The following is a 53,670-nucleotide window of genomic DNA, read 5'->3' as shown; positions in this document are numbered from 1 at the left end:
GCGTTCCGGTCAAGGGGCTGCTCGATCCCGCCTACCTTGCCAGCCGTTCGGCGCTGATCCATCCCGACAGCACGATCAAGGTGATCGAGCCGGGCACCCCGCAAGGCGCACCCGAACGCCAGCGCGTGCCCTTCCGCGACGATCCGGGCACCACCGATCTCGCCGTCGTCGATGGGGACGGCAACGTCTCGCAGGTCACCACCACGGTCAACGGCTACTTCGGCTCGGGAATTTCGGCCGATGGCTTCATGATCAACAACGAGCTGCCCGATTTCGATCCGGTGCCGAACAAGGACGGCTACCTCGTCGCCAACCGCGTCGAAGGGGGCAAGCGCCCGCGCAGCTCGATGGCGCCCACCATCGTCTACAACCCCGATGGTTCGGTGCGCCTGGCGATCGGCGCGGCGGGCGGCGCGACGATCATCTGCCAGATCGCCAAGGCGATCATCGGCGTGATCGACTGGGACATGAGCGCGCAGGACGCCATCGCCACCGGGCTGATCTACGCCCCCGCCACGAAGACCGCCACGCTCGAGGAAGGCACCCCGCTTGCCGCCATGGTCCCCGCGCTCCAGGCGCTGGGCGAAACCGTCGAGGTCGCCCCGCTCGGGCTCAAGGCCAACGCGGTCGAGAAGGTCAACGGCCGGTGGGTCGGCGCCGCCGACCCACGCAGCGAAGGCGTGGGCATGGACACCAAGGGCAACGTCACGGTCATCGCGCGGCGCGCCAACAGCCTCAACGGCGCGCACGAGTAAACGCACGCCCTGCCGGGGAGGGAAATAATCCTCTGGTGAAATCGGTCCAAGTCTGACAGGGGCCCGCTCGCGGTTGTGGCAACCGTTTGCGGGCCCTAAACGTTCGGTTCAAAGACCCCGAACGGCATCAGAGAGGATTGTCTTAGTCATGGACCTGGTCGATTTCGACAGGAGCGCGAACGTCGTCTCGCTGTTCCTCGAGCGCGCCGATGCTCTGGGCGAGGCGCCGATGCTCTGGGCCAGACACGAAGGCGAATGGCGCGCGATCAGCTGGGCCGAAGCCGCCCGCCGGGTCTGCCTGCTGGCCACCTCGCTGCGCCGCATGGGGCTGCGCGATGGTGACCGCGTGGTGATCGTCTCGGAAAACCGGCCCGAATGGTGCCTGTCCGATCTCGCGATCATGGCCGCGGGCTGCGTGACGGTGCCCACCTACACCACCAACACCACGCGCGATCACATCCACATCCTGGAAAATTCGGGCGCCTGCGCCGCGATCGTGTCGAGCGCGAAGCTGGGCAAGGCGCTGCTGCCCGCGATCGTCCAGACCGACTTGTGCGGCCACGTCATCGGCATGGACGCGCTGCCCGCGATGCAGGGCACCAACTACGACACCGCCTTGTGGGACGACCTGCTCGAGGGCGATGCGGCGGCCGCGCGCGCCGAGGTCGAGGCACGCCTCGCCACCATCGGGCGCGAGGACCTGGCCTGCATCATCTACACCAGCGGCACCGGCGGCGCGCCGCGCGGGGTGCGCCAGCACCACGGCATGCTGCTCACCAACATCGCGGGCACCACGCAGGTCATCCTCGAGGACTTCGCGCTCGACAAGCCCGAGACGTTTCTCTCCTTCCTCCCGCTCAGCCACGCCTACGAACACACCGCGGGCGAGATTTTCCCGATCGGTCTGGGCGGCCAGATCTACTACGCCGAAGGGCTCGAGAAACTCGCCGCGAACATCGAGGAAGTGGGGCCCACGATCATGGTCGTGGTCCCGCGCCTGTTCGAGGTCCTGCGCACCAAGATCATGAAACAGATCGAAAAGCAGGGTGGCGCGGCGAAGTGGATGATGGAACAGGCGGTTGCGCTCGCGGCCCGCACGGCGCAAGGGCGCCGGCGCCTGACCGATCCCGCGCTCGACTTCCTGCTCGAACGCACGCTGCGCCCCAAGATCCGCGCCAGGTTCGGCGGGCGGATGAAGGCGCTGGTCTCGGGCGGCGCCCCGCTCAACCCCGAGGTGGGCCTGTTCTTCGAGGCCATGGGGCTGACCCTGCTGCAAGGCTATGGCCAGACCGAAAGCGGCCCGGTCATCTCGGTCAACCGCCCGCGCGCGGGGATCAAGATGGAAACCGTCGGCCCGCCCTTGCGCGGCGCCGAAGTTCAGATCGCGCAGGACGGCGAAATCCTCGTGCGCGGCGAACTGGTCATGCACGGCTACTGGCAGAACGAAGCGGCCAGCCGCGCCGCGCTGCAGGACGGCTGGCTGCACACCGGCGACATCGGCCATATCGACGCCAAGGGCCGCATCTGCATCACCGACCGCAAGAAGGACATGATCGTCAACGACAAGGGCGACAACGTCTCGCCGCAGCGCATCGAATCGATGCTCACACTGCAAAACGAGATCGCCCAGGCGATGGTCTCGGGCGACCGGCGCCCTTACGTCGTCGGACTGATCGTGCCCGACGAGGACTGGGCGCGCGAATGGGCCGAGGCCAACGGCCTGTCGCCCGCGCTCGCGGCGGTGCGCGACCTGCCCGCCTTCCGCGCCGCGCTGCGCGACGCGATCGACCGGGTCAACCGCGAGCTTTCGGTGATCGAGAAGGTGCGCCAGTTCACGCTCGCCGACGAACCCTTCGCGATCGACAACGAGGAACTGACCCCCAGCCTCAAGATCCGCCGGCACAAGCTCAAGGAGCGTTACGGCCTGCGGCTGGATGCGCTCTATCGGGGTTGAAAAGCCCTTGGCCGACACGTCACCGGATTGTGCCGCATCGCCTGGCGGACGAGGCTAGTGGTTCGATTCTGACATTTGATACCCTATCGGATAGGGCGCGTTAAAATGCCCGGATCAATCCAGCAGGTGCCATGAAAACCGCGAAGGCCTGGAACGACGGGTGCGACCCGAAGGGCTTTGTGCCCTGTTGCGTCGTTCAGGCCGCTTCGACTTCGATCCATTCGGGATAGAAGCCCGGTTCACGGGTCGACCAGCCCGGCGCGGTGGCGGCGGCTTCGCTGATCGAGTGAAGCAGCGTCTTGCGCCGGTCGGGGCGGATCTGCGGCAGCGCGGCGGCGCCGCAAAACGCGCCCGGCAGCCAGGGCCGCGCCCAGGCGCCCAGCAGGCGCTCGTAAAGGAAGCGGAAGGCCGAGAAGCTGCTCAGGCTTTCCTGCGCAAGGTCGTAGGCGGCCATGCGCACCAGCTTGCCCATGAAGGTATCGAGATCGGCAAACCCGTACTCGTCGGGTCGCTGGCCGCGCAGGCTGCGCAGTTCGCCGTAGCTTTCGTACTGACCGCGGATCGAGGCGGTTTCCTCGGCGCTGCGTGCCCAGAGCTTGAAAGCGTCCTGGCGACCAAGGCCGACATCGAGACTGCGCCGGATATAGCGCTGTTCGGCGGCGGTGAAGCTTGCGAATTCCCGAAGTTCGCTGATCGTGAGACTTGCCGTTCCTGCATGTGCCATGGTTTCTTATCCGTTCTTTTAGGCGCTGTACCTTCCCCCTTGATGCCCCCATTAAACCACGCGCTGGTTACCGGCCCGTAAAGTATGCAATCGTTTGAATACCGCACTGGCCGAAAGTATATGGAAACTTATTTGTTAACCATCAGATCAGGCCGGAAAGCGGGCTCGAAGGGTCCGCATAGCGGCGCAGCCCCATGCGTCCGGCAAGATATGCGTCGCGTCCGGCGAGCACCGCGTGGCGCATTGCGCGGGCCATGCGAATCGGATCCTTGGCCTCGGCGATCGCGGTGTTCATCAAGATGCCATCGCAGCCCAGTTCCATTGCAATCGCTGCATCCGATGCGGTTCCCACACCCGCGTCGACCAGCACGGGTACATTGGCCCCTTCGACGATCAGGCGGATGGTCACCTTGTTCTGGATCCCGAGCCCCGAACCGATCGGCGCGCCAAGTGGCATGATCGCCACCGCGCCAGCTTCCTCGAGCTGCTTGGCCGCGATCGGATCGTCGACGCAGTAGACCATCGGCTTGAAGCCTTCCCGGACCAGCGTCTCGGTCGCCTTGAGCGTCTCGCGCATGTCCGGATAGAGGGTGCGCGCCTCGCCCAACACCTCGAGCTTGACGAGATCCCAGCCGCCGGCCTCGCGCGCCAGGCGCAGTGTGCGCACGGCATCCTCGGCAGTGAAGCACCCTGCGGTGTTGGGCAGGTACGTCACCTTCCTGGGGTCGATGTAGTCGGTCAGCATCGGCGCCTTGGGGTCCGACACGTTGACCCGGCGCACCGCCACCGTCACGATTTCCGCGCCCGACGCCTCGAGCGCGGCGGCGTTCTGCGCGAAGTCCTTGTACTTGCCCGTGCCCACGATCAGGCGCGAGGTAAAAGTGCGCCCGGCAACGGTCCAGGTGTCGTCGGACACAGTATCAACGGAGGAGGTGGCGGTATCGGTCACGGGTCGCATCCTTTCGAAAGGGGCGAAAAACGAAGAAACGGGGAAGCTCGGGCCGGTCGGCGGGCCGAAAAAGGATCAGCCGCCGCCGACGAAGTGCACGATCTCAAGCGTGTCGCCCGCGCCCAGCGCAATCTGCGCCAGCTGCGAGCGCGGCGCGATCTCGGCGTTGTGCTCGACCGCGACCTTGGCCGGGTCGAGCCCGATCTCGGCGACGAGATCGGCGATCGAGGCCCCCGCGGCAATCTGCCGGGGCTCGCCATTGACGGTCAGGGAAATGCGTTCGGACGGCGTGTCGTTCTGGGCCATGCCCTCGCAGATAGCGTCAAGCGCGCCGAGTGCAAGGACGCAGCCCCCTTGCGATTGTGTGTCGCGGCCGAAAGGGTCGCTGCCTCGCCCCGGACCCGTTCAGGGCCGGTGCTGGTCGCTGGCGTGCGCGCGATGCCCACGCAGGTTGACGATGTGCGCCGAGGCGACGAGCGCCACGCCCAGGATCGTCAGAACCGCTTCGGGCAGGCCATGGCCCACGAACAGCGCGGTGGCCATCAGCGAAAGCCCCAGCCCGCCGATCACCAGCGGCGCGACGCGCCCGTGATGGCGCACGCCAAAACCCAGCGACACCGCGCCGAACACTACGGCCAGCGCCAGTCCCACCTCGTGGATCGCCGGATCAAGCAGCACGCCGCCGCCCAGCCCCAGCACGCCCACCAGCACCACGCCCAGGACGCAATGCACCGCGCACAGCCCGCTCAGGAAAATTCCCGCGCGATCGAGCCGGCCACGAATCGATTTGAAGGAGGGAGGCATTCGTGCGCCAATATGATACGTTGTAACATTATGCAAGAGGCTGCGTACCACCGCACCGGCTCACAGCCACGCCGCCCGCCAAGCGCCCCCTTGCGCAATCGGACGCAAGGGCTCAGGGAGTATCCCCATGAGAAACCTTGATGGCCGCCCCCTAATCGGAACCTCCGACGATATCGGAGCCATGATCGGCTGGCTGCTGACGGTCGCCGCGATGGTCGTGCTGATCGTCGCTGTCGGCGGGATCACGCGCCTCACCGAATCCGGCCTTTCGATCACCCACTGGAAACCGGTAACCGGGATCATCCCCCCGCTCGGCGACGCGCAGTGGCAGGCCGCTTTTGCGGACTATCGCAAGATTCCACAGTACCTCGACGTCAACGGTCCGGCGGGCATGACCCTGGCCGACTACAAGTTCATCTACTTCTGGGAATGGACCCACCGCCTGCTGGCGCGGATCATCGGCATGGTGTTCGCGCTGCCGCTGGCCTGGTTCTGGATGCGCCGCACGATCCCGCTGGGCTACAAGCCGCGTTTTCTGGCGCTGCTGGCGCTGGGCGGACTGCAGGGCGCGGTCGGCTGGTGGATGGTCTCCTCGGGGCTCACCCCCGATGCGGCCGACCGCGTGAGCCACTTCCGTCTTGCCGCGCACCTGCTCACCGCGCTGTTCACGCTGGGCGGCCTGGTGTGGACCGCGCTGGACCTCAGGCAGCTGCAGCAAGGCCAGCCGCGCGCGGCGTTGGGGCGCTTTTCGCTGGTGGTGCTCGCCGCGCTGGCCTTCCAGCTGTTCATGGGCGCGCTGCTCGCCGGGTTGCGCGCGGGCTATGTCGCCGGATCGGGCTGGTTCCATGCCGACGCCTGGCCGCTGATGCAGGGCTCGTTCTTTCCCGCCGGGGTCGACACCTCGGGCGGGGTGCTGCACACCTTGTTCAGCGATCCCTACCTCGTCCACTTCATCCACCGCTGGTGGGCCTGGGTGGTCGTCGCGCTGCTGGTGACCATGGGCCGACGCCTGCGCGCGGTGCGCCAGCGCCCGGCCTCGGTGGCCATCCACATCGCCTTCGGCTTCCAGATCCTGCTCGGCATCTCGACCGTGTGGTCGGGCGTGAGCCTGTGGATCGCGGTCGCCCACCAGGTCTGCGGCGCGCTGCTTGTCGCCGCCACGGTCTGGGGCGCCCACGCGCTGGGCCAGCGCGATCCGGTCAACCTGCTGAGCCGCGCCTGACCATGGCGGCGCCCGATCCGCGCGGCGCGCTGGTCTGGAGCCCCTTTGCCGACGAGGCGAGCGCCCTTGCCGCCGCGCGCACCCTCGTCGCGGAAGGGCTGGCGCGCTGCGGCAACGTGGTCCCCGGCCTGACCAGCGTGTTTGCCTGGCAGGGCACGATCGACACCGCGCGCGAGGCGGGTCTGCTGCTCAAAACCCGCGCCGACCGGCTCGACGCACTCATCGCCCGGCTCGAGACGATCCACCCTTACGATACCCCCGCCGTGTTCGGCTGGGTCTGTGATGCGTCGGGGCAGGGCACGCTGGAATGGCTCGCCGGACCTTCCTGATCCGCCTTGCGGTATCATATTACCTCTTCGCTATCCCGCAGAACGCTTGACTTGCCGGGCCATTTCGACGATTTGGCGCCACTTCCCGCGCACAGGGGGATTCGCATGGGCGATTCATCCGGGGCGCGCGCACGAAATAGTAAGGGATAGACCAGCCATGAAGGCGCTCACAAAGGTCACCCGGTCGATCAAGCCGGCCGAGGTGGAAAAGAAGTGGCATCTGATCGATGCCGAAGGTCTGGTGGTTGGCCGTCTGGCTGTCATCGTGGCCGACCTGCTGCGCGGCAAGCACAAGCCGAGCTTCACCCCGCACGTTGATTGCGGCGACCACGTCGTCATCATCAACGCCGAGAAGGTTCGCTTCACCGGCAACAAGCTCAAGCAGCAGACCTACTACAAGCACACCGGCTACGCCGGCGGCATCAAGGAAATCACCGCAGACAAGGTTCTCGCCGGTCGTTTCCCCGAGCGCGTGCTTGAAAAGGCGGTTGAGCGCATGATTCCCCGTGGTCCCCTCGGCCGCGACCAGATGCGCGCCCTGCACGTCTACGCCGGCACCGAGCACCCGCACGGCGGCACGCAGCCCGAGCTGCTCGACGTCGCTTCCATGAACCGCAAGAACAAGGTGGGTGCCTAATGTCCGACACCGAAACCGTCCAGAGCCTGTCCGACCTCAAGGATCTCGGCGCCGAAGTCGCGACCGAAGAGACCAGCGAAGAGCAGGGCTTCACCCCCGTCGTTTCGAACGCGCCGCTGCGTGAGCAGGAGCTCGACGCCCACGGTCGCGCTTACGCCACCGGCCGCCGCAAGGATGCCGTTGCCCGCGTGTGGATCAAGCCGGGCACCGGCAAGATCACCATCAACGGCCGCGACCAGGAAGTCTACTTCGCGCGTCCGACCCTGCGTCTGGTCATTGCCCAGACCTTCCAGATCACCGCGCGTGAAGACCAGTACGACGTCATCGCCACCGTCAAGGGTGGTGGTCTGTCGGGCCAGGCCGGCGCTGTGAAGCACGGCATCTCGCAGGCGCTCGCCAAGTACGAGCCGGCCCTGCGCGCCACGGTCAAGGCCGCCGGCTTCCTCACCCGCGACAGCCGCGTGGTCGAGCGTAAGAAGTACGGCCGCGCCAAGGCCCGTCGTTCGTTCCAGTTCTCGAAGCGCTAAGTTTCGACTGGACCGGATTACCGGTTACGAAAAAGGGGCTCGCGGGAAACCGCGGGCCCTTTTTTCATGCCCGCCGTCCGCGTCTTCATGGGCGGCCGCCAACGCCCTCTTGCCATCCTCGCGGCAGGCCTCGATCATCCCGTCCGCGACCATCGACACCGCAAAGGGCACGAAAGACATGGCAGGAAAGGGTGACAGGCGCGCATTGGGCCTGCTCAGCGTGATCTGGGGGTTGGGCCTCCTCGCGTCGGGCTGGGCGCCCTACGAGCGCGGCACCTGGCTCATGGAGGTGGCACCGGTGTTCATAGCCCTGGCGGCGCTGTGGGGCACCGCCGGGCGTTTTACGCTGTCCCGCCCCGCGCTCGGCCTGATCGGCTTCCACGGCCTCGTGCTGATGCTGGGCGGAGCCTATAGCTATGCGCGCGTGCCGATCGGCTTTGCCCTCCAGGATGCGCTGCACCTCGCGCGCAACCCCTATGACCGCTTCGGCCACTTCTGCCAGGGCTTCGTTCCCGCCATTGTCCTGCGCGAACTGCTGGTGCGGCTTGGTGGCCTCCAGAGGGGATGGCTGCTCACCGTCCTCGTGGCCGCCTGCTGTCTTGCGGTCAGCGCCGCTTACGAGCTTGTCGAGTTCGGTGCGGCCATGGCGCTCGGACAGGGGGCCGACGCGTTCCTGGGCACCCAAGGCGATCCCTGGGACACCCAATGGGACATGCTGACCTGCCTCATCGGCGCACTCGCCGCGCTCGCCTCGCTCTCCCGCGCCCACGATCGCGCGCTGGCGGGGCTAACCTCTTCAGATGTTTCGAAGTGAATTCAACTCGTTGTTTCCACATCCCCCACCTCTTCATCGCGCATGGACAGGTATCAATCATTGGCACTGTATCAACTTTAAACTAGTACCTTGCAATGAACATTAGCTGGCATTATACAGTCTCCATCCACAGGAGATGATTCGATGTCCGAAATCGAAGTCCAGCTAAAGAAAGGGGTGCTCGGCCTGTGCGTGCTTGCCCTGCTTTCCCGGCGCAACAGTTACGCCTACGAGATCGCGGCCCGCATGGCCGACGCGGTCGACATGGGCGAGGGTACGATCTACCCGCTGATGCGCCGCATGCAGAAGGATGGCCTGGTCTCGACCTATCTCGAGGAATCGCCGTCGGGCCCGCCGCGCAAGTACTACGCCATCACCGAAACCGGCCGGCAGAGCCTGGCCGCGCAGAGCGCCGAATGGCGCGGCTTCACCGCCGCCGTCGATCGCCTCATCGATGGCGACGAACCGGCCCAGCCGCACGCCTCCAGCACGACCGATACACCTGTTCAGGAAGGGGAACCCAGCCATGACGCGTCTTGAATTCCTGCGCCGTCTCGAAGCGGGCCTCAAGGGCCTTCCACGCGACGAGGTGGACGACATTCTCGCCGACTACGCCGAGCATTTCGAGGCCGGCCTTGCCGCAGGCCGCAGCGAAGACGCCATCGCCGAGGCGCTTGGCGATCCCGTGCGGCTCGCCCGTGAACTGCGCTTCGAGGCCGGGCACCGCAACTGGCAGAGCGCGCGCTCGCCGTCCTCCGCGCTCGGCGCGATCATCGCCTTCGTCGGGCTCGCCTCTCTCGACATCCTGATCCTGCTGCCGATCATCGCGGCGGTGGTTGGCGTGGTCATCGCACTGTTCCTCGCCGTCTTCGCGCTGTTCGTGTGCGGCGGCGCGATGCTCATCATCGGCCCCTTCACCGGCTTTCCCGGTGGCTGGGCGGTCGCCATGCTCGCCGGTCTCGGCGTGCTGAGCGGATCGGTCGCGCTCGCTGCGGTGCTGATCCTCGTCAGCATCTGGATCGTCAACGCGCTCATGTGGTTCGGTCGCCTGCACTACCGCGTGCTCGAACCCGCCATCCATTCCAACGACTAAGCGTCCACCGTCTTTCAGGAGAACACCGATGTTCAGAAAACTGCTCATTGTCTTCGTCAGCGCCGTGGTGCTTTCGCTCGCGGCCTTTGGCGGAGCCTGGCTCGTCGGCGGTGACAAATTCACCCGCGAATTCGCCAAAAACGATGGCTGGAGCTTCACCTTCGGCGAGGACGGCGACAACGACAAGGGCCCGGTCAAGACCCGCGAATTCGCGATCGAGTCGGGCTCGCAGATCGCCATGGAAATCCCCGTCGAACTGCGCTTTACTCGCGGCGACGCGCCCCGGATGACCGTCGAAGGCCCCTCGCGGGTGGTCGACCGCCTGCTGTGGGACAACGGCCGCCTGTCGATCGACGGTTCGCTGCACAGCCGCAAGGGCCTCAAGGTGACGATCACCGCACCCGAGATCCGTGGCCTCGACCTTGAAGCGCCGGGCGACGTAAAGCTCGTCGGCCTCGATCAGGACCAGTTCTCGCTGACCGCCGACGGTGCGGTCAACCTCGACGCGCGCGGCAAAGTGCGCAAGCTCTTCGTGACCGCCAACGGCGCGGGCAACATCGACCTGGGCAAGGTCGAGGGCGAGGACGCCACCGTCCGGGTCGACGGCGCGGGCGACGTGACCGTGGGTTCGAGCCGCCTGGCCGACATCGAGATCAACGGCGTGGGTCACGTCACCCTGGTGCGCAAGCCCGAGATCCTGCGTAGCCACATCAACGGCATCGGCACTGTCGATCACGATTACAAGGATTGAGGAAGGCACAAGGATTGAAGGGGTTGAACCCCCTTGACCCCCAACTGCCTGCCTTACCTCGCGCAACAGACGCGGCGCGCTCAAGGTAAGGTCAGCGGTTCGGAGAGCCCGAGGGCCGGTGCCCCAAGACGAAACCTCTCTTCGCAGACGAAAAGGCCGCACCTTCCCTTCGGACGGTGCGGCCTTTTCGTTTGCCCTTGATGCCGGTCAGCTCACCGGCGGATCGACCGCGGGAACATTGCCCACCGGCGCCACCGGTTCGCCAGGCTGGCGCGGGGGCAGGGCGTTTTCGGGAAGCGCGTTTTCGGACACGCCGCACAGCATCATGTCGCGCGTCGCGACATCTTCGAGATTGCGCGCGGTCACTTCGATCGACGCGCCGGTGATGCGGATTTCGTTGAAGCTGGGCGGGGTGGAACGGATGCGCTTGGACAGCGTGCCCGCGCCGATCATCCGCAGCGGCCCTTCGGGGGTCTGCGCGATCAGGTCGAAGGGGTCGTGGATATGGCCGGTCAAAATCGCGTCGACCTTGCGCCCGGCCAGCCCGGCCATCGCCTTTTTCCCGTTGATCGTCAGCAGCTTGTTATCTCGTTCGCGGCGTTCCGTAAGCGGGTGGTGGGCGGTGACGAGAATGCGTGTACCAGCCGGCTGCGCGTCGATCGCGGCAAGCGTTTCGGCCAGCGCCTTGTCGGTCACCCAGCCGTTTGACCAGGGAAAGCGCTGCCACTGCGCGCGCGTGGTGGTCTTGAGCGGAATGATCGCAAGACGCGGCAGATCCAGCTCGGCCTCGACCAGATCCTCGATCGCGTTGAACCGGCGATAGGGATCGAAGAAGCGCTGGTAGAGATTGGCGTAAGGGATGTCGTGGTTGCCCACTTCGACCGTGACCGGCACGTCGAGCTGGCGGATCCAGCGGCACGCCGCGTCGAATTCGCGGTGGCGCGCGCGCATCGTGAGGTCACCGGTAATCGCCACGGCATCGGGCCGTTCGTGCGCGATGCAGCGTTCGACCCAGGCGAGCGCGCTGCGATCCTCGAGCCCGAAGTGAATGTCGCTGAGGTGAAACAGGGTAAGCGTGCGATCGGTCATGCGCGGCTATCCGCCGATCCCGCCACCAGTCCCGCCGCCAATCTCGCCGCCCGTCTCGCCAATCGCGTGGGTGGCGATGAGATCGACCCCGCAAATGCCGAGGTCGAAGGTTTCCTCGGCCGCGCCGTCGAACGGTTCGCCATCGATGAGCAGCCCCATCGGTTCGCCCGCCGGACAGACCAGCCGCACCGTGCCATGGCGTCCCAGATCGTCATGCGGCCCGTCCCGGAAGTTCCGGTTGAGCAAGGCGATGCCCTGCCCGGCAAAGTCGGCAAGCGATTCGGCATAATACCCCTTGGCTTCGAGTCCGCCCTCCTGCGGCACGAGTGTGATCGCGGCATAGCCGTCTTCGCGGCCACAGTCGACCTCGGCGCAGGTCACTTTCGGGCCATTGGCCGAATAGCTGATCGCCTGGCGGGTGGTGGACAGGAATTCGACGATATCGACCGCGCGCATCGCCTCGCGCACTTCGTTCCACACCGTGCCGGGCCCGGCCAGGACGCCGGTCAACCCCATCGCGTGGCGCGAGGAAATGGTGGGGGTCCGCACGCGCTGGCCGCCGGTCGTGCGCAACCTGTCGGCGATGATCTCGAGCGCAACGTCACCGTGCAGTTTCTTGGAGAGCATGTTCATCGTGCCACCAGGCAGCACGAGCACCGCGCCGCGCCAGCCGAACAGGCCCGTGACGACCGCGTGCACCGTGCCATCGCCGCCGAACACCGCCACCAGCCCGGCGCCGTCGGCATCGAGATCGGCCGGCTTGGGCGCGGCATCGTCGGGGAAATGGAGCGTGCGTGCGAGGGTATAGCCCGCGCGCTCGAGCGCGGCCTTGACCGCGCGTTGCGATTCCTCGTCGTTGCTGCCGCTCGCCGAGTTGCACACCAGCCAGAGACGCCGGTTGCGCGCGGCGCTCGGCGCGCTCGCAGGGCCCTCGGGCCCCGCCACTCTCGTTTCGGGTTCGCTTGCCATGCCCGATGCAACCGTGCGGCGGCGCGCAGGTTCCCGTCAGAAACGATCCGAAAAGATCATCCAGGCCGCCAGCGTGTTGGCCGAGGAATAGAGCAGGTAGAGCAGGGCCCATCCCTCCGACCCCGAGGCGACCATGATCATCGAGCCGAGCAGCATGGCGAATTCGACGATGAGGCTGATGCGCCCCCCCAGCGGCTTGAGCAGCCAGGGCACTTGCGCGAGCATCGGATGACCGCTTTCGAGCACGGCCTTGTGCGCGGCAAAATTGGCCACCCCCAGGCAAAAGACGACGATCAATCCAAGCGACACGAGGGCGAGCGTACCGCCTTCGCAGCCGCAGCGCCAGCCTTGCGAATCACCCGCCTGACGATTCGCGGCATTGCCCTTGGAAACCCCACTATTCTGCGGTTTTTATCCGGTGTCGTTCGTCGACTACAAATGTCGTTCGTCCGCCCGCCTCACTCTTGGTCGAAGTCCGATGGGCCATGATAGATACCGGCGTGAACACACGTCCTCCTCGCGGCACAACAAACCCATCGAGCCGGTCGCCGCAGACATCGCGAACCTGCTCACCAAGGAGGAAACACGATGTTCACGAAGACCGCTTTTTTCGCCGCCGCGCTGATCGGACCCGCCGCCATGGCTGGGCTCGCCGCCACCTCGACCCCCGCCGCCGCCAAGGACGTCACGGTGTACTACACCGATCTCGACCTCGGCACGCAGGAAGGCCAGGACATTCTGCACAAGCGCCTCGTCAAGGCCGCGCGCCGCGCCTGCGACATGGACAGCCCCACCACCGGCACGCGCCTGCCCGCACCGTCCGCGCGCAGCTGCTTTCGCCAGGCCACCGGCAAGGTCGAGGACCAGATCGCCGCAGCCACTCGGGATCAGACTGAATACGCCCGCTTCGGCGGTTGATCACCACCCCGTTTTCGAGGTCCCAAAAGAAGAAACGACCCGGAAAAATCCCTGGCGGCCCGCCTCGCGCGGGCCGCCCTTTTCCGCGTGGAGAGAAGAGAGGATTCAAGGGATCAGGGCGCAAATTCATAAATGGCGCCCACGCGATGCGCGAGGGCCAGCGGCGGCGCTGGTGTCAGCGCCCGGCCATCTTCTTGACCGCAGGCAGATAGGTGCGCCCGATGCGCAGGCTTTCACCGTCGCCGGTCTCGACCGACCACACGCCCAAGCCTTCGTGCTTGAGCCCGGTCACGTTGTCGCGGCGCAGGATGTGGCTGCGATGGATACGGATGAAACGTTCAGGGTCGAGCCGCTCCTGCAGGCTGGTGATCGTCTGGAGCAGGAGGTAGCTCTGTTCGCCCACATGGAGGCGCACGTAGTCCCGCTCGGCGTCGATCTGGCGCACGTCCTCGGCGGGCACGCGCACCAGCTCGGAGCGGTGCGGAACCCAGAATTCCTCGAGCCAATCGCTCTTGGGCTGGCTGCGTTCGCCACGCCGCGCGACGACGCGCGCGACCGCGCGTTTGAGCCGCTCGGGCGCGACCGGCTTGAGCACATAGTCCACCGCGTCCAGATCGAACGCCTCGACCGCGAATTCGTCGTGCGCGGTAACGAAGATCACCGCCGGGGGATTGGCGCGGGTGGCGATCCGGCGCGCGACGGTGAGCCCGTCGGTCTCGGGCATGGTCAGGTCGAGCAGCAGCAGGTCGGGGGCCAGCGCCTCGCTGAGCCGCAGCGCCTGCTCGCCATCGCTTGCCGTGCCCACCACCGCGAGCGAACCGATCCTTGCGCAGATCACCTGCATACGCTCGACCGCCAGCGGCTCGTCATCGACGATCAGCGTGCGCAGCGGCCCCGGATTAGCATTTGGCGCAAAAGCGTCCGTCAACGTTCGAACTCCAGCGGCCCGCGGGAGAGTGCCTTCGTCTCGAGCGGCAGGTTGAGCACGGTCGCATGGCCGCCCCCTTCCTGCGTCCCGAACGACAGATCGGCCTGCGAACCATAGCGGGCCCGCAAGCGATCGCGCACGTTGGCAAGGCCGATGCCGCACCCCTCGGCCTTGCTCGGTTTGACGCCCGGTCCATCGTCGCAGACGGTGAGGACCAGCCGGTTGCCTTCGGCGCGGGCGCGAATCGCGATGGTGACGGGTCGCTGCGTGGCCGCGACCGCGTACTTCACCGAGTTCTCCACCAGCGGCTGAAGGATCATTCCGGGCACCATCGCATCGGCGGCGGTTTCGTCAACATCGATTCTGGTCTGTAATCGATTCGGGAAACGCACCGCCTCGATCGCGAGGTAGAGCTTCTGCATCTCGATCTCGTCGGTCAGCGTCATGTCGCCGGTCGGATCGCCCGCCAGCGTGTGGCGGTAAAAGGTGGAAAGCGTCTGGATCATCGTCTCGGCATCGTCCTGGCGCCCGGTCATCACCAGCGCGGAGAGCGAATTGAGCGTGTTGAACAGGAAGTGCGGGTTGACCTGGTAGCGCAGCGAACGCAGCTCGGCGGCTTCCGCCGCGCGGCGGTATTCGCCCTCGCGCCGTTCGGCCGCGCGCGCTTCCTCGGCCTTGGCCAGCGCGAAGTAGAGCGCCGCCCAGGCCAGCACCAGGAAATAGCGCCCGAACGTGGTGTCGGTCATCGCCGCCCATTCGGCGAACAGGCCTTCCTGCGCCTTGCGACCGTTGGCGCGGATGGTGATGCCGTGCCCCGTCGGTTCGCTCGCCTGCACCGCGGGCGTATCGGGCGCGGCCGGCGCGACAGGTTCGGCCACCGCGTCCGGGGAGACCGGCGAGGAGGCAACCGCCGAAGCCTCGCCCTGCGGCGTTGCCGCAGCGGCGGGCGCGCTGGGCGGGGGAGGGGGCTTGGGCAGGTCGACCAGGATATTGCCCGCCTCGTCCTGCATGATGCGCACCTGCCCCGGATCGACTTCGGTCATGCCTTCCTTCTCGGCCACCTTCATCGCCATTTCGATGTCGGCAAAGACCACCGCGTTGATGACGCTGAGCAGCAGCGCGAGCGGCAGGGCGCCAACCAGCACGATCAGCAGGCGCATCCCGTTCGACTTGCGGTCGAGCATCTGGAGCAGCGGCCAGACCGCGGCCATGACCATCGCCGAAAGCAGGCAGATCGTCAGCCGGCGCGAGATGATCGGCCAGACGAAGTCGAGCCCCATGAACGCGCCGCGCAAGGTTGCAAGGATGAAATAGCACGCCCACAGCGCCGCCAGCGAAAGCAGCACCATGCGCGCCGGAACACGCGGATTTTCGGATACGTCAGCCATGAACCCCCGCCTTACCGCGTCTTGAACCGATCAGGCCAGCGCGCCGGTCGAGGAGCAAGGGCTTTTTGTCGAGCGGGCAGGGGGGCGAGCAAGCCCTATCCCGCGCGATCCTCTCTCTTGCTCGCAGAAACGGGCGGCGCGGCCTGCGCCGCCCGCCCGTTCCTTATCTTATGGACCGCGGTCCGCCGATCAGTCGGCCAGCAGGTGTTCCCGGGCGATCTTTTCCTTCCACACCAGCGGGGCGAGCTGGTGGACGTTGTGGCCCTCGGAATCGACCGCGACGGTCACCGGCATGTCCTCGACGGTGAATTCGTAGATCGCTTCCATGCCCAGGTCCTCAAAACCGACGACCTTCGATTCCTTGATCGCGCGCGCGACGAGATAGGCCGCGCCGCCCACCGCCATGAGGTAGGCCGACTTGTGCTTGGCGATCGATTCGGTCGCCGCCGGGCCGCGCTCGGCCTTGCCCACGCAGGCCAGCAGGCCCTGTTCGAGCATCATGTCCATGAACTTGTCCATGCGCGTCGCGGTGGTGGGCCCGGCCGGGCCGACGATCTCGTCGCGCACCGGATCGACCGGGCCGACGTAGTAGATCACGCGGTTCTTGAATTCGACCGGCAGTTCCTCGCCCTTGGCCAGCATGTCCTGGATGCGCTTGTGCGCGGCGTCGCGCCCGGTCAGCATCTTGCCGTTGAGCAGCAGGCGATCGCCCTGCTTCCAGCCCTTCACGTCCTCGGGGGTGAGCGTGTCGAGGTCGACGCGGATGGCCTCCTTGCTCGGCTTCCATTCGACCTGGGGCCATTCGGCCAGGTTGGGCTTTTCAAGGTACTTGGGGCCCGAGCCGTCAAGCGTGAAGTGCGCGTGGCGGGTCGCGGCGCAGTTGGGGATCATGGCCACCGGCTTGTTCGCCGCGTGGCACGGCCAGTCGAGGATCTTGACGTCGAGGATGGTGGCAAGGCCGCCCAGGCCCTGCGCGCCGATGCCCATCGCGTTGACCTTGTCGAAGATCTCGATGCGCAGCGCCTCGATGTCGTTCTGCGGCCCGCGCGCCTTGAGCTGGCCCATGTCGATCGGCTCCATCAGGCTCTGCTTGGCAAGCTTGACGCAGTGCTCGGCGGTGCCGCCGATGCCGATACCCAGCATCCCCGGCGGGCACCAGCCCGCGCCCATCTGGGGCAGCATCTCGAGCACCCAGTCGACGATGTTGTCGCTGGGGTTCATCATCTTGAACTTCGACTTGGCTTCCGAGCCGCCGCCCTTGGCCGCAACGTCGACCGAAACCTTCGAGCCGGGCACCATCGTCACCGACAGCACCGAAGGCGTGTTGTCCTTGGTGTTGCGGCGGGTGAAGGCGGGATCGGCGAGAACCGAGGCGCGCAGCTTGTTCTCGGCGTTGCCATAGGCGCGGCGCACGCCCTCATCGACCACTTCCTGCAGCGAACGGTCCGATTCCAGGCGGCAGTTCTGGCCCCATTCGATGAACACGTTGACGATGCCGGTGTCCTGGCAGATCGGACGGTGGCCTTCGGCGCACATGCGGCTGTTGGTGAGAATCTGCGCGATCGCGTCCTTCGCGGCGGGGCCCTGTTCGGCCTCGTAGGCCTCGCCCAGCGCGCGGATATAGTCCATCGGGTGGAAGTAACTGATGTACTGGAGAGCGTCGGCGACACTATCGATCAGGTCGTCTTCGCGGATAGTCACCATTTCGGCCATGGGATCAAACGCTCCTGTAATGGGGCCCCGACACGGGACCTCTTGTCATTTTGGCAGTTCCCATAGGCCGCAGACCCCCTATCGTCAAAGCGTCAAGAGGGATCGACCAGTGCCGTTCAAAGCACTTGGCCTGAAACGAGCCTTGGCCTAGAAGGCCGCTCTACGAATGCCGAATTTTCCGCGCGCCATCCTGCCTGGGACCATCAGGCCCGAGAGCCGCGCTTGCTTGAGGGAATGCACAAGATGACCCTGACCGAAGACCGGTCCGCACCCACGACCTTCAACGAGGCGCGCCGCGCCATGATCGTCAGCCAGCTGCGCACCAGCGCCATCAACGAGCCCTGGGTGCTCACCGCGATGGCCAGTGTCGCGCGCGAAGACTACGTTCCGGCCGAGCTGAAGGCCGCCGCCTACATCGACCGCGCCGTGCCGCTGGGCGAGGGCCGCTTCCTCGCCGCGCCGCTGTTCTACGGCGCCGCGCTGACCGAAGCCGATCCGAGCCAGGCCAAGGCGATCCTGCTGGTGGGTGAGCCCAACGGCTACTTCGCCGCGCTGCTGCGCACGCTGGTCGCCTCGTTCGACGCGATCACCCCGGCCGAGGCGCTGACGGAAGGGAAGGGCGGCTACGACCTGATCCTGGTCGACGGCGCCGCCGAGGAACTGCCCGCAGCGCTCGTCGCGCGGCTCGAAGAGGGTGGCCGCATCGTCACCGGCGAGATCGTGCGCGGCGTCTCGCGCCTCGCGGTGGGCTGCAAGATCGCCGACCAGGTCGCGCTCTTGCCCGTCAGCGAAATGGGCATTCCCGCCGTTCCCGAATTCGCCGCTCCCAAGCGCTGGAGCTTCTAACCGTGTCCCGGCTCGCGCGGCGTGCCGGGATGATGACAGGTGCGACACTGCTGAGCCTCGCCGGCGCGCTGCCGGCGCGGGCCGATACGTTGCGCGAAGCTCTCGTCCAGGCCTACTCGACCAACCCCACGCTCGAAGCCGCACGAGCCACCCAGCGCGGCGTGGACGAAAACGTCCCCATCGCGCGCGCCGCGGGCCTGCCCAGCGCAAGCGCCGATGCCACCGCGCAAAAGTCGCTCGACAACAGCCTCTATTCGGCGGTCGGCCCCTCGCGCACCTTCAACGCCGGGGTCGACCTGACGATGCCGGTCTATTCGGGCGGCGCGGTGCGCAACCGCGTCGCGGCGGCCAAGATCCGCGTCGAGGCAGGCCAGGCGGACTTGCGCGGCACCGAGAGCAGTCTGTTCACCTCGGTCGTCTCGGCCTACATGGACGTGATCCGGGGCGAGGCGCTGGTCGGCCTCAACCGCAAGAACGTGAGCGTGCTGGAAACCAACCTGCAGGCCACCACCGACCGCTTCGAGATCGGCGACGTGACGCGCACCGACGTGGCGCAGTCGCAGTCGCGCCTCGCCGTCGCCCGGTCGAGCGAACGCAGCGTCGAGGCCGACCTTGCCGCCGCGCGCGAAACCTACATCCGCCTCGTCGGCAAGCCGCCCGAGAATCTCGTCGCCCCCCCGCCGCTGCCCGACCTGCCCGCCAGCGCGGACGATGCGGTCAGCGTCGCGCTCGATTCCAACCCGACGCTGATCGCCGCGCGCCAGCGCTCGAAGGCCGCCGACCGCGACATCGCCGCCGCGGGGGCCGGACGCCTGCCCAAGGTCAGCCTGTTCACCACCGGTTCCTACACCGATTATCTGGGCACGGTGAACCGCCAGTACTACGGTTACGACAGCTTTCATTCGGCCGCGGCGGGCGTTTCGGTCACGCTGCCGCTGTTCCAGGGGGGCCTGCCCGCCGCGCAGCGCCGCCAGGCCCAGGCTCAGGCGGGCGCCGCGCTCGAACAGGAAATCGGCGCCGAGCGCGACGTGATCGCGCAAGTCCGCTCGGCCTTCACCGCCTACAAGGCCTCGCTCGACCTGATCCAGTCCTCGCAAGTCGCGGTCGATGCCAGCACGCTCAGCCTCGAAGGCGTGCGCGCGGAAAATTCGGTGGGCCGGCGCACCGTGCTCGACATCCTCAACGCCGAGCAGGAACTGCTCAACGCGCAGACCGATCTCGTCACCGCCCAGCGCAACGCCTATGTCGCAGGCTTCGCCCTGCTTTCCGCGATGGGCCGCGCCGAAGCCCGCGACCTCAACCTGGAAGGCGGCGTGCTCTACGATCCTCAGGTCAACTACGAGCGCGTGCGCGGCAAGGTGTTCGACTGGGACAACGATCCCGCCCCGGTCGCGCAGGCGACCCGCACCGTCGATACCCCGGTGCAGGACGGCAACATCCCCGACCAGCCCGAACCCTGAGGGCCTGTCTCAAAAGTTCGGCACCCGCCCGCGCCCCCACCCGGCCTCCCAACCAGGGTACACTGTTGTGGGAAGCCGGGTGGGGGCGCGGGCCGGCGCCGTTCCAAAATGCCCCCTTCAGGTGACGTTTGGCTCCGGCACTAAGGGCCATCCATCCGAAACGGTGCACGCGGCGCGCCTCCCCCGTTGACGCGGCCGCGCCCCGCAGGCACAAACGTTAGCAGGCAATTTCAGGGGTCCCAACGTCATGCGCCAGAGCGGTGAACCATCGGTCGAGGAGATTCTCCAGTCGATCAAGAAGGTGATCGCGCGCGACGTGCAGATCCAGATGCCTCGTCACGAGGGCCGCAACGACAGCCAGAGCGCTCCGGCCAGCCGCTACGAAGAGAGCGTCCTCGAACTCGACGAAGCCGAGGCGCTTGGCTCCGAAGGGTCGTACGGCACGGCCCCGGAGGACGAAGAACCCTCACTGCTGCAGGACGCCAGCCGCAAGTCGATGCAGGATTCGCTTGCCGCGCTCGCCATGCTGTCCGAGCCGGGCAGCCGCCCCCGGATCGTGCGTTCGGGCGAAACCTCGCTCGAAGACCTGACCCGCGAGCTGCTGCGCCCGGCGCTTGCCGAATGGCTCGACAAGAATCTGCCGCCGATGGTCGAACGCCTCGTCGCCGCCGAAATCGCGAGGATCGTCGGCAAGCAGCGCTGAGCACCGGGCAGGGGCCTGAAGAGCGCACAACACCCCGCGTGATTTGCCCTATCAAGTGTTTCCACCCGCGCCGAAAATGCTTTAACTCTGGGCCATGGCCAAGCCCGATCCCGACCTGCTCGACCCCACGCGCTATCCGCACAGTATCCCGATCGCGCCGCGCTTCGCCGATCTCGATCCCAACCGGCACATCAACAACGTCGCCATGGCGGCCTATCTCGAAGACGCGCGCGTGCGCTTCTACGACGCGATCGGCATCCGCCACTTGCTGCGCGACACCAATGTGATGATCGTCAGCCTGGCGATCGAGTATCTTGGCGAAGCGCAGTATCCCGCTGCGCTGGAGGTGCACAGCGCGATCGAACGGCTCGGGCGCACCAGCCTCACGCTCGTCCACCTGCTGCGCCAGGAAGGCCGCCTCGTCGCCTTTGCCCGGTGCGTGATGGTGGCGGTGGATGCCGAGCGCCAGCTCGTCCCGGTGCCCGAAGGGCTCGACGAGGCGCGGCTGCGCCCGCTGGTCGCCTGATTCGATGACCCAGCCCGATCCCCGCGAACTGGCGCAGGCCCGCGCCGCGCTCGCCAAGGCGGGCGGCACGGCCATTACGCGCCACATCTTCCTGTGCGCCGAGCCGCAGAAGGGCGAATGCTGCCGTCCCGAGGCGGGCAAGGCGGCGTGGTCCTACCTCAAAAAGCGCCTGAAGCAACTCGGGCTCGACGGGGCGGGCGGGGTCGCGCGGACCAAGGCCGATTGCCTGCGCATCTGCGCGGCTGGCCCCATCGCGGTCGTCTGGCCCGAGGGGGTGTGGTACCATTCGTGCACCGCGCCGGTGCTCGAGCGGATCATCCAGGAGCATCTGATCGGCGGCCAGCCGGTAGAGGACTACCGTCTCAGACCGCCCGCATAAGCGGCGCGATCAGCGGGGTGCTGCGTCATCCCCGTCCACGCGGTCATCCTCGAGCGGGTCGACGATTGCCTCGTCGTGGCCGGTTCCGCTCGACAGGAACGCAAGCCCCATCAGCGCCGAGGCGAGCAGCATCGTGAACCCGATGCCCAGCGCCGCGGCGATGTAGAAATGGACCGAAATCGCCCCGTTCGAACGGTAGAGCAGATAGATCGCGGTGGCCACCAGGCCGACCGTGACCAGCATCATCCAGCGCATGATGCGCAAGTACCGCGCCCAGGCGTGCGCGGCCTTCACCGGATCGTCGAGAGGGGATGAGCGCAGCATGATCGTCCCGCTGTGCGCCATCGCGCGCCGCGGCGCAAGCACGCGACGGCAAATTGCAAACACCTCGACGCCTGGCACCCGCGGTGCGCGCGCACGGTACCCTCGACAGTCGGGGGTAAAGGGGTGTTAACCCCTTGAATCCTCATCCTCTTATGCTCCTGACGAACATGCTGACCGGCACTCGCGCCACGAAAGTATCGTTCAACCTAACCACCACCCCCGTACGAATCCGAAAGTGGTGAGACACCCGATGGTGTGTTACAGTTCGTTTCGCCGGTCCAACGAGTCCGGCCGACCACCACAAAACCGGGAGAGCAATGGATGACGATCGAAAGGATTATCGAAGGCCATCAGGATATTCTGACCTGCCCTGTCACCGCTAGCGTGCAGGAAGCCGCCACCTTGCTGGCTGATCGACGCATCGGCGCGCTGCCGGTGATGGACGGTGAGCGGATCGCAGGGATATTTTCCGAACGCGACGTGCTCTACCGCTTGCGGGAATTCGGCGCCGAAGTGCTCTCCATGCCCGTGCGCGACGTGATGACCACCCCGGCGGTCACGGTCGAGCCCTCCACCTCGGCAATGACCGCGCTGGCGATGATGACCAAGCGGCGCATCCGCCATCTCCCGGTGGTCGATCGGGGCCGGATGATCGGGTTCGTCTCGATCGGCGACATCGTCAAGTACCGTATCGACAAGGTCGAAGGCGAAGCGGCCGCAATGCGCGACTACATCCAGATGGCCTGAGAAAAGCAGGACAGCGCGCGGCGCAAGGCAACTTGTCGCCGCGGGCGTGCAGGCCTACATTGGAGGCATGGAACAGCCAGCGATCACTCTCAGCCCGTCCGCCGCCGCCCGCGTGGGGGCCATTGCCGCGAAACAGGGCAAGCCGGCGATCCTGCGCCTGTCGGTCGAAGGCGGGGGCTGTTCGGGCTTCCAGTACAAGTTCGGCCTGGCCGACGCGCAGCAGGACGATGACTGCGTGGCTGAGACCGACGGCGTGCGGCTCGTGGTCGATACGGTGAGCCTCGATCTGGTCCAGGGCTGCGTGGTCGATTACGTCGAATCGCTGGGCGGCGCGGCGTTCAAGGTCGAAAACCCGATGGCGGCCGCCGGTTGCGGCTGCGGATCGAGCTTCAGCATCTAAAGTTCCCCACGCGCCGCGCGTCCACATATCCGCGCGGCTTTGGCCTTGACGGGCAGGGGCAGCCCTGACGAGAAGGGCCGCCATGAAAATCGCCACCTTCAACATCAACGGCGTCAAGGCGCGCCTGCCCCGTCTGCTCGAATGGCTCGAGGAGACCCGTCCCGCCGTCGCCTGCCTGCAGGAAATCAAGTCGCAGGACGAAGGCTTCCCGATCGCCGAGTTCGAGAAGCTGGGATACAAGGGCATCTGGCACGGCCAGAAGGGCTTCAATGGCGTTGCCATCCTCGCCGACGGGGAAGTGCCCGTCGAAGTCCAGCGCGGGCTCGAGGGCGAGCCTGAGGACGACCATTCGCGCTATCTCGAAGCCGATGTCTTCGGTGTGCGCGTGGTGTGCATCTACCTGCCCAACGGCAACCCGGTGCCCGGTCCCAAGTTCGACTACAAACTGCGCTGGATGAAGCGTCTGCGCGCGCGCATGGCCGCGATCAAGGCCGAGGAAGTGCCCGCGATCGTCACCGGCGACTTCAACGTCATCCCGCACGACCACGATATCTGGTCGCCGCCCGCGATGGCCGCCGACGCGCTGATGCAGCCCGAATCGCGTGATGCCTACTTCCGCCTGCTGGGCGATGGCTGGACCGACGCGATCGCCACGCACAACCCGCGCGGGGGCGTGTGGACCTTCTGGGACTACCAGGCGGGCGCCTGGCCGCGCGACCATGGCTTTCGCATCGACCACGCGCTGCTCTCGCCCGAACTGGCCGACCGGCTGGTGTCCTGCGGCGTCGACAAGACGCATCGCGGGCGCGAAAAGGCCAGCGATCACGCCCCGGTGTGGGTCGAATTGCGCGCTTGAGGTAGCCCGAACCGTCGCGCGCACCCTTCTCGCGGCTGGATTAGCCGGGAAAGGTGCGCTCGAGAGTATCGGGTCAAGGGGGGGAGCCCCCTTGAATCATCCAAACCCCGTCACCGTCTTCAACGGTAGAAGACGTGGTTGTCGACGCGGGCGATCCGATCGTGATTCCAGCGCGGCGCGACGCGCGCGGCGTGGAAGTAGAGCGCGCCACGGGCCGGATTGGTCCAGCCATCGGCAATGGCGATGCGCGCGATGGCGACCGCGTTGCGCCAGGCCTGCGAAGCCTTGGCAATGCGCGGCATACGACCGTGGCGCACGAAGGAGAACTGCGAAGGCTGGTAGACCACGCCGCAGTAACTGTCCGGGAAGACCCCGGAGTTGGCGCGGTTGATGACCACGCGGCCAACGGCAAGCTGGCCTTCGAGCGATTCACCGCGCGCTTCGAAGTAGATCGCGCCAGCCAGGCAGCGCATCTGGCGATCGAGCTTCCTGGGCAGGGTCTGCAGCGCGACCAGCTGGTCAAGCGACTGCGCGTCGTCTTGCGCGCTGGACGTATCGTCCTGAGCCTCAGGCGCCGGCTCGGAAGCCTCGCCCTGCACGACCGGGTTGGAAACGAAGCGGACCGGGCCCTTTGCGGCGTCCCCGGCCAGTTCGCGGGTGGGTTCCGTCTGCGCCGCGATCGGCGTGCGATCCTGTGCGGCAGCGCCCGAACCCTGGGCGCTCAGAACAGCGGTGACAACTGTGGCGGCCAGCGCAACCGCGCTCGCCCACTCAAGCTTCGTAGCCATGTACTACAAGTCAAATGCGGTGAACCGGTCCGACACAGGCTGGAACGAAATGGCTGCGTGAGCCGTTTTCCCTTCGTTCGGGCCTGCCGACGATCCCCCGTCTGCGTGCTAGCCTGGCGTGCCGAAATGCCGCCGGGGCCGCGTCCGCGATTGCGAGCGGGCCTTTACCCTCTCCACCCGTCCAGTCAACCCGTCCTTGGGTCAGGTTGCGAGGAAGCGTGTCCCATTCGCCACATCCAGTTCGACGATCCACACGTCCGGGTCCTGCCGGGCGCGGCGGTCGAGAAATTCGGAAAAGGCGAAAGGATCGACCGGATCCTGCGCTTTGGAGAGCGTCCAGTGCCGGGTTCCATCGAGCTGCGGCATGCGTTCGTAGGCGGCGCTGTCCTGCCCGCGACAGGTCAGCACAACGATAATCGTTCCCGCATCGCGCTCCCCCTTGTGCAGCACCATGCCGAAGCCCCCCTCGGCCTCGACCCGCCGGATCAGGCCGCTGACTTCGAGATGCGCGGGCAGGCGGGCGTCCATCGTCTCAGCCCTGCACCTTGGGCGCGTAACCGACTGGTGCCGACGGCGCATAGCCAGGCAGCCCCGACAACGCGATGCGCGAGCGCATGAACGTGCCGCTGCCGCGCCCGACTTCCTCGCCCGTCGCGTCGATCAGCCGGGATTCGGCCACGAACACGCGCCGACGCCCGGAAATCCAGGTCCCTTCAGCCACGATCCGGCCCCCCGTGATCGGCTTGGTGAGATGCAGGTTGAACGCCGTGGTCAGTAAAAAGCGATCGGTGACAAGCGTGTTGGCGGCGTAGAAAGCCGCATCGTCAAGCATCTTGAAATAGATGGTGCCGTGCGCCGCGCCGGCGGCGTGGAACACCTCGGGCGCAACCTCGAAGTGAATACGCGCCTTGCCCTCCCCGACGATTTCGAGACGGGACTGGAACAGGGTGTTGATCGGGGCCGACGCGTAAAGATTTTCAAGCGCCCGCCAGTGCCCGGCCGCGCCCGTCGTGTCGGCGGTGTTGTCGGCCGCCGCGCCCTCAGGCGGCATCGCGGTCGATAACGTTGCTGAGCAGCGAATAGAGCGCTTCGGCACCGGGGGCATCGACCAGCGCTTCGTGCATGCGTTCATCGCGCATCATGCGCGAGATCGCGGCCAGCGCGTGAAGGTGCGTTGCCCCCGCCGCAGCGGGCGAGAGCAGGCCGAACACGAGATCGACAGGAAGGCCATCGGCCGACTGGAACTCGACCGGCGAATTGAGACGGATGAACGCGGCGACGGGGCGCTTGAGCCCTTCGATCCGCGCGTGAGGGATGGCAATCCGGCGTCCGAAGCCGGTGCTGCCCAGCTGTTCGCGTTCGAGAATGCTCGCCAGAACGCTGTCGCGATCAAGCTCGTAGACGTCGGCGAAAAGCCCGGCGAGCTGCTTGAGGATCGCGTCCTTGCCATCGGCATCGATCGCCGCGACGGCCGCAGGCATCAAGGTGAATAGACTGGTCATTGGCAGATCAGGTTGGGTCGTCAGACCGCTCTTCCATACTATCTGTGCGCGTTCAGCCCCCGAAAATTCGGGGGCTGCTCGTTTTCCGATCGGCCAGGTTACGGCTCTGGAAAGGCGATTGCGCGGCAGGCTTCAGGCCGGTTCGACCCACCCGATCGAACCATCGCCGCGGCGGTAAACCATATTATGGCGTCCGGTGCCAGCGTTTTTGAAGAACAGCGCGGTGGTGTTGCGCAAGTCGAGCATCATGACCGCGTCGGACACCGTCGCCTCGGGAATATCGACCCGTGTTTCGGCAATGACGACAGGGGCTTCGAACTCGATTTCCTCTTCGGGTTCGAAGGTCGCTTCCTCGAAGATGGTGTAGGCGGCCTCTTCGGCGACGATGCCATCGGCCATCGCCAGCGCGTGCGCGGCCTGCTCGGAGCGGTCCTTGAGACGACGCTTGTAACGGCGCAGCTGCTTGTCGATCTTTTCCGCGGCCTGATCGAGCGCGACGTGCGCATCCTGCGCAATGCCCGTGCCCTTGAGCACCAGGTTCTGCATCGCGTGCATCACGATGTCGCAGCGGAACGCCCCGGCCGGAGCGCGGCCAAAGGTCACCTGCGAGGAAATAGCCCTGCTGAAGTACTTTTCGCTGATCGCCGAGAGTCGCTCGTTGGCGTGGATCTGCAGGGCCTCACCGGTTTCGACTTGATGACCGGAGACACGGATATCCATGGGCGAATACTCCTCTTACTATAGTTATCAGGCTCCCCAGAGGGGGGTATCGACCGACTTGAGAAACGCCGCGTGCGCGGCCTTTTCCTCTTCGGTGGCCGCGTGGGGACGCGGCTGACGGAAAACGCGATCCCTTCGTGCGAGGACCTTGGTTTCCGTCACGATTTCAGTTGTTTCGGCGACCAGTTCGAGACCGATCTGGCGGCCGCCACGAAGTTCTACATAGACTTGCGCCAACAATTCGGCGTCTAGCAACGCGCCGTGCTTGGTACGATGACTTCGATCAATCCCGTAGCGCGAGCACAGCGCGTCGAGCGAAAGCTTCGAGCCGGGGTGCTTGGCCTTGGCCAGCGCGACGGTATCGACCATGCGTTCGCGGCCGACTTCGGGCAGGCCGATCATCGCCAGTTCGGCGTTGATGAAGTTGAAGTCGAAGGCCGCGTTGTGCGCGACCATCGGGCTGTCCTGGATGAAGTCGAGGAAATCCTGTGCGCAGGCGCCGAACAGCGGCTTGTCGGCCAGGAAGGCATCGGACAGGCCGTGAACGGCCTCGGCCTCGGCGGGCATCGAACGCTCGGGGTTGAAATAGGCGTGGTAGGTCTGGCCCGTTTCCACCCGGTTGATCATCTCAACGCAGCCAATTTCAACCATGCGATCCCCTTTCTTGGGGTCAAATCCGGTCGTTTCGGTATCGAAGACAATCTCTCGCATTTTATCTCATATCTGCCTCGTGAGCCCGGCGTGCAAGAGCTTCACGGCGATTATTCTGCACCACTGAGCGCGGCGATGACCGCGCGCACCTGTTCGCGTGTCCGTGCCAGCTCGGTGCCGGTATCGATCACGAAATCGGCCCGCGCGCGCTTCTCGGCATCGGGTACCTGAAGTGCCAGAATCCGCGCGAATTTCTCCTCGCTCATACCCGATCGGGCAAGGACGCGCGCGCGCTGGACATCCGCCGGAGCCGAGACCACCGCGACCGCATCCATCTCCTCGTATCCACCCTTTTCGTAAAGCAGCGGTATATCGAAGACCAGTATCGGGCACGATTGCGCACGCGTGCGAAACGACTCGCGTTCGCGCGCGACGGCGGGGTGGACGATTCGCTCGAGCCGCGCGAGCGCGTCCGGATCGCCGAACGCCGCCGCGCCCAGCTTCGCCCGGTCCACCCCCTCAGGGCCGGTGGTGCCGGGAAAGGCCGCCTCGATCGGCTCCACCAGCGCGCCGCCCGCGCCCTGCAGCGCGTGAACCGCGGCATCGGCATCGAACACCGGCACGCCCTGCTCCCGGAACATCGCCGCGACGGTCGACTTGCCCATCCCGATCGATCCGGTGAGGCCCAGTTGGATCGAACGCGCCATGGCCATGATACCCCTGCGCTTCAGCCCAGAATCCGTGCGCGCAGTTCGGCATCCTCGCCGCGCGGGGGGCTGGCGCCAAAGAAGTGGGTAAACGCCACGTCGGCCTGTCCGATCAGCATCGCGAGGCCATCGACGGTGGCAAAGCCCTTGTCCGCCGCCTCCTTGAGAAAGGCCGTCTCGAGCGGGCTGGTGACGATATCGTAGACCACCGAGGCGGGCGGGGCGTGCGAAAAGTCGAACGCCAGCGGCGGATTGCCCGCCATGCCCAGCGGGCTGGCGTTGACGATGAGATCGAAGCAGCCCTGCCGGTCGTCAAAGGCGAAATCGGTCGCATCGGCGAAATGGTCGAGCGCGATGGCGTGGTGTTCCCCCTCGGGGTCGAGTTCCTCGAGGAGCGCGCGCGCCTTTTCCGGATCGCGCCCGGCGAGCACGATGGTGAAATGCTCGGCCGCCAGCGCGGCGACGATCGCCCGCGCCGCGCCGCCCGTACCCAGTACACGCGCCATGCGCCACAGATGCGTCTTGGCGAGCGTCGGGCGCAGCGGTTCGAGGAAGCCGGGCGCGTCGGTGTTGGTCCCGGTCAGCGTGCCGTCGGCCTCGCGCACGATGGTGTTCACCGCGCCGATCTGTTCGGCGAGCGGGTCGAGCCGGTCGAGCAGCGGCATCACCGCCAGCTTGTGCGGCATCGTCACGTTGCAGCCGCGCCAGGCCGGATCGGTGCGGCGCGCGGCAAGATAGTCGGCCAGCCCGTCGACAGTGACCCGGCACGCGTCATAGCGACCCGCCAGGCCCAGCTTCTCGAGCCAGAAGCGGTGGATCACCGGCGACTTGGACTGGGCGATCGGATCGCCGATAACTTCGGCGTAGGGCACGGCGTCCTTGCTCATCGGGTCAAAACCTCCATCGCGCGCAGCGCCTGCTGTACCTTGAGCAGGGGCATGCCCAGAATCGTGAAATAGTCGCCCTCGATCGCCTCGAACAGGCGCACCCCTCGCCCTTCGATGCGGAACACCCCGACGCAGCCAGCCACTTCGGGCCATTCGTCGTCGAGATAGTCCGCAATGAACGCCTCGCCGAGCGGCGCGACGGTCAGGCGGGCAACCGCGGGTTCGCCCCAGAGGACTTCCCCATCGCGAACAAGCGCCGCGGCGCTGTGCAGTTCCATCACCTTGCCCGAAAAGAAGCGCAAGTGGCGCGCGGCGGCCTCGCGATCCTCGGGCTTGTCGAAGCGCTGGCCCCCGCAGACCACCAGCGAATCGCTGCCCAGCACTAGCGCGCCGGGTGTTTCACGTGAAACCGCCAGCGCCTTTTCCCGCGCCAGCGTCAGCGCGATGTCCGGTGCCGCGCTATCCCCCAGCGCGGCTTCGATCGCGCGCTCGTCGACATGGGCGGGCTGCGCGGTGAAGGGAATGCCGGCCGCTTCGAGCATGGCGCGGCGCGATGCGCTCTTGGACGCAAGTACGATCATGGAGACCCCGTTGGAATTATGGTCGTGGTTCGGGCGCGCGGCTCGGACTCGGTTCAGATCGGCTTGGGCCCGATCTGGCCCTTGCGTCCGGTCGCCTGGCGCTCGTTGAACAGGTTGATGACGGCCGCGGCGGTTTCCTCGATCGAGCGGCGGGTGACATCGATCACCGGCCACGAGTTGTCCGCGAACATGCGCCGCGCGTATTTCACTTCGCTGACGACCTTCTCTTCCTGCACGTAGTCGGTATCGGGCGACTGGCTGAGCGAAAGCAGGCGGTTGCGGCGCACCTGGATGAGCCGGTCGGGCGCGGTGGTCAGCCCGACCACCAAAGGCCGCTTGAGACCGTAGAGCGAGGGGGGAGGGGGGCTCTCGGGCACGATCGGAATGTTCGCCACCTTGAAGCCGCGGTTGGCGAGGTAGATCGAGGTCGGCGTCTTGCTGGTGCGCGACACCCCCGCAAGGATGATGTCGGCCTCTTCCCAGTCTTCCCACGCGATGCCGTCATCGTGGGCGATGGTGAACTGGATCGCATCGACGCGCGCGAAGTAGGCATCGTCGAGCCGGTGCTGGCGGCCGGGACGCCCCTTGGCCTCCTGGCCGAGCAGCGCCTCGAGCGCGTCGGTCACCCCGTCGAGCACCGCGATCGCGGGCAGGCCGAGCTGCTGGCACCGCTCTTCGAGCCGGCTGCGGGTTTCCTCGTTGACCAAGGTGAAGAAGACGAGCCCCGGATTGGAGGCGATCTCCCCCATGATCCGGTCGAGATGCTGCTGCGAGCGCACCATCGGCCAGAAGTGGCGCAGGACCTCGGTATCGTCGAACTGCGCGAGCGCCGCCTTGGCGATCATCTCGAGCGTTTCGCCGGTGGAATCGGACAAGAGGTGCAGGTGAAAACGCGCCATAAAGGCTCTTGGTCGTCCTTGTTTGCCCCCAGAGAACCCCAAAGAACGTGAGTCAGGCCCTAGGGATAGCCCTGTGGAAAGCGGGTCCATAAACCACGGGATAGCTCCGGTGACAACTCGCCCCCTGGTTTCGTCCCCACTGCACCGGATTCTCCCCAGCGGTTCTGGACAGGCTGGAGATTCCATCCACACCCTGTGGACAGCGGGAATAATGAATCTTTGACTCCGGACTCATCCAGAGTCGGATGGACTCATTGGCCCTGTTCATCCGGGGACAATTCGGGCATTGCCCGCCAATCCCCGATATCCACAGGGCCAACAGACTCCATCAACCTTTTATAAAAATTCTAAATTTTTTTGTTCGGAACGGAAAAGAACGCGATGCCAGGCCTCCTTCTCGACACTTTGCGCGGCACGAACACGCAAGAACGCCCCATCTGGCTGATGCGCCAGGCCGGGCGCTATCTGCCTGAATACCGGGCCTTGCGGGCTGAGAAGGGCGGCTTCCTCGCGCTGGTCTACGACACCGACGCCGCGGCCGAGATCACGCTTCAACCCATCCGCCGCTTCGGGTTCGACGGCGCGATCCTGTTTTCCGACATTCTGATCGTGCCTTTCGCGATGGGCCAGGACCTCTCGTTCACCGCTGGAGAAGGTCCCCGGCTTTCTCCACGCCTTGTGGACAACGCTCTGGGCGCGCTGACGGCGGTGCCTGAACGGCTGACTCCGATCTACGAAACCGTGCGCAAGGTGCGCGCCCAGCTCGGCCCCGAAACCACCATGCTCGGCTTTGCCGGATCGCCCTGGACTGTCGCCACTTACATGGTCGCAGGCGAGGGCAGCCGCGATCAGGCCGAGACACGCGCGCTGGCCTATCGCGATCCCGAGGGGTTTCAGGCTATCGTGGAGGCGATTGCCGAGGTGACGGTCGACTATCTGTGCGGGCAGATCGAGGCCGGAGCCGAAGCGGTCCAGCTCTTCGATTCCTGGGCGGGCACGCTCTCACCTCAGCAATTCGAACGCTGGGTCATCGCTCCCAACGCGCGGATCGTCGAGGCGGTGCGCGCGCGCCATCCGCAGACTCCGATCATCGGCTTTCCCAAGGGCGCGGGCGAAAAGCTAGCCGCCTATGCCCGTGAGACCCGCGTCGATGCGGTGGGCGTGGATGAAACCATCGACCCGCTATGGGCCGCGCGCGAATTGCCCGAGGGTATGCCTGTGCAGGGCAATTTCGATCCCCTGCTGGTGCTGGCGGGCAGCGAGGACCTCGAACGCCAAGCGATCCGCGTGCTTGATGCCTTCGCCGGGCGGCCCCATGTGTTCAATCTCGGCCACGGTATTGGCCAGCATACCCCGATTGCCCATGTGGAACGGCTTCTCGCGGCCGTCAGGGGCTGGACTCGCCCCTGACCCAAGCCCCAGGCGGGCGACCCCTTTGCAGCGCCTTCACAAGCGCCTAGATAGCCGCCAGCAGGGGCAACGCTTTCGATAGGGACCTACCAGGCGCATGGAGCAGATCTTGCAGACCACCTACCTCTGGCTCAAGGCCGGCCACATCATCTTCGTGATCTTCTGGATGGCCGGGCTGTTCATGCTGCCGCGCTATTTCGTCTACCATCAGGAATCCGAACCCGGCTCGGCCGAAGAGGCGCGCTGGGTCGATCGCGAAGCCAAGCTGCGTAAGATCATCCTGACTCCCTCGATCGTGATGGTCTGGGTGTTCGGCGTGGCCTTGGCGAGCGCGATGGGTTTCTGGTCGGAGCCCTGGCTCCACGCCAAGCTGCTCTTCGTGCTGGCGCTTTCGGCCTATCATGGCTGGCTGGTCAGCTACGCGAAGAAGCTGGCGAAGGGCGAGCGGGCGATGAGCGGCAAGGCGCTGCGGATGCTCAACGAAGTGCCGGGGCTTGTCGCGGTGGTCGTGGTGATCCTCGTGGTGGTCAAGCCGTTTTAAGGTGAGCCCTTTTGAGATGAGGCAGGCAGGTTCGGGAGCATGAGGGCAAGCGCCCTTATAACCTCCATGTAACCTCCATCCGCCGCAAGGCCGGGGTCGCTGATCCCGGCCTTTGCGTTTTGGCGGGCATGACTCATTGACCGCGTGGCTCGCGAGGCGTATTTGCAAGGGCGTCCCGGCTCAAGGGCGGCGGCCAGCTGCGCCTGCCTGCCCGGATCTGCTTTCCCCAAGCCCGATGATCCGCCCGGCCGACACCTCCTTTTTTCCATCTCGGAATTCACAAAGATGCATCTGAAAGAACTCAAGAAAAAAACGCCGGCCGAACTGGTCGAAATGGCCGAGGATCTGGGCGTCGAAGGCGCTTCGACGATGCGCCGCCAGGATCTCATGTTCGGAATCCTGAAGGAAGTCGCCGAGGACGGCGAAGAGATCATGGGCCTTGGCACGATCGAAGTGCTGCCCGACGGTTTCGGCTTCCTGCGCAGCCCCGAGGCGAACTACCTCGCCGGGCCCGACGACATCTACGTATCGCCCAACCAGGTCCGCAAGTGGGGCCTGCGCACAGGGGACACCGTCGAAGGCGAAATCCGCGCCCCGCGCGACGGCGAGCGCTACTTCGCGATCACCAAGCTGACCAAGGTCAACTTTGATGATCCCGACGCCGTGCGCCACCGCACCAACTTCGACAACCTCACCCCGCTCTATCCCGAAGAGCGCCTCAAGCTCGACACCCTCGACCCGACCGTCAAGGACAAGTCGGCCCGCGTGATCGATCTCATCAGCCCGCAGGGCAAGGGCCAGCGCGCGCTGATCGTCGCACCGCCGCGTACCGGTAAGACGGTGCTGCTGCAGAACATGGCCAAGGCCATCACCGACAACCACCCCGAGGTGTTCCTGCTCGTCCTGCTGGTCGACGAACGCCCCGAGGAAGTCACCGACATGCAGCGCTCGGTCAAGGGCGAGGTCATTTCCTCGACCTTCGACGAACCCGCGCAGCGCCACGTCCAGGTCGCCGAAATGGTGATCGAGAAGGCCAAGCGCCTTGTCGAACACAAGCGCGACGTGGTCATCCTGCTCGACTCGATCACCCGTCTGGGCCGCGCCTACAACACCGTGGTGCCGAGCTCCGGCAAGGTGCTGACCGGCGGTGTCGACGCCAACGCCCTGCAGCGTCCCAAGCGCTTCTTCGGTGCGGCGCGCAACATCGAGGAGGGCGGTTCGCTCTCGATCATCGCCACCGCGCTGATCGACACCGGCAGCCGCATGGACGAAGTCATCTTCGAAGAGTTCAAGGGCACCGGTAACTCGGAAATCGTGCTCGACCGCAAGGTCGCGGACAAGCGCATCTTCCCCGCGCTCGACGTGGGCAAGTCGGGCACCCGCAAGGAAGAGCTGCTGGTTCCCAAGGATCAGCTCTCCAAGATGTGGCTGCTGCGCCGCATCCTCATGCAGATGGGCACCGTCGATGCGATGGAGTTCCTGCTCGACAAGATGAAGGACTCCAAGAGCAACGAGGACTTCTTCGCGACGATGAACCAGTAAGGTACGAAACGGGGGCCCTTCTTCGTGACTATCCTGACAGCCCTGATCGCGGGCGGCTCGCTGGGCGGGCCGGGCGCGATCTGGCACCATATCGTGTCCGACTTTGCGAACATCACCGAGCCCGCGGCGCTTGCCGCCTTCGGGCAGGTGCTGATGATCGACCTCCTGCTCGCCGGCGACAACGCGATTGTCGTCGGCGCGCTGGCGGCGGGGCTTCCGGCTAAGGACCGGCGCAAGGTCATCCTGATCGGCATTGGCGCCGCGCTTGTCCTGCGCATCGCCTTCGCGCTCGCGGTGACCTGGCTGCTGGGCATCGTCGGCCTGATCTTCGCGGGCGGGCTCCTGCTCCTGTGGGTCGCCTGGAAGTTCTGGCGCGAGCTGCGCGAGAACGACAACGCGGGTTCGCCCGAGGTCGAGGGGGACGAGCATTCGGGCCTCAGGTCGGCGAAGAGCTTCGTCGGCGCGGCCTGGGCGGTCGCGGTGGCGGACGTCTCGATGAGCCTCGACAACGTGCTCGGGGTTGCGGGCGCGGCGCGCGCGCATCCCGGTATCCTGATCGTCGGGCTGCTGCTTTCGGTGGTGCTGATGGGCCTTGCCGCGAACGTGCTGGCGCGCTTCATCGAACGCTACCGCTGGATCGCCTATCTCGGGCTCGTCGTCATCCTCTATGTCGCGTGCAAGATGATCTACGAGGGGTGGATCGATCCCCAGCTGGGGATCGTCTCGCTGTTCTGATCGGTTCGCCGCCATCAGCCCCGTGGAGATACGAAAAGGGCCCGGATGACCTCATGGTCGTCCGGGCCCTTTTTCGTGGCTGAGCGGCCTTCCTGAGGGCCAGGCAGGGCGTTCAGGGGATCAGCACGGTCGATCCCGTGGTTGCCCGGCTTTCGAGCGCGCGGTGCGCCTCGGCCGCATCGTCCAGCGCGAAGGTCTGCCCGATCTGCGGGGTGAGCACGCCGCTTGCGATCCGTGCGAACAGCTTGGCGCAGGCGGCATCGCGCGTCTCGGGAGTGGCGATGTAGTGGGCGAGGGTGGGGCGCGTGGCGTAGAGCGAGCCACCTCCGCTGCGCATCAGGTCGAGCACGGGGAAGGGCTCTACCGCACCCGAGGCGTTGCCGAAGCTGACCATCAGCCCCCGCGCGCGCAAGCAGGCGAGCGAGGCGTTCCAACTGTCCTTGCCAACGCCGTCGTAGACGACATGGCACATCGCTCCGCCGGTGATCGCCGCGACCTGTTCGGGCAGAGTGGCGAACGGGCCCGACAGTGCATGGTCGGTCGGCACCGTGGCCGCCTTCTCGGCGCTGCCGCAGTGCGCGATCACGGTGACGCCCTTGTCGGTGAGCCAGGGCACGAGCAGCGAGCCGACCCCGCCCGCCGCGGCGTGGACCAGTGCGACGTCGCCCGCCTTGGCCGGGAAGGTATCTTCGGCGAGGTAGCACGCGGTCAGCCCCTTGAGCAGGACTGCGGCGGCAATCATCGGATCGATCGCGTCGGGCACGCGCAGCGCGCCGTCGGCGGGGATCAGCCGGTGCGTCGCGTAGGCGCCGCCGTTGCCGGTGTAGCCGATGCGTTCCCCCACACTGAACCCCTCGGTCCCGTCACCCAGCTCCACGATGCGCCCCACGCTCTCCGAACCGAGCACGATTGGCAGCGCATCGGGATAGAGCCCCTTGCGGTAATAGGTGTCGATGAAGTTGAGGCCGACCGCTTCGGTCTCGATCAGGATCTGGCCGGGGCCGGGTGTGGGGACTTCGAATGTTTCACGTGAAACCTTTTCGGGGCCACCATGCTCGGCGACGATCATGCGGTATCCGGTTGCCATGCTCTGTCCTGTCGTAGTCCTGGAAAGTGGAGAAGGGGGGTCTTTACCGCGCAACGCGGCGAAACGATTCCGCGTTCGCCACGCGCCAGGCGCGGGCATAGTGCGTGCTGTCGGGATCGGCCAGCAGTTGGCCGGGCTTGAGAAAGCGATAAACCTCGTCGAGCGCTCCGGCCTTGGCGCTATCGATGCGCTGGTACATGTCGTGCTGGGTCAGTTCCCAGGGGCTGCGGTAGCCCATCGCGACGACGATTTCGCGCAGCGCGTGGAGCGTCTCCTTCTGGAAGCGGGCAACACGTTCGGCCTTGTCGTCGACCACGAGGCCGCGCTGGCGCCATTCGCTCTGTGTCGCGACGCCGGTCGGGCAGTTGCCGGTGTGGCACTTCATCGACTGGACGCAGCCCAGCGCGAACATGAAGGGGCGCGCCGCGTTGCACCAGTCGGCCCCCAGCGCAAAGGCGCGCGCCATTCCCGCGCCCGAATGGATCTTGCCCGAAGCGCCGAGCCGGATGCGATCCTTGAGATTGGTGCCGACAAGCGCGTTGCGCATCAGGATCAGCCCTTCGCGCAAGGGCATTCCCACATTGTCGGTCAGTTCCTGCGGCGCGGCGCCGGTGCCCCCTTCGGCCCCGTCGACAACGATGAAGTCGGGGGTGATGCCGGTGTCGATCATCGCCTTCATCAGCGCCATGACCTCGTGCGGTTGGCCCACGCACAGCTTGAATCCGGCCGGCTTGCCGCCCGAAAGTTCGCGCAGCCGCTGGACGAATTCGAGCAGTTCGATCGGGGTCGAAAAGGCGGGGTGCGCGGCGGGCGAGATGCAATCCTCGCCGATGTCGACCTTGCGCGCGTCGGCGATCTCGGGGGTGACCTTGGCGCCGGGCAGCACGCCGCCGTGCCCCGGCTTGGCCCCCTGGCTGAGCTTGATCTCGACCATCTTGACCTGGTCGTCCTGCGCCTGCTCGGCGAACAGCTCGGGGTTGAACGAGCCGTCCTTGTTGCGGCACCCGAAGTAGCCGCTGCCCAGTTCCCAGATTAGGTCGCCGCCGTGCTTGCGGTGGTAGCGGCTGATCGAGCCTTCGCCGGTGTCGTGCGCGAAGCCGCCGATCGCCGCCCCCTTGTTGAGCGCCTCGATCGCGTTGGCCGAAAGCGCTCCGAAACTCATCGCCGAAATGTTGAGGAGCGCGGTGTCGTAAGGCTGCGCGCAGTGGTCGCTGCCCACGCGAACGTGCCATGAGTCCGGTGCTTTTTCATTGGGGGCGATCGAGTGGCCGAGCCATTCGTACTCGTCTGAATAGACGTCGAGTTCGGTGCCCATCGGGTGGGTCGAGACTTCGCCCTTGGCGCGGGCATAGACCAGCGCGCGTTCGTCGATGGTGAAGGGGCGCCCCTCGCGATCGCTCTCGACGATATAGGCGCGCAGGAACGGACGAAGGTCCTCGAACAGCCAGCGAACGCGCGCGATCAACGGATAGTTTCGACGCAGGGCATGGCGGTCCTGCACGAAGTCCCAGGCGGTCAGCAGCAGCAGGGGGAAGGTGATCAGCAGCGACCAGTGAAGCCAGCGGACGAAGGCTCCGACAAGGACGAGAGCCAGGATCAGCAGCGGGACGAGGTATCGCGGGCCGGGAAGGAAGCGGGTCACGCGGCGTCTCCCCGATCGGTGGGGGAGACCGCCCCGGTCCGCGCGGTGGACGAGGCCCGAAAGGGGGAAACGGGGACCATGGCACTCTCCTGTGTATCGGCCTGTGTATCCGGTTGCGGCCAGTGTCAATTTTATGGTTCCGGCCGAAGCGCTTGGGATGCGCCGCCCGAGGTTAGGCACTGGTCATGGACTTTGCCAACGCTATGTGTCAGCCTTGGTTGCAAGTCGGATATGAAGAGGCACGGGTGTCGTGGGGCACGGTGCGAAGAGGAGAGCCCAATGAAGGTCAATGTCGAGGTCGAATGCTCCCCCGAAGAGGCTCGGCGCTTTCTCGGCCTTCCCGACGTGACCAGGGCCAATGAGGTCTACGTCGAAGCGGTCACCAACGCGATGAAGGGTGCGGGCAATTTCGACCAGCTTCAGGAACTGACCAAGCAGATGGCACCGATGGGCCAGATGGGTCTCAAGCTGTTTCAGCAGTTCATGGAAACCGGCGTCGCCATGGCGATGAGTGGCGCGGCGCAAAGCCTTGGTGAAAGCTCCAAGAACGATTGAGCAGGCTGGCGCGTGCGGGTCGAATTGCCAGGACGCGCGTGATCTGCTTGATGCGCGGGCCATGACCGATACCATTTTTGCCCTGTCGAGCGGTGCGCCGCCTGCCGCGCTTGGCGTCATCCGCATCAGCGGACCTGCGGCCGGAAAGGCGCTTGCCGCGCTCGCCGGAACGCTTCCCACGCCGCGCCAGGCCAGCCTTCGCTCCTTACGTGTTTCACGTGGAACAGCGCAGGAAGCGCTGCTCGATCAGGCGCTGGTCTTGTGGTTTCCCGGCCCGCGCACGGCGACGGGTGAGGATCTTGCCGAGCTGCATTTGCACGGTGGGCGCGCGGTGGTGCGCGTGGTCGAGGCGGCGCTGGGGCAGCTCGACCTTGGCGAAGACCATCCGATCCGCCCGGCCGAAGCGGGCGAATTCACCCGGCGGGCCTTTGCCAATGGGCGGATTGACCTGGCTGAGGCCGAAGGGCTGGCGGACCTGCTTTCGGCCGAAACCGAGCTGCAACGCCGTGCCGCGATTGCGATGGCGGGCGGCGCCTTTTCGCAGCAAGTGGCGCTCTGGCGCGATCGGGTGCTGAGCGCCTCGGCGGCGGTTGAGGCCATTCTCGATTTTGCGGACGAGGACGACGTGGCGGTCCTGCCCGAGCTCTTCCACGCGGACCTTGGCGCGCTGGCCGATGACCTGACCCGGTGGCTCGAGCGCCCCCGCGCCGAAGCCTTGCGCGAAGGGCTGCGCGTGGTTCTCGCCGGTCCGCCCAACGCGGGCAAGAGCACCTTGTTTAACGCGCTGGTCGAGGACGAGGCGGCGATCACCGCGCCGCTGGCCGGGACCACGCGCGACGTCCTCGTGCGTACCGTGGCGCTTGGCGGCGTCCCCTTTGCCTTCATCGATACGGCGGGCCTGCGCGAGGGGACGGCCGACGGGATCGAGGCGATCGGCATCGACCGTGCACGGGGTGAACTCGACCGGGCCGATCTCGTGCTCTGGCTCGGGCCCGAGGGCGAGGGACCCGTTGGGACCTGGGAAATCGACGCGCAGATCGATCGCGGTGATGTGGCGCGCAAGCGCGCTCCGCTTCACCGGGTGTCGGCGCAGACGGGGGAGGGGCTCGACGTCTTGCGCGACGCGCTTGTCGCGTTCGGTCGCGATCGCCTGCCGCGTCCGGGAGACGTGGCGATCAACCGGCGTCAGGCCGATCTCCTTGGCCGTGCGCGCGTGGCTCTGGCCCGCGCGCAGGGCCAGCGCGATCCGCTGCTGCTGGCCGAAGAGCTGCGCGTGACGCGGGTTGCGTTCGATACCCTGATCGGCCGGACGACGACCGAGGACATGCTCGATGCGCTGTTCGGACGTTTCTGCATCGGCAAATGAGTGCGAAATGGAGGTGGTGTTTCACGTGGAACAGTGCCCAAGGCTTTGACGCTTTCGCGTGGGTGGAGTAAGCGCGAAGCCATGCATTCTTTCGATGTTATCGTGATCGGTGGCGGTCATGCCGGCTGTGAGGCGGCGGCCGTGGCCGCGCGCATGGGCGCGCGCGTCGCGCTGGTCAGTTTCGATCTCGACGCGGTCGGCGCGATGAGCTGCAACCCGGCGATCGGTGGCCTGGGCAAGGGACACCTCGTGCGCGAGGTCGACGCCTTCGACGGCCTCATCGCGCGCGCGGCCGACGCCTCGGCGGTCCACTACCGTATGCTCAACCGCTCGAAGGGCAGCGCGGTGCAGGGGCCGCGCGTCCAGGCCGACCGGCGGCTGTTTAAGGCAGCGATCCACGGTCTGCTCAAGGTGCAGGGGGACCTCACGCTCATCGCCGGCGAAGCCGCCGCGTTGCGGATCGAGCAGGGCCGGGTGGTCGGCATCGACCTCGCCGATGGCACTGCGCTAGCCGCGTCGGCGACAGTCCTTTGCACCGGCACGTTCCTCGGCGGCACTCTGTTTCGCGGTGATGAGCGTCTTGTCGGCGGGCGGATCGGCGAAGCCTCGGCGCAGCGGCTCGCCGCGCAGATGCGCGAGGCGGCGCTGCCGATGGCCCGGCTCAAGACCGGAACGCCGCCGCGGCTCGATGGCCGCACGATCGACTGGGGACGGCTCGACGAGCAACCCTCCGACGGCGAAGGCTGGACCATGTCGGCGATGGGCCAGCGCCATGTCCCACAGGTGTTCTGCGCGATCACGCGGACCAATCCGCGCACGCATGACATCATCCGTGCGAACCTCGATCGCTCGCCGCTGTTCTCGGGCGCGATCGGCGCGCGGGGGCCGCGCTATTGCCCTTCGATCGAGGACAAGATTCACCGCTTTGCCGATCGTGACGGGCACCAGATATTCCTCGAGCCCGAGGGGCTCTCGACCCATCTGGTCTACCCCAACGGGGTCAGCACCTCGCTGCCGACGGATGTGCAGCTCGAAATGATGCGGTCGATGGAAGGGCTCGAAGCGGTCGAGATGGTCGTGCCCGGCTACGCGGTCGAGTACGATCACATCGATCCGCGCGCCCTGCGCCCCAGTCTTGAGCTGCGGGACATGCCGGGGCTCTATTGCGCTGGCCAGATCAACGGCACCACTGGGTACGAGGAAGCCGCCGCGCAAGGGCTCGTGGCCGGGATGCACGCCGCCGCCGCGACGCTGGGGTTCGAGCCCGCGCCGATTGATCGCGCGAACAGCTACATGGCGGTGATGATCGACGATCTCACGCTGCACGGGGTGAGCGAGCCGTACCGCATGTTGACCGCGCGTGCGGAGTACCGTCTTCGCCTGCGCGCGAACAACGCCGCGAGCCGTCTCACGCCGCTCGCCATCGCGGCGGGGACGGTCGGCGAAGAGCGCCGCGCCTGGTTTGCCGAACGCGGTTCGGTGCGTGCGCGTCTCGAATCCGGGCTCGATACGCTGGTGGGGGCAGGGGCGCTCAACGCTGCGGGCTTCGCGGCCCGGCTAGACCTTGGCACGCTGCCCCTGCGCGAGTGGCTGCGCTTTGACGGGATCGATCTGGACGCGCTGGGCGCCTGGATCGATCCGGCCCTGCTCGACGATCCGGCGCTGGTCGAGGAGGTCGGCGAGGATGTGGCCTATGCCCCCTACCTCGAACGCCAGGAGCGTGAGTTGAAAGACTTGCGTGCAAGCGAGGCCTTGCCGCTTGGCGATCACTTCCCCTACGATCAGATTCCGGGTCTTTCGCGCGAGATGGTCGAGCGTCTGACCAAGGCCCGTCCGGCCACGCTGGCCGCAGCGGGACGTATCCCCGGCATCACCCCGGCGGCATTGGCCGCTGTCCTGGTTCGCGCCCGCAAGGAGTCGGCCCGCGCATGATTACCACTGAAACCGAGGCGCGTGCCTGGCTTGAACAGCGCCCCGAATACACCCCCGAAGCAGCCCAACGCCTGGACACGCTGGTTGCGATGCTGGGGCAGGAGAACCAGCAGCAGAACCTCGTCTCGGCCGCCAGCCTCGATCAGGTCTGGCTCCGCCACATTGTCGATTCGGCGCAGCTGCTCGCCCATGTTCCACGTGAAACAAGCGGGGCCTGGTTCGATCTGGGCACTGGAGCCGGATTCCCCGGTCTGGTGATCGCCGCGCTGCGGCCCGATCTCGAAGTGGTCATGGTCGAATCGCGCGCCCGGCGCATCGAATGGCTCGACCGTGCGCGACTCGCCATGGGGCTCGACCGGGCACGGGTGGAAGGGCGGCGGCTCGAACTGGTCGATTCGTGTCACGCCGCGGTCATTTCAGCGCGTGCCTTTGCGCCGCTGCAAAGACTTCTTGAGTTATCCTCGCGATTTTCCACAAGTGACACCCGCTGGGTGTTGCCCAAGGGCCGTTCGGCAAAGCAAGAATTGGAAGACCTTCGCAAGTGGCGGCACGTGTTCCACGTGGAACAGTCCCTGACGGACCCGCAAGCAGGCATCATTGTCGGTACGCTGACCGGCAGGAAGGGGTAAGACCACGTGATCCGTATTGCTATCGCCAACCAGAAGGGTGGCGTCGGAAAGACCACGACGGCCATCAACGTTGCCACCGCGCTTGCCGCGACGGGGTGGAAAACCCTGCTTATCGACCTTGATCCGCAGGGCAACGCCTCGACCGGGATCGGCGTCTATCCGGCCGACCGCGCCTTCTCTTCCTACGACGTTCTCGTCGACAAGAAGGCCGTCGCCGACTGTGTGGTGCCGACCTCGATCCCCGGCCTCGACCTGCTCGCGGCGACGGTCGACCTGTCGGGCGCCGAGGTCGAACTGGTCAACGCCGACGACCGCGCCCACCGCCTGCGCAACGCGCTGCGCGACGATTCGGGCTACGACGTCTGCCTGATCGACTGCCCGCCTTCGCTCGGCCTGCTTACCCTCAACGCACTGACCGCCGCCGACAAGCTGCTCGTCCCGCTGCAGTGCGAGTTCTTCGCGCTGGAAGGGCTGAGCCAGCTGCTCACTACGGTCGAACGCGTCCAGCAGCGCTTCAACCCGGATCTGGGCATCATCGGCATCGTCCTCACCATGTTCGATCGCCGCAACCGTCTGACCGATCAGGTGTCGGACGACGTGCGCTCGTGCCTCGGCCAGCTCATCTTCGAAACCCACATCCCGCGCAACGTGCGCCTGTCCGAAGCGCCCAGCCATGGCGTTCCGGCGCTGATCTACGATCACGCCTGCGCGGGCAGCCGCGCCTACATGGCGCTGGCGCGCGAACTGATTACCCGGCTTCCCGAAACGAGAAAGGCAGCATGAGCGACGACACCGGCCCCCGCATCACGGCGATGAGTCCGTCGGCTTCGCGCAAGTCCCCCAATCGCGGCCTTGGGCGCGGCCTTGGCGCGCTTCTGGGCGAAAGCCGCCGCGAAGAGCCTGTCAGCCCCGCCGCTTCGGGCGAAGCGACAGGAACCGCTGCGGCGAACAACCGGGCCGGAGGGCTGCGTTCGCTGGCAATTGCCGACATCAAGCCCGATCCGCAGCAGCCGCGCCGCTACTTCGACGAGGAAGCGCTCGACGAACTGGCCGCCTCGATCGCGCAGCGCGGGGTGATTCAGCCGATCATCGTGCGTCCGACCGATACCGGCAGCTACCAGCTTGTCGCGGGTGAACGCCGCTGGCGCGCGGCGCAGAAGGCCCAGCTCCACGAAATCCCGGCGCTCGTGCGCGATCTGTCGGATCGCGAGGTCATGGCGCTTGCGCTGATCGAGAACCTCCAGCGTGAGGATCTCAACCCTATCGAAGAAGCGCGCGCCTATCAGCGCCTGTCCGAATCCGAAGGCATGACCCAGGCCGAAATCGCGCGTCTGGTTGACAAGAGCCGCAGCCATGTCGCCAACTTCCAGCGCCTGCTGGCTTTGCCCGACGATGTCGTGCGTCTGGTCGAGAAGGGCGAGCTGTCGATGGGCCACGCGCGTGCGCTGATCGGGTGCGAGGGCGCGGAGGAGATCGCACAAAAGGCGGTTTCCGCGCAGATGTCGGTGCGCGATGTCGAGAAGCTGGTGCGCAAGACCATGCGCGGGGACACCGCGCCGCGCCGCGCTGCGCGCACCGCGCGCGATCCGGCGCACGATGCGGATATCGTCGCGGTGCAAAGCCACCTTGAGGAGTTCCTCGGGCTTCCGGTCAAGATTCAGGCCGACGCCGACCCGCGCTCGGGAACGGTGACGATCCGCTACGCGACGCTCGATCAGCTCGACCTTGTCTGCCAGCGGCTGACCGGCGGCGCGATCTGAGCAAGGGCGCTCAGCCGTTCGATTAGAGCATTTTCCAGTCAGGTGGAATCACCTGACGGTTCAGAAAATGCGTCAAAACAAAAATCGAGAGCGGTCGATCCGATGCAATCTGATCGAAAACCGCTCTAGCGCAGGCTGACGGTCTTGCTGGGGGTGATCTTTACCGCCTTGCTCGGCACGGCCTTGCGCGGCTTGGGGCGGGGCGGGATCGTGCGGCGGGCTGGGCGCTCGGGTTCGTCCTCGGTGACGTATTCGACCGTCTCGGTGCAGTCCGCCTGCGCGGCCGGCAGGCTGCGCTTCGCCGGAGCGATCGCGTAGTCCGGGCGATAGCCGGGCTGGGTGTAGTCCGCGCCGTAGCCTGATCCCGCGCTGTAGGTGGCATAGCCCCCGCTGGTGTAGCGCTTGTAATAGGCATCGAGGTAGGCTTCGCATTCATCGCGCGCGCGGGCGTGATCGGCTGCGCCGTCAATCGCGGCGCCCGCCACGGCGCCGACACCGGCCCCCACCAGAGTCCCGACCGTGCGGTTACCCCGTCCGGCGATGCGGTTGCCCGCCAGCGCTCCCACCGCGCCGCCGATCAGCGCTCCGCCCAGTTGCGAATCGCGCGCGGCGACCTTCTGGCGGCAATCGACCAGCCAGGCGTCGCGCGCGACGGGATCGAACCCGCCGTAACGGACCGGCATCGGGGCGGCGCTCTGGGCAAAGGCTCCGGGGGCTGTAACCACCAAGGCGGCCCCGGCGGCAAGCAGGAGAGGAAGACGCATCGCAGGGCACCCTTTCGCGATAGAAGTCCGATTGGATCGGCATATTAACGCGAAATTTAGCATTGAATTGCACGAAAATCCAAGGATTCAAGGGAGACTGCTTAGGGCATGTCCTGAACTGGGGCAGGAATGACGGATTCAAGGGAGCGTCTTGCCCCGATGAGTCACGACCGCACCGCAGCCGCGCCTCCTTGGCGAAGAAAGCTGTCGTCGACAGTTCGGGGAGCCCGAGGGCGATGGCCCTCGGAAAATCCTCTGCTGTTATCCGATCGCTTCAGCGGCAATCGCGGCGAGGCGCGCGATACCCTCGGCATCGTCCGCGTCGAAGCGGCCGGGCAGGGGGCTGTCGAGATCGATCACCGCGATCACCTTTCCATCTTGCAGGACGGGGACGACGAGTTCGGAGCGGCTGTCCGCATCGCAGGCGATATGGCCGGGAAAGGCGTGGACGTCGGGGACCAGCTGGGTCTCGCCGCTCGCCGCCGCGGCGCCGCACACGCCCGCGCCGAGCGCGATGCGGATGCAGGCGGGCTTGCCGATGAACGGGCCGAGCACCAGCTCGTCTTCGATGCGGCGGTAGAACCCGGCCCAGTTGAGATCGGGAACGAACTGCCAGATCAGCGCGGCGAGATTGGCCATGTTGGCGACGCCATCGCTCTCCCCGGAGACGAGCGCGCGCGCGGCGCTGGCCAGGTCGTCGTAAAGCTCGGGCTTGGGCGCGTTGGCCTCGGGTGCGAATTCATACATGGTGGGGCGTTTAGCCCAAGTCCTTGTTGCCGCAAAGCCGGCGTGGCCCTATCTCGTGAGCCATGCGTACGATCCTGCTCAAGGCCCTAGCGGTCTTCGTCGTTGTTGTCCTGGCCGTGGCGGCCTTCTTCGCCTGGACGCAGTACTCCAACACCTCCGACCTGCCGATCGAGGCGACCGAGGGCAAGGACCCGCAGCTGGTCAAACCCGATCCGCAGACGATACCCAGTGTGTCGCTCGCGCGGACCGAAGGCTGGGGCGAGGGGGAAGCGCCTAAGGCCGCCAAGGGCCTGACGGTGACCCGTTTTGCGCAAGGGCTCGACCATCCGCGCACGATGCTCACGCTGCCCAATGGCGACGTGCTGGTGGCCGAAACCGGCGCTCCCGCCGCAAGCAAGCCCCACGGGCTGACCGGCGCGATCACGCGCTGGGCGATGAACCGCGTGGGCGCGGGCGGCGCTTCGCCTGATACCATCGTGCTGCTGCGTGACACCAATGGCGATGGCAAGGCCGACAAGACCTTCACCTTCCGCCAGGCCGATCTCCAGTCGCCTTCGGGCATGGCCTATCATGACGGCAAGCTCTACATCGCCAACCACAACGCGGTGCTCGAATTCGCCTTTACGCCCGGTGCGACCAAGCTCGAAGGCAAGCCGCGCAAGCTGGTTGACCTGTGGGGCGGGGGCGAGCACTGGATGCGCAACCTCCTCATCAGCCCCGACGGCAAGGACCTTTACGTTGCGGTTGGGTCGGCCACCAACATTGCCGATGACGGCATGGAAGCCGAGACCGGACGCGCCGCGATCTGGGACATCGACACGACCACGGGCCACCAGCGCCAGTTCGCCGCCGGGATGCGCAACCCCAACGGGCTCGACTGGAATCCCTCGACCGGGGAGCTGTGGGCGACGGTGCAGGAGCGCGACATGCTCGGCCCCGATCTCGTGCCGGACTATTTCACCAACGTCCCCGTCGGCGTGCAGTACGGCTGGCCCTGGGTCTACTGGAAGGACACGTTCGATACGCGGGTGGGCTGGGACATGCCGATCAACATGACCGGCTACACCCGCAAGCCCGAATACGCGATGGGCGCGCATACCGCCGTGCTTGGCATGACTTTCGTGAAGGGTGGCGAGCGGCTCGGCACAGCGTTCCAGAACGGGGCTTTCATCGCACGCCATGGCTCGTGGAATCGCCGTCCGGCGGTGGGTTACGACGTCGTCTTCGTGCCCTTTGACGCCAACGGTAACCCGAAGAACGTCAAGCCGGTGCCGGTGCTGACCGGTTTCCTCAAGAGCGATGGCAACGCCCATGGCCGCCCGACCTGGGTTTCCATCGCCGGCGATGGCGCGCTGCTGGTCAGCGACGATACCGCCGGGATCGTGTGGCGCGTGATCGCGCCCGGCGCCAAGCCCGCGCCTGAGGTGAAGCCGGTGGTGACCGAGCACATGAAGCCGCTCAAGGAGCTGATCGACCCGACTTCGCCCGAAGCGCTGCTCAGGCTTCAGGCGGGGCTGCGGCCGGATGCGCCGACGGTTATTCAGTAAAAGATAAGAATTTTATTCAAGGGGTTAATACCCCTTGACCCCAAACGACAGACCCCACCTTTCTCAGCCGACATGGCGCGAGAAAGGTGGGGTCTGTCGTTTGGGGAGCCCGAGGGGGATGGCCCTCGGTTTTACGAAAGCGCCTTGCCCGCACGGCCCGCCAGTTCGTTGACGTATTGCCAGGCCACGCGGCCCGAGCGCGCGCCGCGTCGGCGCGACCATTCGAGCGCGTCGTCGGCTTCGAACGCGAGGCCGAATTCCTGCGCGTAGCCGGTGATGATCGCGAGGTAGGAATCCTGGTCGCAGGCGTGGAAGCCGATCGAGAGGCCAAAGCGGTCGGCCAGCGCCAGGCGATCGTCGACGACATCGCGCGGGTTGATCGGATCGTCCTGCTCGCGCATCGAACGGGCGACGATCGCGCGCCGGTTCGAGGTGACCGCGAGGCGCACGTTGGCCGGACGCGCCTCTACCCCGCCTTCGAGCCACGAACGCAGCAGGCGCGGTCCCGCACCGTCGCTTTCCTCGAAGCCCAGATCGTCGACGAAGACGAGGAAACGGCGGTCGATCGTGCCTAGCGTCGCGAACAGGTCGCTCACGCCCGAAAGCGCGTCCTGCGCCACCTGCACCAGCGCGATGCCGTTGGCGTGTTCGGCCTGGCCCTTGCGGATCGCGGCGCGCAGCAGGGCCGACTTGCCCATCCCGCGCGAGCCCCACAGCAGCATGTCGTGCGCGGCATGGCCTGCGGCGAGGCGCAGGACGTTGGTGACCACGCTCTCCTTCTGCTGGTCGATCCCGCGCAGCATGTTGAGCGCGGGGGCATCGAGCCGGGCGACACCGCGCGCGGTGCTGCCGGTCCAGACATAGGCGGGGTAGCTCCGCCAGTCGGTTTCGGGCGCGGCGGGCGGGGCGAGCCGTTCAAGCGCGTCGGATGAGCGCGCAAGCGCGTCGGATGAGCGCGCAAGCGCGTCAGATGTGCGCGCAAGCGCGTCGGCAATCCGGGCGAGCAGGGCGGTTTGGGCGGCATCGGAGGCTGGGGACGTCATTGTATGCGCTTTTCCTTGGCTTTCGCTGCGCCGGGCTATAGCGCCGGGGTATGCCTACCGCCAGTCGTCCCCGCCTGCTTGCCGCCGATCCTGCCGCGATCTTCGATGCGGCCGAAATCCTGCGCGCAGGTGGCCTTGTCGCGATTCCGACCGAGACGGTCTATGGTCTTGCCGCAAGGGCCGACCGGGACGAATCCGTCGCCGCGATCTACGCCGCGAAAGGTCGGCCGAGTTTCAACCCGCTGATCGTCCATGTCGCCGACCGCGCGGGGGCCGAGGCTATCGCCCAACTCGACGCGCGCGCGGTGGCGCTGGCCGAGGCGTTCTGGCCCGGCCCGCTGACTCTGGTCCTGCCCTTGCGCGAAGGCGCGCCGATCGCCGCCGCGGTCACCGCCGGGCTGCCCACGGTGGCCCTGCGCTGTCCGGCGCACCCGGTCATGCGGGCGGTTATCGCGGCCACCGGCATCCCGCTCGCCGCGCCGTCGGCCAACCGCAGCGGCGCGGTGAGCCCGACTGAGGCCGCGCACGTGGTGGCCTCACTGGGGGACCGGATCGATGCGGTGATCGACGGGGGACCATGCGCGGCGGGGCTGGAATCGACGATCGTCGCGCTGCGCGCCGATGGCACCTGGCAGATCCTGCGTCCGGGGCCGATTCCCACCGACGATCTGGCGCAGGTGCTCGGCAGCGCGCCCGCGGTGGTGACCGACCAGGCGATCGAGGCCCCTGGTCAGCTCGCCAGCCACTACGCCCCCGGCAAGCCGGTGCGGCTCGGCGCGCTGGAGGCCGAAGCGGATGAATTCCATATCGGCTTCGGCATCATTGCCGGGCACGCGAGCCTTTCGCCGGGCGGCGATCTCAACGAGGCGGCGAGCCGGCTCTACGCGTTGCTCCATCAGGGTGCGGCGGACAGCCACCCGCGCATCGCCATCGCCCCGGTCCCCGAAGCGGGCATTGGTGCCGCGATCAACGACCGCCTGCGCCGCGCGGCGGCGTGAGGGCAGAGCCATTTTCGCCCCTCCCACCTGCGGGAGGGGTTGGGGTGGGCCGTTCTGAAGCCACACTGACCGATCGCCCCGCCCCGATAACGGTGCGCTGCCGCAGAACGCGCCTACGCCGCCACGTCGACAAGCCGGGCATCGAGGATGCGCGCAAGGTCCTCGGCGGTCACGCGCAGCTGAAGCCCGCGCTGGCCGCCGTTGAGGAAGATCGCGTCGAACAGGATCGCGGTCTCGTCGATCAGGGTCGGGACATGGCGCATCTGGCCAAGCGGACTGATGCCGCCGACCTTGTAGCCGGTCAGCCGCTCGGCATCGGCGGGCTTCATCATGCTGGCCGACTTGGCGCCGAGCGCGGCGGCGATCTTCTTCATCGAGACTTCGCCGCTGCTGGGAGCGACCACGCAGGCGGGTTTGCCCTCGGCGATGACCATCAGCGTCTTGAACACCTGTTCGGGCTCGGCCCCGATCGCTTCGGCGGCCGCGCGGCCCTTGCTTTCGACGCTGGCGTCGAAAGCGTAGGCGACGAGCGTGTAGGCGATGCCTGCCTCATCGAGTGTGCGGGTGGCGCGGGTTGCCTGGGCCATGGCGGGGGGATGCCTTTGTCGTGTCTTTCGGGAGGAGCGCTTAGCGCCCGTCGCGGTGCAGGCCAAGTCAGAGGCGGTCGAACACCGATCCCATGCGCGGGCTGAACAGCCGCTCATACGTCTTGAGAAGGTGGGTGTCGGTCATCGCGGCCACATGGTCCCCGATGACCCGGATCGCGCCCGAGGCGGCCTCGTAGCGCTCCAGAGCGGTCTTGGGGAGCAGGCGGGCCGGATCGGCGGCAAGCGCTTCGGTCACCGCGACGACCATCGTCTGGCCCTTGAATTCCAGATGCTGGACTTCGGGGCTGGCGATCAGCTCGTCGACGATGAAGCGCTGGAGCGCGTCGAGAAAGGCGCGGCGCGGACCTTCGAGCGTCACCCGCCAGCGCAGCAGGGGTTCGCCGAAGGCTGCTTCCTCGCGGTAGGTCGCGCCGGTCATGAAGTGGCCGACGAGACGGCTTACGTAGCGTTTACGCAGGCCCTCGTCCCCGAACAGGCCCTCGACCATGGCCGAGAACACGTCGTTCCCGCTCTCGCCGGGGTATCTGGCCTTGATCGCGTCGAGGAAGGGGGCGCTCGGCGCGGCGAGCGCACGGGCAAAGGCATCCTTCTGCACCAGGCCAAGCGCGATGGCGTCTTCCAGATCGTGGACGCCGTAGGCGATGTCGTCGGCCAGATCCATGATCGAGCAGTCGAAGCTCTTGTGCCGGGTCTTGCCGTGCTTACCCTCGCGGTGGTCGAGCGCGGTGAAGGCGTCGCGTTCGGCCGGGGAGAGCGGGGCGAGAATCCAGTCGACGACGTCGGCCTCGCTGTCGAGATAGGCCTTGGGCGGCTTGCAGGTGGCCGGGTCGAGCACGCGGATGGTGGTCGGTCCGTCGAGCAGGCGTGGGCGCAGCGCCGGATTTGCCGCGGCGGAAAAGGCGGCGGGGTACTTGAGCACGCCGAGCAGCGTGCGGCGGCACAAGTTCGCGCCCGCGTTGGCGGAAAAGCGTTCGAGCCGGGTAAGCAGGCGCAGCGTCTGGCCATTGCCCTCGAACCCGCCCGCATCGCGCAAGGCGTAGTTGAGCGCCACTTCGCCGCCGTGGCCGAACGGGGGGTGGCCAAAGTCGTGGGTGCAGCCGATGGCGTGAATGAGGCTGCGGTCGGGCAGGTGGGCGGTTGCGGGATGATCGGGAAAGCTCTTGGCGAGCTGGCGTGCGAGGCCGCCTGCGATCTGCGCGACTTCGAGCGAATGGGTGAGGCGGGTGCGGTAGAAGTCGCTGTCGCCAAGGTTGAGGATCTGGGTCTTGCCCTGAAGCCGGCGGAACGAGGCGGAATGGACCACGCGCGCGTAGTCGATATCGCCATCCTCGCGCGCGTCCTCGGCCTGCGCGGACCAGGCTTCACGCCGTGCGTACCAGTTCATGCGATCACCATGGCGAAGCTATTCCACCGCGTCGAGCAAGGGTCAATCGCCGCGCAGGTCCTCGATCCGCGCGTAGTCGGCGCGCGCGGCATCGCAGGCGGCCTGATCGCCTTTCTGGCAGGCCTTTCGTTCGCGTTTGTACTGCCGCTCAAGCGTGTCGAGCCGCTTGCGCATCTTGCGGCCGCGATTCTCGTCGGCTTCGGACTGGCTGGTGGTGGCAAGGTCCACGCCCTTGCCGACCACGCGCACCGGTGCGGTGGCCACTTTGGTGACGGTGCCCACGCAGCCGCCCAGAAGGGCAGACGCGGCGAGAGCCAGCAACGGGGCGGCCAGTCGGCGCGCGGGAAAACGGGACAGGGGCATCACGGGCGATGCTGTCACGAAGCGGCGCCGCGCGCAACGCCCAAGCCGACAGCGGATCCGTTGGGCGGGCTGAGGCGAGTGGGCGCACGAAAAAGGGGCCGCTTCGCGAGGAAGCGGCCCCTTTTTCACGCCGGGTCGGTGGCGAAAGGCGCTCAGGCGCTTTCGGTCGACTCGTAGTACTTGGGCGCGTGCTCGTTGAGGATCGCGAGGATCTTCTTGAGCGCGGCGGGCTCGTCGGTCTTTTCCATCGCGGCCAGTTCGCGTGCGAGACGCGAGGAGGCGGCTTCGAAGATCTGCCGTTCCGAATAGCTCTGCTCGGGCTGGTCGTCGGCGCGGAACAGGTCGCGGGTCACTTCGGCGATCGAGACGAGATCGCCCGAGTTGATCTTGGCTTCGTATTCCTGGGCGCGGCGCGACCACATCGTGCGCTTGACCTTGGGCTTGCCCTTGAGCGTGTCGAGCGCTTCGCGCAGGGTCTTGTCCGAGGACAGCTTGCGCATGCCGATCGATTCAACCTTGTTGACCGGGACGCGCAGCGTCATACGCTCTTTTTCGAACCGCAAAACGTAGAGTTCGAGCTGCATGCCGGCAATTTCCTGCTTCTGCAGCTCGATCACACGGCCCACGCCGTGCTTGGGATAAACGACGTAATCTCCAACATCGAAGGCATCGGCCTTGGTTGCCATGTATCGTCCTTTCACCTGCAGGGGTGATATGCGTGAACGCGTGGAAAAAGAGTGTCCCGTCGGCTTGCGACCTGGAGGCACGAATACCTCCGCCGTCCGGTCAGATTACTCTCCCACCGTTTGCTTTCGAACCCTGCCTCGTCATGAAAAATCTCTGCCGAACGAGTGAGTCCTCGGGCAGTCGGCCGATTATATAGCATGGATGTGACAAAATATCCAGTGCCGGACGCACGAATCCGGCCGGTCACGGGCTGGTCTCTGCGTTCTGGACAATTCCGACCCGAATTGAAACGGTTATTCGCCGTTTCCTGTCCGAAGGAAGGCGCCGATCAGTCGCCTTCGCCGGGCTCGGGCGAGAAATGCGTCTCGAGCTTGTTCTCGACGTCCTTGAGCTCGTCGGCCTCGGGCAGCGCGTCCTTCTTCGAGGTCAGGTTGGGCCACTCGGCCGAATACTTGGCGTTGAGTTCGATCCACGCCTCGAGGCCGCTTTCGGTGTCGGGCAGGATCGCCTCGGCCGGGCACTCGGGCTCGCACACGCCGCAGTCGATGCACTCGCTGGGGTTGATGACGAGCATGTTCTCGCCCTCGTAGAAGCAATCGACCGGGCAAACCTCGACGCAGTCCGTGTACTTGCAGGCGATGCAGGCGTCGGTGACGACGTAGGTCATGACGGCGAAATCCTTTTCGAGAACTCTAGTGCTGAAGCGGAGCCGCTACGGGATGAGACGGGCTGGCGTCAAGCACTCTGTAGCACGCCTGGGCCTCGGAGGCGGGCCCGCGGCGGGTGGGAAGGGCAAGAATTTCTATCACCCTGACGTGCGCGCCTATCGGCACGGTCAGCACGTCGCCCGGTGCGACCTTCTGGTGGGCGCGTTCGATCCGGCGCCCGTTAAGCCGCATGTGGCCTTCCTGCGCGAGCCCCTGGGCGACCGTGCGCGTCTTGGCGAGGCGCAGGAACCACAAGAGCTTGTCGATGCGCATCAGCAGGCCCTCACCCCCGCACCGTGCCGGTTGCACGGGCGAGGGCCTGCCGGGATCATCAGCGCACCATCCCCGCGAGCGCGGCGAACGCGCTGCCTTCGCGCACCTGCGGGGTGCGAGGGGCCTGCGGCGCGGCCTGGCGGCGCGGCNGCGGCGGACGCCAGGTCCAGCGCACCGGCGCGGGCGGCCCGTGCATGGTATCGGCGAGCGGCTTGGGCTCGAGCGGCTGGAACCCGCCCAGGCGCAGCAGGCGCGCATAGCTGGCGGTGGTCAGCCCCATCGAGACGGCGCGCGCCGGATCGAGCGTGAAGCTCGCGCGCGCCCCCCCCTTGGGGCCGCCCTTGCGGGCCTGATCGGGGTGTGCACCGCGGTGGCCGTTCCTGCCCTTGCCGCCTCGGCCGCGCTGGCCTTTCCGGCCCTTGGCGGGCTTGGCGTCATCGCTTTGGGCCTGTTCGCCGCTTTCCGGCTGTGCCTCCACCGCTTCGGGAGCGGGCTGGGCGGTCTCGATCGCCGGGGGGGTGTCCACCGCCGGCGTTTCGGGCGCGCCGGGTTCGGCTGCGGTGGATTCGATCGGGGGAGCGGGCTGGGCTTGCGCGGCCGACGCCGCGGCGGCTTCCTCCTGGGCCTGGGCCTGTTCGCGCGCCTGTTCGCGCTGGGTGTGCGCCTCGCGCAGCAGCTTTTCGGCCATGTCGAGGCGGATCAACTGCTTGCCAAGGCCACGGTAGCCCGGAATCCGGTCGCGCTTGGACGCGGTGATCGCGGGCGGCATCTCGGCCTCGGGCGCCCCGCCGCGCGGCGCACGCCCCGCGA

63 protein-coding genes (1 of these 63 only partly in view) are annotated in these 53,670 nt (G+C 66.6%); 31 read left to right on the top strand and 32 right to left on the bottom strand.

What is annotated here, in order from left to right; translation table 11 throughout:
* A protein-coding gene (ggt, locus tag MTR62_RS05980; RefSeq protein WP_407672616.1) for a gamma-glutamyltransferase crosses the window boundary here: on the top strand, nt 1-755 show its 3' portion. 1,108 nt of this gene lie to the left of the window's left edge; 755 of the gene's 1,863 nt are visible here — the last part of the coding sequence; its start codon lies beyond the left edge, outside the window; the stop codon is at nt 753-755.
* 148 nt (nt 756-903) lie between these two features.
* The gene (locus tag MTR62_RS05975; RefSeq protein WP_244017969.1) at nt 904-2,709 is read left to right on the top strand and encodes an AMP-dependent synthetase/ligase; all 1,806 of its coding nucleotides are present in this window, start codon (nt 904-906) and stop codon (nt 2,707-2,709) included.
* Nucleotides 2,710-2,905: 196 nt separating this feature from the next.
* Here the strand turns inward: MTR62_RS05975 and MTR62_RS05970 are convergent, their stop codons facing one another.
* The 4 genes from MTR62_RS05970 to MTR62_RS05955 all read right to left on the bottom strand — a co-directional run bounded on the left by MTR62_RS05970 (nt 2,906) and on the right by MTR62_RS05955 (nt 5,186).
* The gene (locus MTR62_RS05970; protein WP_244017967.1) at nt 2,906-3,433 is read right to left on the bottom strand and encodes a hypothetical protein; all 528 of its coding nucleotides are present in this window, start codon (nt 3,431-3,433) and stop codon (nt 2,906-2,908) included.
* Between the two features lie 142 nt (nt 3,434-3,575).
* Entirely contained in the window at nt 3,576-4,382 is an 807-nt protein-coding gene (locus MTR62_RS05965; protein WP_327194383.1) for a bifunctional sulfur carrier protein/thiazole synthase protein, read from the bottom strand.
* Between the two features lie 75 nt (nt 4,383-4,457).
* Complete coding sequence (gene thiS / locus MTR62_RS05960; RefSeq protein WP_244017965.1) at nt 4,458-4,688, bottom strand: sulfur carrier protein ThiS; 231 nt, start codon at nt 4,686-4,688, stop codon at nt 4,458-4,460.
* A 99-nt stretch (nt 4,689-4,787) separates the two neighbouring features.
* Nucleotides 4,788-5,186 (bottom strand): MerC domain-containing protein, encoded by a 399-nt coding sequence (locus tag MTR62_RS05955; RefSeq protein WP_244017963.1) that lies wholly within the window; start codon nt 5,184-5,186, stop codon nt 4,788-4,790.
* Nucleotides 5,187-5,313: 127 nt separating this feature from the next.
* Between MTR62_RS05955 and MTR62_RS05950 the strand changes: the two genes are divergently transcribed.
* From MTR62_RS05950 to MTR62_RS05915, 8 genes are all read left to right on the top strand, one after another.
* Nucleotides 5,314-6,408 carry a COX15/CtaA family protein gene (locus MTR62_RS05950; RefSeq protein ID WP_244017961.1) on the top strand — a complete coding sequence of 365 codons (1,095 nt, stop codon included), beginning with the start codon at nt 5,314-5,316 and terminating at the stop codon, nt 6,406-6,408.
* Nucleotides 6,409-6,410: 2 nt separating this feature from the next.
* Nucleotides 6,411-6,737: a divalent-cation tolerance protein CutA gene (gene cutA / locus MTR62_RS05945; protein WP_244017959.1), complete on the top strand. Its 327-nt coding sequence runs from the start codon at nt 6,411-6,413 to the stop codon at nt 6,735-6,737.
* A 157-nt stretch (nt 6,738-6,894) separates the two neighbouring features.
* Nucleotides 6,895-7,374: a 50S ribosomal protein L13 gene (rplM, locus tag MTR62_RS05940; protein ID WP_244017957.1), complete on the top strand. Its 480-nt coding sequence runs from the start codon at nt 6,895-6,897 to the stop codon at nt 7,372-7,374.
* Complete coding sequence (gene rpsI / locus MTR62_RS05935) at nt 7,374-7,901, top strand: 30S ribosomal protein S9 (protein ID WP_244017955.1); 528 nt, start codon at nt 7,374-7,376, stop codon at nt 7,899-7,901. Before rplM ends, rpsI begins: the two co-directional genes overlap by 1 nt.
* A 178-nt stretch (nt 7,902-8,079) precedes the next feature.
* Nucleotides 8,080-8,715: a DUF2238 domain-containing protein gene (locus tag MTR62_RS05930; protein WP_244017953.1), complete on the top strand. Its 636-nt coding sequence runs from the start codon at nt 8,080-8,082 to the stop codon at nt 8,713-8,715.
* A gap of 144 nt (nt 8,716-8,859) precedes the next feature.
* Nucleotides 8,860-9,255 carry a PadR family transcriptional regulator gene (locus tag MTR62_RS05925; protein WP_244017951.1) on the top strand — a complete coding sequence of 132 codons (396 nt, stop codon included), beginning with the start codon at nt 8,860-8,862 and terminating at the stop codon, nt 9,253-9,255.
* Nucleotides 9,242-9,808: a DUF1700 domain-containing protein gene (locus tag MTR62_RS05920; protein ID WP_244017949.1), complete on the top strand. Its 567-nt coding sequence runs from the start codon at nt 9,242-9,244 to the stop codon at nt 9,806-9,808. The genes MTR62_RS05925 and MTR62_RS05920 overlap by 14 nt, the downstream gene beginning before the upstream one ends.
* A gap of 28 nt (nt 9,809-9,836) precedes the next feature.
* Complete coding sequence (locus MTR62_RS05915; protein ID WP_244017947.1) at nt 9,837-10,559, top strand: GIN domain-containing protein; 723 nt, start codon at nt 9,837-9,839, stop codon at nt 10,557-10,559.
* Nucleotides 10,560-10,766: 207 nt separating this feature from the next.
* Here the strand turns inward: MTR62_RS05915 and MTR62_RS05910 are convergent, their stop codons facing one another.
* From MTR62_RS05910 to MTR62_RS05900, 3 genes are read right to left on the bottom strand one after another with little or no spacing between them, the layout of a single operon-like run.
* Nucleotides 10,767-11,648 carry a metallophosphoesterase family protein gene (locus MTR62_RS05910; RefSeq protein WP_244017945.1) on the bottom strand — a complete coding sequence of 294 codons (882 nt, stop codon included), beginning with the start codon at nt 11,646-11,648 and terminating at the stop codon, nt 10,767-10,769.
* A gap of 6 nt (nt 11,649-11,654) precedes the next feature.
* The gene (locus MTR62_RS05905; RefSeq protein ID WP_244017943.1) at nt 11,655-12,617 is read right to left on the bottom strand and encodes a diacylglycerol/lipid kinase family protein; all 963 of its coding nucleotides are present in this window, start codon (nt 12,615-12,617) and stop codon (nt 11,655-11,657) included.
* A gap of 36 nt (nt 12,618-12,653) precedes the next feature.
* Nucleotides 12,654-12,926 (bottom strand): hypothetical protein, encoded by a 273-nt coding sequence (locus MTR62_RS05900; protein ID WP_244017941.1) that lies wholly within the window; start codon nt 12,924-12,926, stop codon nt 12,654-12,656.
* A 279-nt stretch (nt 12,927-13,205) separates the two neighbouring features.
* On the opposite strand from MTR62_RS05900, the gene MTR62_RS05895 reads away from it, so the two are divergent.
* Complete coding sequence (locus tag MTR62_RS05895; RefSeq protein ID WP_244017939.1) at nt 13,206-13,535, top strand: UrcA family protein; 330 nt, start codon at nt 13,206-13,208, stop codon at nt 13,533-13,535.
* A 175-nt stretch (nt 13,536-13,710) separates the two neighbouring features.
* On the opposite strand, the gene MTR62_RS05890 is transcribed toward MTR62_RS05895, so the two are convergent.
* The 3 genes from MTR62_RS05890 to MTR62_RS05880 all read right to left on the bottom strand — a co-directional run bounded on the left by MTR62_RS05890 (nt 13,711) and on the right by MTR62_RS05880 (nt 17,564).
* Nucleotides 13,711-14,463 carry a LytR/AlgR family response regulator transcription factor gene (locus tag MTR62_RS05890; protein ID WP_268739686.1) on the bottom strand — a complete coding sequence of 251 codons (753 nt, stop codon included), beginning with the start codon at nt 14,461-14,463 and terminating at the stop codon, nt 13,711-13,713.
* A complete protein-coding gene (locus MTR62_RS05885) occupies nt 14,460-15,851 on the bottom strand; it encodes a sensor histidine kinase (protein ID WP_244017937.1) in 1,392 nt (463 codons plus the stop codon). Before MTR62_RS05885 ends, MTR62_RS05890 begins: the two co-directional genes overlap by 4 nt.
* A 189-nt stretch (nt 15,852-16,040) precedes the next feature.
* Nucleotides 16,041-17,564, bottom strand: coding sequence for a fumarate hydratase (locus tag MTR62_RS05880; protein WP_244017935.1), 1,524 nt, complete (start codon nt 17,562-17,564; stop codon nt 16,041-16,043).
* A 243-nt stretch (nt 17,565-17,807) separates the two neighbouring features.
* Between MTR62_RS05880 and MTR62_RS05875 the strand changes: the two genes are divergently transcribed.
* The 5 genes from MTR62_RS05875 (at nt 17,808) to MTR62_RS05855 (ending at nt 21,478) form a co-directional block, all read left to right on the top strand.
* A complete protein-coding gene (locus MTR62_RS05875) occupies nt 17,808-18,410 on the top strand; it encodes a protein-L-isoaspartate O-methyltransferase family protein (protein ID WP_244017933.1) in 603 nt (200 codons plus the stop codon).
* 2 nt (nt 18,411-18,412) lie between these two features.
* A complete protein-coding gene (locus MTR62_RS05870) occupies nt 18,413-19,870 on the top strand; it encodes a TolC family outer membrane protein (protein WP_244017931.1) in 1,458 nt (485 codons plus the stop codon).
* 247 nt (nt 19,871-20,117) lie between these two features.
* The gene (locus MTR62_RS05865; protein ID WP_244017929.1) at nt 20,118-20,573 is read left to right on the top strand and encodes a DUF2497 domain-containing protein; all 456 of its coding nucleotides are present in this window, start codon (nt 20,118-20,120) and stop codon (nt 20,571-20,573) included.
* A gap of 94 nt (nt 20,574-20,667) precedes the next feature.
* The gene (locus MTR62_RS05860) at nt 20,668-21,099 is read left to right on the top strand and encodes an acyl-CoA thioesterase (protein ID WP_244017927.1); all 432 of its coding nucleotides are present in this window, start codon (nt 20,668-20,670) and stop codon (nt 21,097-21,099) included.
* A gap of 4 nt (nt 21,100-21,103) precedes the next feature.
* Nucleotides 21,104-21,478 carry a (2Fe-2S) ferredoxin domain-containing protein gene (locus MTR62_RS05855; protein WP_244017925.1) on the top strand — a complete coding sequence of 125 codons (375 nt, stop codon included), beginning with the start codon at nt 21,104-21,106 and terminating at the stop codon, nt 21,476-21,478.
* A 9-nt stretch (nt 21,479-21,487) separates the two neighbouring features.
* Here the strand turns inward: MTR62_RS05855 and MTR62_RS05850 are convergent, their stop codons facing one another.
* Nucleotides 21,488-21,802, bottom strand: coding sequence for a hypothetical protein (locus MTR62_RS05850; RefSeq protein ID WP_244018015.1), 315 nt, complete (start codon nt 21,800-21,802; stop codon nt 21,488-21,490).
* A gap of 321 nt (nt 21,803-22,123) precedes the next feature.
* On the opposite strand from MTR62_RS05850, the gene MTR62_RS05845 reads away from it, so the two are divergent.
* From MTR62_RS05845 to xth, 3 genes are all read left to right on the top strand, one after another.
* The gene (locus MTR62_RS05845; protein WP_244017923.1) at nt 22,124-22,549 is read left to right on the top strand and encodes a CBS domain-containing protein; all 426 of its coding nucleotides are present in this window, start codon (nt 22,124-22,126) and stop codon (nt 22,547-22,549) included.
* Nucleotides 22,550-22,616: 67 nt separating this feature from the next.
* Nucleotides 22,617-22,949: a HesB/IscA family protein gene (locus tag MTR62_RS05840; RefSeq protein ID WP_244017921.1), complete on the top strand. Its 333-nt coding sequence runs from the start codon at nt 22,617-22,619 to the stop codon at nt 22,947-22,949.
* 82 nt (nt 22,950-23,031) lie between these two features.
* A complete protein-coding gene (gene xth / locus MTR62_RS05835) occupies nt 23,032-23,805 on the top strand; it encodes an exodeoxyribonuclease III (protein ID WP_244017919.1) in 774 nt (257 codons plus the stop codon).
* Between the two features lie 119 nt (nt 23,806-23,924).
* Here xth and MTR62_RS05830 read toward each other — a convergent pair whose 3' ends face one another.
* From MTR62_RS05830 to MTR62_RS05785, 10 genes are all read right to left on the bottom strand, one after another.
* On the bottom strand, nt 23,925-24,593 hold the full coding sequence (locus MTR62_RS05830; protein ID WP_244017917.1) for a cell wall hydrolase: 669 nt from the start codon (nt 24,591-24,593) through the stop codon (nt 23,925-23,927).
* 201 nt (nt 24,594-24,794) lie between these two features.
* Entirely contained in the window at nt 24,795-25,121 is a 327-nt protein-coding gene (locus MTR62_RS05825; protein ID WP_244017915.1) for a DUF1491 family protein, read from the bottom strand.
* A 4-nt stretch (nt 25,122-25,125) separates the two neighbouring features.
* Nucleotides 25,126-25,644 (bottom strand): PaaI family thioesterase, encoded by a 519-nt coding sequence (locus MTR62_RS05820; RefSeq protein WP_244018013.1) that lies wholly within the window; start codon nt 25,642-25,644, stop codon nt 25,126-25,128.
* The gene (locus tag MTR62_RS05815; protein WP_244017913.1) at nt 25,634-26,095 is read right to left on the bottom strand and encodes a PTS sugar transporter subunit IIA; all 462 of its coding nucleotides are present in this window, start codon (nt 26,093-26,095) and stop codon (nt 25,634-25,636) included. The genes MTR62_RS05820 and MTR62_RS05815 overlap by 11 nt, the downstream gene beginning before the upstream one ends.
* Before the next feature lie 132 nt (nt 26,096-26,227).
* Nucleotides 26,228-26,815 (bottom strand): ribosome hibernation-promoting factor, HPF/YfiA family, encoded by a 588-nt coding sequence (gene hpf / locus MTR62_RS05810; protein WP_244017911.1) that lies wholly within the window; start codon nt 26,813-26,815, stop codon nt 26,228-26,230.
* A 27-nt stretch (nt 26,816-26,842) separates the two neighbouring features.
* Complete coding sequence (gene dnaQ / locus MTR62_RS05805; RefSeq protein WP_244017909.1) at nt 26,843-27,526, bottom strand: DNA polymerase III subunit epsilon; 684 nt, start codon at nt 27,524-27,526, stop codon at nt 26,843-26,845.
* 50 nt (nt 27,527-27,576) lie between these two features.
* On the bottom strand, nt 27,577-28,173 hold the full coding sequence (gene coaE / locus MTR62_RS05800; RefSeq protein WP_244017907.1) for a dephospho-CoA kinase: 597 nt from the start codon (nt 28,171-28,173) through the stop codon (nt 27,577-27,579).
* A gap of 20 nt (nt 28,174-28,193) precedes the next feature.
* The gene (aroE, locus tag MTR62_RS05795; protein ID WP_244017905.1) at nt 28,194-29,060 is read right to left on the bottom strand and encodes a shikimate dehydrogenase; all 867 of its coding nucleotides are present in this window, start codon (nt 29,058-29,060) and stop codon (nt 28,194-28,196) included.
* Nucleotides 29,057-29,641 carry a Maf family protein gene (locus MTR62_RS05790; RefSeq protein ID WP_244017903.1) on the bottom strand — a complete coding sequence of 195 codons (585 nt, stop codon included), beginning with the start codon at nt 29,639-29,641 and terminating at the stop codon, nt 29,057-29,059. Before MTR62_RS05790 ends, aroE begins: the two co-directional genes overlap by 4 nt.
* A 53-nt stretch (nt 29,642-29,694) precedes the next feature.
* Nucleotides 29,695-30,540 (bottom strand): pyruvate, water dikinase regulatory protein, encoded by an 846-nt coding sequence (locus MTR62_RS05785; RefSeq protein WP_244017901.1) that lies wholly within the window; start codon nt 30,538-30,540, stop codon nt 29,695-29,697.
* Between the two features lie 381 nt (nt 30,541-30,921).
* Here MTR62_RS05785 and hemE point away from each other — a divergent pair, with 381 nt between their 5' ends.
* The 4 genes from hemE (at nt 30,922) to MTR62_RS05765 (ending at nt 34,768) form a co-directional block, all read left to right on the top strand.
* Entirely contained in the window at nt 30,922-31,950 is a 1,029-nt protein-coding gene (gene hemE, locus MTR62_RS05780; RefSeq protein WP_244017899.1) for a uroporphyrinogen decarboxylase, read from the top strand.
* Between the two features lie 97 nt (nt 31,951-32,047).
* On the top strand, nt 32,048-32,491 hold the full coding sequence (locus MTR62_RS05775; protein ID WP_244017898.1) for a CopD family protein: 444 nt from the start codon (nt 32,048-32,050) through the stop codon (nt 32,489-32,491).
* 285 nt (nt 32,492-32,776) lie between these two features.
* Nucleotides 32,777-34,033 carry a transcription termination factor Rho gene (gene rho, locus MTR62_RS05770; RefSeq protein WP_244017896.1) on the top strand — a complete coding sequence of 419 codons (1,257 nt, stop codon included), beginning with the start codon at nt 32,777-32,779 and terminating at the stop codon, nt 34,031-34,033.
* Between the two features lie 24 nt (nt 34,034-34,057).
* Nucleotides 34,058-34,768, top strand: coding sequence for a TerC family protein (locus tag MTR62_RS05765; protein ID WP_244017893.1), 711 nt, complete (start codon nt 34,058-34,060; stop codon nt 34,766-34,768).
* 112 nt (nt 34,769-34,880) lie between these two features.
* Here the strand turns inward: MTR62_RS05765 and MTR62_RS05760 are convergent, their stop codons facing one another.
* Both MTR62_RS05760 and MTR62_RS05755 read right to left on the bottom strand, forming a co-directional pair.
* Nucleotides 34,881-35,855 (bottom strand): quinone oxidoreductase family protein, encoded by a 975-nt coding sequence (locus tag MTR62_RS05760; RefSeq protein ID WP_244017891.1) that lies wholly within the window; start codon nt 35,853-35,855, stop codon nt 34,881-34,883.
* Nucleotides 35,856-35,898: 43 nt separating this feature from the next.
* Entirely contained in the window at nt 35,899-37,497 is a 1,599-nt protein-coding gene (locus MTR62_RS05755; protein ID WP_407672614.1) for an FMN-binding glutamate synthase family protein, read from the bottom strand.
* Nucleotides 37,498-37,776: 279 nt separating this feature from the next.
* Here MTR62_RS05755 and MTR62_RS05750 point away from each other — a divergent pair, with 279 nt between their 5' ends.
* The 6 genes from MTR62_RS05750 (at nt 37,777) to MTR62_RS05725 (ending at nt 43,739) form a co-directional block, all read left to right on the top strand.
* Nucleotides 37,777-38,052 carry a DUF6489 family protein gene (locus MTR62_RS05750; protein WP_244017889.1) on the top strand — a complete coding sequence of 92 codons (276 nt, stop codon included), beginning with the start codon at nt 37,777-37,779 and terminating at the stop codon, nt 38,050-38,052.
* A gap of 61 nt (nt 38,053-38,113) precedes the next feature.
* Nucleotides 38,114-39,418, top strand: a complete 1,305-nt coding sequence (gene mnmE, locus MTR62_RS05745; RefSeq protein WP_244017887.1) for a tRNA uridine-5-carboxymethylaminomethyl(34) synthesis GTPase MnmE — start codon at nt 38,114-38,116, stop codon at nt 39,416-39,418.
* A gap of 81 nt (nt 39,419-39,499) precedes the next feature.
* Nucleotides 39,500-41,350: a tRNA uridine-5-carboxymethylaminomethyl(34) synthesis enzyme MnmG gene (mnmG, locus tag MTR62_RS05740; RefSeq protein WP_244017885.1), complete on the top strand. Its 1,851-nt coding sequence runs from the start codon at nt 39,500-39,502 to the stop codon at nt 41,348-41,350.
* Complete coding sequence (rsmG, locus tag MTR62_RS05735; protein ID WP_244017883.1) at nt 41,347-41,979, top strand: 16S rRNA (guanine(527)-N(7))-methyltransferase RsmG; 633 nt, start codon at nt 41,347-41,349, stop codon at nt 41,977-41,979. Before mnmG ends, rsmG begins: the two co-directional genes overlap by 4 nt.
* Nucleotides 41,980-41,985: 6 nt before the next feature.
* A complete protein-coding gene (locus tag MTR62_RS05730; protein ID WP_244017881.1) occupies nt 41,986-42,762 on the top strand; it encodes a ParA family protein in 777 nt (258 codons plus the stop codon).
* Nucleotides 42,759-43,739 (top strand): ParB/RepB/Spo0J family partition protein, encoded by a 981-nt coding sequence (locus tag MTR62_RS05725; protein ID WP_244017879.1) that lies wholly within the window; start codon nt 42,759-42,761, stop codon nt 43,737-43,739. Before MTR62_RS05730 ends, MTR62_RS05725 begins: the two co-directional genes overlap by 4 nt.
* A 125-nt stretch (nt 43,740-43,864) precedes the next feature.
* Here MTR62_RS05725 and MTR62_RS05720 read toward each other — a convergent pair whose 3' ends face one another.
* Both MTR62_RS05720 and MTR62_RS05715 read right to left on the bottom strand, forming a co-directional pair.
* Nucleotides 43,865-44,503, bottom strand: a complete 639-nt coding sequence (locus MTR62_RS05720; RefSeq protein ID WP_244017877.1) for a glycine zipper 2TM domain-containing protein — start codon at nt 44,501-44,503, stop codon at nt 43,865-43,867.
* Nucleotides 44,504-44,764: 261 nt separating this feature from the next.
* Nucleotides 44,765-45,250 carry a GAF domain-containing protein gene (locus MTR62_RS05715; RefSeq protein WP_244017875.1) on the bottom strand — a complete coding sequence of 162 codons (486 nt, stop codon included), beginning with the start codon at nt 45,248-45,250 and terminating at the stop codon, nt 44,765-44,767.
* 62 nt (nt 45,251-45,312) lie between these two features.
* On the opposite strand from MTR62_RS05715, the gene MTR62_RS05710 reads away from it, so the two are divergent.
* A complete protein-coding gene (locus MTR62_RS05710; RefSeq protein ID WP_244017873.1) occupies nt 45,313-46,797 on the top strand; it encodes a PQQ-dependent sugar dehydrogenase in 1,485 nt (494 codons plus the stop codon).
* A 131-nt stretch (nt 46,798-46,928) separates the two neighbouring features.
* Here MTR62_RS05710 and MTR62_RS05705 read toward each other — a convergent pair whose 3' ends face one another.
* Complete coding sequence (locus MTR62_RS05705; protein ID WP_244017871.1) at nt 46,929-47,840, bottom strand: DUF815 domain-containing protein; 912 nt, start codon at nt 47,838-47,840, stop codon at nt 46,929-46,931.
* 50 nt (nt 47,841-47,890) lie between these two features.
* On the opposite strand from MTR62_RS05705, the gene MTR62_RS05700 reads away from it, so the two are divergent.
* Nucleotides 47,891-48,838, top strand: coding sequence for an L-threonylcarbamoyladenylate synthase (locus MTR62_RS05700; protein WP_244017869.1), 948 nt, complete (start codon nt 47,891-47,893; stop codon nt 48,836-48,838).
* Nucleotides 48,839-48,951: 113 nt separating this feature from the next.
* On the opposite strand, the gene ybaK is transcribed toward MTR62_RS05700, so the two are convergent.
* The 6 genes from ybaK to MTR62_RS05670 form a co-directional block, all read right to left on the bottom strand.
* Nucleotides 48,952-49,425: a Cys-tRNA(Pro) deacylase gene (gene ybaK, locus MTR62_RS05695; RefSeq protein ID WP_244017867.1), complete on the bottom strand. Its 474-nt coding sequence runs from the start codon at nt 49,423-49,425 to the stop codon at nt 48,952-48,954.
* 67 nt (nt 49,426-49,492) lie between these two features.
* On the bottom strand, nt 49,493-50,830 hold the full coding sequence (locus MTR62_RS05690; RefSeq protein ID WP_244017865.1) for an anti-phage deoxyguanosine triphosphatase: 1,338 nt from the start codon (nt 50,828-50,830) through the stop codon (nt 49,493-49,495).
* 42 nt (nt 50,831-50,872) lie between these two features.
* On the bottom strand, nt 50,873-51,193 hold the full coding sequence (locus MTR62_RS05685; protein ID WP_244017863.1) for a hypothetical protein: 321 nt from the start codon (nt 51,191-51,193) through the stop codon (nt 50,873-50,875).
* 152 nt (nt 51,194-51,345) lie between these two features.
* Nucleotides 51,346-51,879, bottom strand: coding sequence for a CarD family transcriptional regulator (locus MTR62_RS05680; RefSeq protein ID WP_244017861.1), 534 nt, complete (start codon nt 51,877-51,879; stop codon nt 51,346-51,348).
* A 329-nt stretch (nt 51,880-52,208) separates the two neighbouring features.
* Entirely contained in the window at nt 52,209-52,547 is a 339-nt protein-coding gene (gene fdxA / locus MTR62_RS05675) for a ferredoxin FdxA (protein WP_244017859.1), read from the bottom strand.
* 25 nt (nt 52,548-52,572) lie between these two features.
* A complete protein-coding gene (locus MTR62_RS05670; RefSeq protein WP_244017857.1) occupies nt 52,573-52,860 on the bottom strand; it encodes an RNA-binding S4 domain-containing protein in 288 nt (95 codons plus the stop codon).
* Nucleotides 52,861-53,670: the final 810 nt, after the last annotated feature.

Source organism: Novosphingobium organovorum (genome assembly GCF_022832435.1).
Taxonomy (GTDB): domain Bacteria; phylum Pseudomonadota; class Alphaproteobacteria; order Sphingomonadales; family Sphingomonadaceae; genus Novosphingobium; species Novosphingobium organovorum.
This window is presented reverse-complemented; position numbering and strand designations above follow the sequence as displayed.

Coding starts and splice junctions, on each gene's coding strand:
- coaE (WP_244017907.1), bottom strand. CDS start 28,173: ATGGCGCGTTCGATCCAACTGGGCCTCACCGGATCGATCGGGATGGGC.
- MTR62_RS05865 (WP_244017929.1), top strand. CDS start 20,118: ATGCGCCAGAGCGGTGAACCATCGGTCGAGGAGATTCTCCAGTCGATC.
- ybaK (WP_244017867.1), bottom strand. CDS start 49,425: ATGGCCCAGGCAACCCGCGCCACCCGCACACTCGATGAGGCAGGCATC.
- MTR62_RS05785 (WP_244017901.1), bottom strand. CDS start 30,540: ATGGCGCGTTTTCACCTGCACCTCTTGTCCGATTCCACCGGCGAAACG.
- MTR62_RS05840 (WP_244017921.1), top strand. CDS start 22,617: ATGGAACAGCCAGCGATCACTCTCAGCCCGTCCGCCGCCGCCCGCGTG.
- MTR62_RS05920 (WP_244017949.1), top strand. CDS start 9,242: ATGACGCGTCTTGAATTCCTGCGCCGTCTCGAAGCGGGCCTCAAGGGC.
- MTR62_RS05910 (WP_244017945.1), bottom strand. CDS start 11,648: ATGACCGATCGCACGCTTACCCTGTTTCACCTCAGCGACATTCACTTC.
- MTR62_RS05775 (WP_244017898.1), top strand. CDS start 32,048: ATGGAGCAGATCTTGCAGACCACCTACCTCTGGCTCAAGGCCGGCCAC.
- MTR62_RS05790 (WP_244017903.1), bottom strand. CDS start 29,641: ATGATCGTACTTGCGTCCAAGAGCGCATCGCGCCGCGCCATGCTCGAA.
- MTR62_RS05760 (WP_244017891.1), bottom strand. CDS start 35,855: ATGGCAACCGGATACCGCATGATCGTCGCCGAGCATGGTGGCCCCGAA.
- rsmG (WP_244017883.1), top strand. CDS start 41,347: ATGATTACCACTGAAACCGAGGCGCGTGCCTGGCTTGAACAGCGCCCC.
- MTR62_RS05715 (WP_244017875.1), bottom strand. CDS start 45,250: ATGTATGAATTCGCACCCGAGGCCAACGCGCCCAAGCCCGAGCTTTAC.
- MTR62_RS05690 (WP_244017865.1), bottom strand. CDS start 50,830: ATGAACTGGTACGCACGGCGTGAAGCCTGGTCCGCGCAGGCCGAGGAC.
- MTR62_RS05880 (WP_244017935.1), bottom strand. CDS start 17,564: ATGGCCGAAATGGTGACTATCCGCGAAGACGACCTGATCGATAGTGTC.
- MTR62_RS05875 (WP_244017933.1), top strand. CDS start 17,808: ATGACCCTGACCGAAGACCGGTCCGCACCCACGACCTTCAACGAGGCG.
- mnmG (WP_244017885.1), top strand. CDS start 39,500: ATGCATTCTTTCGATGTTATCGTGATCGGTGGCGGTCATGCCGGCTGT.
- MTR62_RS05705 (WP_244017871.1), bottom strand. CDS start 47,840: ATGACGTCCCCAGCCTCCGATGCCGCCCAAACCGCCCTGCTCGCCCGG.
- hemE (WP_244017899.1), top strand. CDS start 30,922: ATGCCAGGCCTCCTTCTCGACACTTTGCGCGGCACGAACACGCAAGAA.
- hpf (WP_244017911.1), bottom strand. CDS start 26,815: ATGGATATCCGTGTCTCCGGTCATCAAGTCGAAACCGGTGAGGCCCTG.
- rplM (WP_244017957.1), top strand. CDS start 6,895: ATGAAGGCGCTCACAAAGGTCACCCGGTCGATCAAGCCGGCCGAGGTG.
- fdxA (WP_244017859.1), bottom strand. CDS start 52,547: ATGACCTACGTCGTCACCGACGCCTGCATCGCCTGCAAGTACACGGAC.
- MTR62_RS05710 (WP_244017873.1), top strand. CDS start 45,313: ATGCGTACGATCCTGCTCAAGGCCCTAGCGGTCTTCGTCGTTGTTGTC.
- thiS (WP_244017965.1), bottom strand. CDS start 4,688: ATGGCCCAGAACGACACGCCGTCCGAACGCATTTCCCTGACCGTCAAT.
- MTR62_RS05970 (WP_244017967.1), bottom strand. CDS start 3,433: ATGGCACATGCAGGAACGGCAAGTCTCACGATCAGCGAACTTCGGGAA.
- MTR62_RS05750 (WP_244017889.1), top strand. CDS start 37,777: ATGAAGGTCAATGTCGAGGTCGAATGCTCCCCCGAAGAGGCTCGGCGC.
- MTR62_RS05950 (WP_244017961.1), top strand. CDS start 5,314: ATGAGAAACCTTGATGGCCGCCCCCTAATCGGAACCTCCGACGATATC.
- rpsI (WP_244017955.1), top strand. CDS start 7,374: ATGTCCGACACCGAAACCGTCCAGAGCCTGTCCGACCTCAAGGATCTC.
- MTR62_RS05815 (WP_244017913.1), bottom strand. CDS start 26,095: ATGACCAGTCTATTCACCTTGATGCCTGCGGCCGTCGCGGCGATCGAT.
- MTR62_RS05845 (WP_244017923.1), top strand. CDS start 22,124: ATGACGATCGAAAGGATTATCGAAGGCCATCAGGATATTCTGACCTGC.
- MTR62_RS05720 (WP_244017877.1), bottom strand. CDS start 44,503: ATGCGTCTTCCTCTCCTGCTTGCCGCCGGGGCCGCCTTGGTGGTTACA.
- MTR62_RS05930 (WP_244017953.1), top strand. CDS start 8,080: ATGGCAGGAAAGGGTGACAGGCGCGCATTGGGCCTGCTCAGCGTGATC.
- rho (WP_244017896.1), top strand. CDS start 32,777: ATGCATCTGAAAGAACTCAAGAAAAAAACGCCGGCCGAACTGGTCGAA.
- MTR62_RS05855 (WP_244017925.1), top strand. CDS start 21,104: ATGACCCAGCCCGATCCCCGCGAACTGGCGCAGGCCCGCGCCGCGCTC.
- MTR62_RS05825 (WP_244017915.1), bottom strand. CDS start 25,121: ATGGACGCCCGCCTGCCCGCGCATCTCGAAGTCAGCGGCCTGATCCGG.
- MTR62_RS05685 (WP_244017863.1), bottom strand. CDS start 51,193: ATGCCCCTGTCCCGTTTTCCCGCGCGCCGACTGGCCGCCCCGTTGCTG.
- MTR62_RS05955 (WP_244017963.1), bottom strand. CDS start 5,186: ATGCCTCCCTCCTTCAAATCGATTCGTGGCCGGCTCGATCGCGCGGGA.
- MTR62_RS05905 (WP_244017943.1), bottom strand. CDS start 12,617: ATGGCAAGCGAACCCGAAACGAGAGTGGCGGGGCCCGAGGGCCCTGCG.
- MTR62_RS05975 (WP_244017969.1), top strand. CDS start 904: ATGGACCTGGTCGATTTCGACAGGAGCGCGAACGTCGTCTCGCTGTTC.
- mnmE (WP_244017887.1), top strand. CDS start 38,114: ATGACCGATACCATTTTTGCCCTGTCGAGCGGTGCGCCGCCTGCCGCG.
- MTR62_RS05680 (WP_244017861.1), bottom strand. CDS start 51,879: ATGGCAACCAAGGCCGATGCCTTCGATGTTGGAGATTACGTCGTTTAT.
- MTR62_RS05830 (WP_244017917.1), bottom strand. CDS start 24,593: ATGGCTACGAAGCTTGAGTGGGCGAGCGCGGTTGCGCTGGCCGCCACA.
- MTR62_RS05725 (WP_244017879.1), top strand. CDS start 42,759: ATGAGCGACGACACCGGCCCCCGCATCACGGCGATGAGTCCGTCGGCT.
- MTR62_RS05915 (WP_244017947.1), top strand. CDS start 9,837: ATGTTCAGAAAACTGCTCATTGTCTTCGTCAGCGCCGTGGTGCTTTCG.
- MTR62_RS05670 (WP_244017857.1), bottom strand. CDS start 52,860: ATGCGCATCGACAAGCTCTTGTGGTTCCTGCGCCTCGCCAAGACGCGC.
- xth (WP_244017919.1), top strand. CDS start 23,032: ATGAAAATCGCCACCTTCAACATCAACGGCGTCAAGGCGCGCCTGCCC.
- MTR62_RS05700 (WP_244017869.1), top strand. CDS start 47,891: ATGCCTACCGCCAGTCGTCCCCGCCTGCTTGCCGCCGATCCTGCCGCG.
- MTR62_RS05850 (WP_244018015.1), bottom strand. CDS start 21,802: ATGCTGCGCTCATCCCCTCTCGACGATCCGGTGAAGGCCGCGCACGCC.
- MTR62_RS05860 (WP_244017927.1), top strand. CDS start 20,668: ATGGCCAAGCCCGATCCCGACCTGCTCGACCCCACGCGCTATCCGCAC.
- MTR62_RS05820 (WP_244018013.1), bottom strand. CDS start 25,644: ATGCCGCCTGAGGGCGCGGCGGCCGACAACACCGCCGACACGACGGGC.
- MTR62_RS05895 (WP_244017939.1), top strand. CDS start 13,206: ATGTTCACGAAGACCGCTTTTTTCGCCGCCGCGCTGATCGGACCCGCC.
- aroE (WP_244017905.1), bottom strand. CDS start 29,060: ATGAGCAAGGACGCCGTGCCCTACGCCGAAGTTATCGGCGATCCGATC.
- MTR62_RS05885 (WP_244017937.1), bottom strand. CDS start 15,851: ATGGCTGACGTATCCGAAAATCCGCGTGTTCCGGCGCGCATGGTGCTG.
- cutA (WP_244017959.1), top strand. CDS start 6,411: ATGGCGGCGCCCGATCCGCGCGGCGCGCTGGTCTGGAGCCCCTTTGCC.
- dnaQ (WP_244017909.1), bottom strand. CDS start 27,526: ATGCGAGAGATTGTCTTCGATACCGAAACGACCGGATTTGACCCCAAG.
- MTR62_RS05925 (WP_244017951.1), top strand. CDS start 8,860: ATGTCCGAAATCGAAGTCCAGCTAAAGAAAGGGGTGCTCGGCCTGTGC.